The 57,671-nt window shown below is 40.0% G+C and carries 52 protein-coding genes and 1 pseudogene; 25 read left to right on the top strand and 28 right to left on the bottom strand.

Annotated elements, in window-relative coordinates; translation table 11 throughout:
- Positions 1–83: 83 nt before the first annotated feature.
- From ABWV72_RS18460 to mnmG, 4 genes are read right to left on the bottom strand one after another with little or no spacing between them, the layout of a single operon-like run.
- Positions 84–947 (bottom strand): ParB/RepB/Spo0J family partition protein, encoded by an 864-nt coding sequence (locus ABWV72_RS18460; protein ID WP_342806074.1) that lies wholly within the window; start codon positions 945–947, stop codon positions 84–86.
- A gap of 21 nt (positions 948–968) precedes the next feature.
- Positions 969–1,754 carry a ParA family protein gene (locus tag ABWV72_RS18455; protein WP_216047061.1) on the bottom strand — a complete coding sequence of 262 codons (786 nt, stop codon included), beginning with the start codon at positions 1,752–1,754 and terminating at the stop codon, positions 969–971.
- Positions 1,755–1,805: 51 nt separating this feature from the next.
- Positions 1,806–2,447 carry a 16S rRNA (guanine(527)-N(7))-methyltransferase RsmG gene (gene rsmG / locus ABWV72_RS18450; RefSeq protein ID WP_216047062.1) on the bottom strand — a complete coding sequence of 214 codons (642 nt, stop codon included), beginning with the start codon at positions 2,445–2,447 and terminating at the stop codon, positions 1,806–1,808.
- Positions 2,447–4,357 (bottom strand): tRNA uridine-5-carboxymethylaminomethyl(34) synthesis enzyme MnmG, encoded by a 1,911-nt coding sequence (gene mnmG, locus ABWV72_RS18445; protein WP_342806076.1) that lies wholly within the window; start codon positions 4,355–4,357, stop codon positions 2,447–2,449. Before mnmG ends, rsmG begins: the two co-directional genes overlap by 1 nt.
- 1,057 nt (positions 4,358–5,414) lie before the next feature.
- On the opposite strand from mnmG, the gene ABWV72_RS18440 reads away from it, so the two are divergent.
- The 10 genes and pseudogenes from ABWV72_RS18440 to ABWV72_RS18395 all read left to right on the top strand — a co-directional run bounded on the left by ABWV72_RS18440 (position 5,415) and on the right by ABWV72_RS18395 (position 17,549).
- Positions 5,415–6,584, top strand: coding sequence for a hydroxymethylglutaryl-CoA reductase (locus ABWV72_RS18440; RefSeq protein ID WP_353372276.1), 1,170 nt, complete (start codon positions 5,415–5,417; stop codon positions 6,582–6,584).
- Positions 6,585–7,372: 788 nt separating this feature from the next.
- Positions 7,373–8,161, top strand: coding sequence for a DUF4097 family beta strand repeat-containing protein (locus ABWV72_RS18435; RefSeq protein ID WP_353372274.1), 789 nt, complete (start codon positions 7,373–7,375; stop codon positions 8,159–8,161).
- Positions 8,162–8,899: 738 nt separating this feature from the next.
- Positions 8,900–10,207: a hypothetical protein gene (locus ABWV72_RS18430; protein WP_342808333.1), complete on the top strand. Its 1,308-nt coding sequence runs from the start codon at positions 8,900–8,902 to the stop codon at positions 10,205–10,207.
- A 79-nt stretch (positions 10,208–10,286) separates the two neighbouring features.
- Positions 10,287–11,594 carry an ABC transporter substrate-binding protein gene (locus ABWV72_RS18425; RefSeq protein WP_216046810.1) on the top strand — a complete coding sequence of 436 codons (1,308 nt, stop codon included), beginning with the start codon at positions 10,287–10,289 and terminating at the stop codon, positions 11,592–11,594.
- 67 nt (positions 11,595–11,661) lie between these two features.
- Complete coding sequence (locus ABWV72_RS18420; protein WP_216046809.1) at positions 11,662–12,534, top strand: carbohydrate ABC transporter permease; 873 nt, start codon at positions 11,662–11,664, stop codon at positions 12,532–12,534.
- Positions 12,535–12,537: 3 nt separating this feature from the next.
- Positions 12,538–13,368: a carbohydrate ABC transporter permease gene (locus ABWV72_RS18415; protein ID WP_216046808.1), complete on the top strand. Its 831-nt coding sequence runs from the start codon at positions 12,538–12,540 to the stop codon at positions 13,366–13,368.
- Between the two features lie 11 nt (positions 13,369–13,379).
- A pseudogene (locus ABWV72_RS18410) lies at positions 13,380–14,417 on the top strand (ABC transporter ATP-binding protein).
- 62 nt (positions 14,418–14,479) lie between these two features.
- Positions 14,480–15,853, top strand: coding sequence for a mannitol dehydrogenase family protein (locus tag ABWV72_RS18405; RefSeq protein ID WP_353372271.1), 1,374 nt, complete (start codon positions 14,480–14,482; stop codon positions 15,851–15,853).
- A 26-nt stretch (positions 15,854–15,879) separates the two neighbouring features.
- Positions 15,880–16,593: an HAD family hydrolase gene (locus tag ABWV72_RS18400; RefSeq protein WP_216046805.1), complete on the top strand. Its 714-nt coding sequence runs from the start codon at positions 15,880–15,882 to the stop codon at positions 16,591–16,593.
- A 2-nt stretch (positions 16,594–16,595) separates the two neighbouring features.
- Complete coding sequence (locus tag ABWV72_RS18395) at positions 16,596–17,549, top strand: sugar-binding transcriptional regulator (protein WP_216046804.1); 954 nt, start codon at positions 16,596–16,598, stop codon at positions 17,547–17,549.
- Between the two features lie 63 nt (positions 17,550–17,612).
- Here ABWV72_RS18395 and ABWV72_RS18390 read toward each other — a convergent pair whose 3' ends face one another.
- The 9 genes from ABWV72_RS18390 to rpmH form a co-directional block, all read right to left on the bottom strand.
- A complete protein-coding gene (locus tag ABWV72_RS18390) occupies positions 17,613–18,431 on the bottom strand; it encodes a DnaA ATPase domain-containing protein (RefSeq protein ID WP_303501970.1) in 819 nt (272 codons plus the stop codon).
- 36 nt (positions 18,432–18,467) lie between these two features.
- Positions 18,468–19,109: a DnaT-like ssDNA-binding domain-containing protein gene (locus ABWV72_RS18385; protein WP_342806086.1), complete on the bottom strand. Its 642-nt coding sequence runs from the start codon at positions 19,107–19,109 to the stop codon at positions 18,468–18,470.
- A 10-nt stretch (positions 19,110–19,119) separates the two neighbouring features.
- On the bottom strand, positions 19,120–19,554 hold the full coding sequence (mioC, locus tag ABWV72_RS18380) for an FMN-binding protein MioC (RefSeq protein ID WP_216046801.1): 435 nt from the start codon (positions 19,552–19,554) through the stop codon (positions 19,120–19,122).
- An 11-nt stretch (positions 19,555–19,565) separates the two neighbouring features.
- Positions 19,566–20,933 (bottom strand): tRNA uridine-5-carboxymethylaminomethyl(34) synthesis GTPase MnmE, encoded by a 1,368-nt coding sequence (gene mnmE, locus ABWV72_RS18375; RefSeq protein ID WP_342806088.1) that lies wholly within the window; start codon positions 20,931–20,933, stop codon positions 19,566–19,568.
- Between the two features lie 15 nt (positions 20,934–20,948).
- Positions 20,949–21,431, bottom strand: a complete 483-nt coding sequence (locus ABWV72_RS18370; RefSeq protein WP_216046799.1) for a YajQ family cyclic di-GMP-binding protein — start codon at positions 21,429–21,431, stop codon at positions 20,949–20,951.
- A 102-nt stretch (positions 21,432–21,533) separates the two neighbouring features.
- Entirely contained in the window at positions 21,534–23,195 is a 1,662-nt protein-coding gene (gene yidC / locus ABWV72_RS18365) for a membrane protein insertase YidC (RefSeq protein WP_342806090.1), read from the bottom strand.
- 150 nt (positions 23,196–23,345) lie between these two features.
- Positions 23,346–23,600 (bottom strand): membrane protein insertion efficiency factor YidD, encoded by a 255-nt coding sequence (gene yidD, locus ABWV72_RS18360; protein WP_216046797.1) that lies wholly within the window; start codon positions 23,598–23,600, stop codon positions 23,346–23,348.
- Positions 23,555–23,923, bottom strand: a complete 369-nt coding sequence (gene rnpA / locus ABWV72_RS18355; protein WP_216046796.1) for a ribonuclease P protein component — start codon at positions 23,921–23,923, stop codon at positions 23,555–23,557. Before rnpA ends, yidD begins: the two co-directional genes overlap by 46 nt.
- Before the next feature lie 9 nt (positions 23,924–23,932).
- Complete coding sequence (gene rpmH, locus ABWV72_RS18350; protein WP_008842504.1) at positions 23,933–24,067, bottom strand: 50S ribosomal protein L34; 135 nt, start codon at positions 24,065–24,067, stop codon at positions 23,933–23,935.
- Between the two features lie 546 nt (positions 24,068–24,613).
- On the opposite strand from rpmH, the gene dnaA reads away from it, so the two are divergent.
- The 4 genes from dnaA to gyrB are packed head-to-tail and all read left to right on the top strand — an operon-like array spanning position 24,614 to position 30,736.
- Positions 24,614–26,059, top strand: coding sequence for a chromosomal replication initiator protein DnaA (gene dnaA, locus ABWV72_RS18345; RefSeq protein WP_216046795.1), 1,446 nt, complete (start codon positions 24,614–24,616; stop codon positions 26,057–26,059).
- A 20-nt stretch (positions 26,060–26,079) separates the two neighbouring features.
- Positions 26,080–27,186, top strand: a complete 1,107-nt coding sequence (dnaN, locus tag ABWV72_RS18340; RefSeq protein WP_216046794.1) for a DNA polymerase III subunit beta — start codon at positions 26,080–26,082, stop codon at positions 27,184–27,186.
- 24 nt (positions 27,187–27,210) lie between these two features.
- A complete protein-coding gene (gene recF, locus ABWV72_RS18335; protein ID WP_216046793.1) occupies positions 27,211–28,311 on the top strand; it encodes a DNA replication/repair protein RecF in 1,101 nt (366 codons plus the stop codon).
- A 4-nt stretch (positions 28,312–28,315) separates the two neighbouring features.
- Positions 28,316–30,736, top strand: coding sequence for a DNA topoisomerase (ATP-hydrolyzing) subunit B (gene gyrB / locus ABWV72_RS18330; protein ID WP_216046792.1), 2,421 nt, complete (start codon positions 28,316–28,318; stop codon positions 30,734–30,736).
- A 334-nt stretch (positions 30,737–31,070) separates the two neighbouring features.
- On the opposite strand, the gene ABWV72_RS18325 is transcribed toward gyrB, so the two are convergent.
- From ABWV72_RS18325 to glyQ, 3 genes are read right to left on the bottom strand one after another with little or no spacing between them, the layout of a single operon-like run.
- Positions 31,071–31,505 (bottom strand): early set domain-containing protein, encoded by a 435-nt coding sequence (locus tag ABWV72_RS18325; protein WP_216046789.1) that lies wholly within the window; start codon positions 31,503–31,505, stop codon positions 31,071–31,073.
- 28 nt (positions 31,506–31,533) lie between these two features.
- Positions 31,534–33,606 carry a glycine--tRNA ligase subunit beta gene (gene glyS / locus ABWV72_RS18320; RefSeq protein ID WP_353372263.1) on the bottom strand — a complete coding sequence of 691 codons (2,073 nt, stop codon included), beginning with the start codon at positions 33,604–33,606 and terminating at the stop codon, positions 31,534–31,536.
- Positions 33,599–34,528 (bottom strand): glycine--tRNA ligase subunit alpha, encoded by a 930-nt coding sequence (glyQ, locus tag ABWV72_RS18315; protein WP_216046787.1) that lies wholly within the window; start codon positions 34,526–34,528, stop codon positions 33,599–33,601. The genes glyS and glyQ overlap by 8 nt, the downstream gene beginning before the upstream one ends.
- Before the next feature lie 150 nt (positions 34,529–34,678).
- Between glyQ and ABWV72_RS18310 the strand changes: the two genes are divergently transcribed.
- Entirely contained in the window at positions 34,679–35,242 is a 564-nt protein-coding gene (locus ABWV72_RS18310; protein WP_216046786.1) for a DNA-3-methyladenine glycosylase I, read from the top strand.
- Position 35,243: 1 nt separating this feature from the next.
- On the opposite strand, the gene ABWV72_RS18305 is transcribed toward ABWV72_RS18310, so the two are convergent.
- The 3 genes from ABWV72_RS18305 to ABWV72_RS18295 form a co-directional block, all read right to left on the bottom strand.
- Positions 35,244–35,696 carry a DUF2489 domain-containing protein gene (locus ABWV72_RS18305; protein ID WP_216046785.1) on the bottom strand — a complete coding sequence of 151 codons (453 nt, stop codon included), beginning with the start codon at positions 35,694–35,696 and terminating at the stop codon, positions 35,244–35,246.
- A gap of 11 nt (positions 35,697–35,707) precedes the next feature.
- Entirely contained in the window at positions 35,708–36,235 is a 528-nt protein-coding gene (yihI, locus tag ABWV72_RS18300; protein ID WP_216046784.1) for a Der GTPase-activating protein YihI, read from the bottom strand.
- 532 nt (positions 36,236–36,767) lie between these two features.
- On the bottom strand, positions 36,768–37,397 hold the full coding sequence (locus ABWV72_RS18295) for a c-type cytochrome (RefSeq protein WP_353372260.1): 630 nt from the start codon (positions 37,395–37,397) through the stop codon (positions 36,768–36,770).
- 186 nt (positions 37,398–37,583) lie between these two features.
- Here ABWV72_RS18295 and yihA point away from each other — a divergent pair, with 186 nt between their 5' ends.
- Complete coding sequence (yihA, locus tag ABWV72_RS18290; RefSeq protein WP_303501988.1) at positions 37,584–38,204, top strand: ribosome biogenesis GTP-binding protein YihA/YsxC; 621 nt, start codon at positions 37,584–37,586, stop codon at positions 38,202–38,204.
- A gap of 472 nt (positions 38,205–38,676) precedes the next feature.
- Here the strand turns inward: yihA and polA are convergent, their stop codons facing one another.
- Entirely contained in the window at positions 38,677–41,457 is a 2,781-nt protein-coding gene (gene polA / locus ABWV72_RS18285) for a DNA polymerase I (RefSeq protein ID WP_216046781.1), read from the bottom strand.
- Between the two features lie 964 nt (positions 41,458–42,421).
- Here polA and ABWV72_RS18280 point away from each other — a divergent pair.
- Complete coding sequence (locus ABWV72_RS18280; RefSeq protein ID WP_216046813.1) at positions 42,422–43,873, top strand: TrkH family potassium uptake protein; 1,452 nt, start codon at positions 42,422–42,424, stop codon at positions 43,871–43,873.
- Between the two features lie 241 nt (positions 43,874–44,114).
- Here the strand turns inward: ABWV72_RS18280 and ABWV72_RS18275 are convergent, their stop codons facing one another.
- From ABWV72_RS18275 to def, 7 genes are all read right to left on the bottom strand, one after another.
- Positions 44,115–44,858 (bottom strand): complement resistance protein TraT, encoded by a 744-nt coding sequence (locus ABWV72_RS18275; protein WP_216046780.1) that lies wholly within the window; start codon positions 44,856–44,858, stop codon positions 44,115–44,117.
- A 64-nt stretch (positions 44,859–44,922) separates the two neighbouring features.
- On the bottom strand, positions 44,923–45,213 hold the full coding sequence (locus tag ABWV72_RS18270) for a hypothetical protein (protein ID WP_252728753.1): 291 nt from the start codon (positions 45,211–45,213) through the stop codon (positions 44,923–44,925).
- 275 nt (positions 45,214–45,488) lie between these two features.
- Positions 45,489–46,037, bottom strand: a complete 549-nt coding sequence (locus ABWV72_RS18265; protein WP_303501993.1) for a DUF2780 domain-containing protein — start codon at positions 46,035–46,037, stop codon at positions 45,489–45,491.
- Positions 46,038–46,143: 106 nt separating this feature from the next.
- On the bottom strand, positions 46,144–47,523 hold the full coding sequence (gene trkA / locus ABWV72_RS18260) for a Trk system potassium transporter TrkA (RefSeq protein ID WP_216046778.1): 1,380 nt from the start codon (positions 47,521–47,523) through the stop codon (positions 46,144–46,146).
- Between the two features lie 22 nt (positions 47,524–47,545).
- The gene (gene rsmB, locus ABWV72_RS18255) at positions 47,546–48,859 is read right to left on the bottom strand and encodes a 16S rRNA (cytosine(967)-C(5))-methyltransferase RsmB (RefSeq protein WP_353372256.1); all 1,314 of its coding nucleotides are present in this window, start codon (positions 48,857–48,859) and stop codon (positions 47,546–47,548) included.
- 23 nt (positions 48,860–48,882) lie between these two features.
- Positions 48,883–49,848 (bottom strand): methionyl-tRNA formyltransferase, encoded by a 966-nt coding sequence (gene fmt, locus ABWV72_RS18250; protein WP_353372254.1) that lies wholly within the window; start codon positions 49,846–49,848, stop codon positions 48,883–48,885.
- A 16-nt stretch (positions 49,849–49,864) separates the two neighbouring features.
- Positions 49,865–50,377, bottom strand: coding sequence for a peptide deformylase (gene def / locus ABWV72_RS18245; protein WP_216046775.1), 513 nt, complete (start codon positions 50,375–50,377; stop codon positions 49,865–49,867).
- Between the two features lie 227 nt (positions 50,378–50,604).
- Between def and ABWV72_RS18240 the strand changes: the two genes are divergently transcribed.
- From ABWV72_RS18240 to ABWV72_RS18205, 8 genes are all read left to right on the top strand, one after another.
- The gene (locus ABWV72_RS18240; protein WP_353372252.1) at positions 50,605–51,666 is read left to right on the top strand and encodes a LysM peptidoglycan-binding domain-containing protein; all 1,062 of its coding nucleotides are present in this window, start codon (positions 50,605–50,607) and stop codon (positions 51,664–51,666) included.
- A gap of 30 nt (positions 51,667–51,696) precedes the next feature.
- Positions 51,697–52,866: a DNA-processing protein DprA gene (gene dprA, locus ABWV72_RS18235; RefSeq protein WP_216046773.1), complete on the top strand. Its 1,170-nt coding sequence runs from the start codon at positions 51,697–51,699 to the stop codon at positions 52,864–52,866.
- A gap of 1 nt (position 52,867) precedes the next feature.
- Positions 52,868–53,344 (top strand): DUF494 family protein, encoded by a 477-nt coding sequence (locus ABWV72_RS18230; RefSeq protein ID WP_216046772.1) that lies wholly within the window; start codon positions 52,868–52,870, stop codon positions 53,342–53,344.
- 64 nt (positions 53,345–53,408) lie between these two features.
- Complete coding sequence (locus ABWV72_RS18225; RefSeq protein ID WP_216046771.1) at positions 53,409–53,978, top strand: DNA topoisomerase family protein; 570 nt, start codon at positions 53,409–53,411, stop codon at positions 53,976–53,978.
- Between the two features lie 80 nt (positions 53,979–54,058).
- Positions 54,059–54,622 (top strand): L-threonylcarbamoyladenylate synthase type 1 TsaC, encoded by a 564-nt coding sequence (gene tsaC / locus ABWV72_RS18220; RefSeq protein ID WP_353372249.1) that lies wholly within the window; start codon positions 54,059–54,061, stop codon positions 54,620–54,622.
- Between the two features lie 2 nt (positions 54,623–54,624).
- Positions 54,625–55,563: an oxygen-dependent coproporphyrinogen oxidase gene (hemF, locus tag ABWV72_RS18215; protein ID WP_216046769.1), complete on the top strand. Its 939-nt coding sequence runs from the start codon at positions 54,625–54,627 to the stop codon at positions 55,561–55,563.
- A gap of 6 nt (positions 55,564–55,569) precedes the next feature.
- Positions 55,570–56,400: a shikimate dehydrogenase gene (gene aroE / locus ABWV72_RS18210; protein WP_216046768.1), complete on the top strand. Its 831-nt coding sequence runs from the start codon at positions 55,570–55,572 to the stop codon at positions 56,398–56,400.
- The gene (locus tag ABWV72_RS18205; protein WP_216046767.1) at positions 56,397–56,648 is read left to right on the top strand and encodes a DUF1488 family protein; all 252 of its coding nucleotides are present in this window, start codon (positions 56,397–56,399) and stop codon (positions 56,646–56,648) included. Before aroE ends, ABWV72_RS18205 begins: the two co-directional genes overlap by 4 nt.
- Positions 56,649–56,680: 32 nt before the next feature.
- Here the strand turns inward: ABWV72_RS18205 and ABWV72_RS18200 are convergent, their stop codons facing one another.
- The gene (locus ABWV72_RS18200; protein WP_216046766.1) at positions 56,681–57,220 is read right to left on the bottom strand and encodes a gamma carbonic anhydrase family protein; all 540 of its coding nucleotides are present in this window, start codon (positions 57,218–57,220) and stop codon (positions 56,681–56,683) included.
- Positions 57,221–57,671 lie beyond the last annotated feature (451 nt).

Genomic DNA, 57,671 nt, shown 5'->3' with positions numbered 1-57,671 from the left:
GGGATGAATCCCATCCTACAATCTTTCGCTATTCAATCTGTAGACGGGTGCGTTAGCCCCGCACATGCCATCAAACCAAAGGTTTACTTTATGTGACTTAAAATTCCGTCCAATTCATCCAAGCTTGAGAAATTAATTGTGACTTTTCCTTTGCCTCGCGCATTATGTGCAATGCTGACGGGCGCACCCAAATTTTCTGATAATTGACTTTCTAACCGTTGAACATCGGGATCGACTTTTTGCTCAACCTTTTCTTTTGGTGGCTCAAGAAATTTACGTACTAAGGTTTCGGTATCACGAACGGTTAACCCTTTGCCCGACACGGTTTGTGCCGCTTCGGTCTGCATCTCACCTTGTAAAGCAAGTAAAGCACGGGCATGGCCCATTTCAATATCACCATGCTCTAATAATAATTTTACATCTTCATTCAAATTGTTCAGACGTAATAGGTTGGTCACTGTAGTTCTAGATTTTCCAACAGCTTCAGCCACTTCTTGATGGGTCAATTCGAATTCAGTCATTAGTCGGTCTAATGCTTGAGCTTCTTCCATCGCATTTAAGTCTTCGCGTTGTATATTTTCTATCAACGCTATAGCAACCGCCGCTTCATCAGGCACGTTTTTAATAATACAAGGAACAACATCAAGCTTAGCTAGTTGGGATGCTCGCCAACGACGTTCACCGGCAATAATTTCAAATTTATCGTCGCCAATTTTGCGAACAACAATGGGTTGAATAATACCTTGAGAACGAATTGACGAAGCCAAATCATCTAATGCTTCAGGAGACATATCTTTACGAGGTTGATATTTTCCAGCTTGTAAGAACTCAATAGGAAGTTTTTGCAACTCGCTGCTGCGTTCAGAAATATCTGATTCTTGTTTAGCACTACTGGTGGCCAATAGTGCGTCCAATCCTCTGCCTAATCCTCTTTTTTTCGTCGACATGTCAACTATTAACCTTTTTTCTTAACTAGCTTCTTTTAGAATCTTATTACGACGACGCAATATTTCACCGGCCAAAGCCAAATAGGCTTTTGCTCCCGTAGAAGATTTATCGTAATACATTGCTGGCGCTCCAAAACTGGGTGCTTCAGCCAATCTTACATTGCGGGGAATAACGGTGCGGTAAACTTGCTCGCCAAAATGTCGTTTAAGTTGTTCTGACACATCATTGGCCAGACGATTTCGAGGATCATACATAGTTCGAAGCACACCCTCAATTTTTAAATCTGGATTTACCACAGATGCTAACTTTTTAATCGTATCCATTAGCGCGGTTAACCCTTCCAATGCGTAATATTCACATTGCATAGGTACCAGCACAGAATCGGCGGCCGCCATGGCATTTACGGTTAATTGACTCAAAGAGGGTGGGCAATCAATAAAAATATAATCGTAGTAGTCACGCACAGGAGCTAACGCATTGCGTAGGCGAAGTTCTCTGGCAAAGACTTCCATCAGTTTTATTTCTGCCGCTGTCACGTCACTGTTACCGGCAATTAAATCGTATTTACCTGATGTTTCTGTGATGATCACTTCAGTTGCAGGCTTATCTTCAATCAACAGCTCATAACAAGTAGAGTCAACTTCATATTTGTCGACACCACTTCCCATGGTCGCATTGCCTTGTGGATCTAAATCGATCAATAGCACTTTTCGTTTAGTAGCCGCCATTGACGCTGCAACATTAACTGCTGTAGTCGTTTTTCCAACACCACCTTTCTGATTTGCTATTGCTATGACCTTAGCCAACTTTCCCGTCCGTTTTTCTTTAAATTTAGGTATTGAATAAAGTAGTAGGCACTAACTAACTTTTCTGATTTTAATCAGATGACGTTCGCCTTCGAGTACTGGAATATCTAATTTAATAGATTCTAACACTTCAAAACCCTCAGGTAGAAGCGCTATTTCTTGTTCAGGATATTGACCTTTTAACGCAAGAAATTCACCTTGTGAATCTACCAGATGTTGGCACCAGTGCAACATATCTTTTATCGACGCAAATGCGCGACTCAATACGCCATCTATTTGTGTGTCACTAGAATACTGCTCTACACGAGATTGAACCGGCTCAATATTTTTCAAACCTAATTCAAATGCCGCTTGTTTCATAAAGCGAACACGTTTACCTAAACTATCTAATAAAACAAAATGTTTATCAGGATGCATGATCGATAAAGGAATTCCGGGAAGGCCAGGTCCTGTACCAACATCGATATAGTGATTTCGATTTAAATGGGGCGCTACTACAATCGAATCGACAATGTGTTTGATCAACATCTGCTGTGGATCGCGCACCGAGGTCAAATTGTAGGCTTTGTTCCACTTATTCATCAGCAACACAAAATCAATAAGCTTTTCGCGCTGTTGTGTACTGATTTCCAGTGGCAATGGTTTTACTGCTCGCTCAAAAGCCAGCAGTAAACTTTCTTTAAGTTCGCCCATTATGCGCTTTGCAAGTTGGTGTTATTGTCTTTACGCAACAAGCCCTGCTTTTTCAAATGTACTAATAACAATGATATAGCTGCCGGTGTAATACCGGATATGCGCGTAGCTTTACCAATAGTTTCAGGCCGAGTCTCAGTTAGCTTAGCCACAACTTCATTGGATAAACCAGAAATGGTACTGTAATCGAAATCCATTGGAAGCAAGGTGTTTTCATGACGCAAACTCTTAGCAATTTCATCTTTTTGGCGTTCAATATAACCAGCATATTTAATCTGAATTTCAACCTGTTCAGCCGCTTGAGCATTGTCTAATGCAGGACCAAGACCTTCAATTTTCATCAATTTTTGATAGGTCATTTCAGGACGACGAATTAGATCTTCTAACGAATGTTCACGACTAACCGGATTTTTCAATAATGGATTCAAGGTTTCAGCAGCTGGATGTTTTGGATGAATCCAAGTGCTTTTAAGACGTTGTTTCTCTAATTCAATAGCTTCCATTTTTTGATTAAACGCAGCCCAACGAACATCATCAACTAATCCGACTTCACGGCCTTTTGCAGTCAAACGAACATCGGCATTGTCTTCTCTTAACAACAATCTATATTCGGCACGACTAGTAAACATTCGGTAAGGTTCTTTGGTGCCCATGGTAGCAAGATCATCAATAAGCACGCCGGCATAAGCTTCATCCCGACGTAAAATCAATGGCTCTTTTTCTTGAACCTGTAAGGCTGCATTGGCCCCGGCAAGTAATCCTTGCGCTCCGGCTTCTTCATAACCAGTGGTACCATTGATTTGACCCGCAAAAAACAGACCCTGTATAAATTTAGTTTCTAAAGATTGTTTTAAATCTCTAGGATCGAAGAAATCATATTCGATGGCATAACCAGGGCGAATGATATGCGCGTTTTCAAATCCTTTAATTGATCGAACCAGATCAAACTGCACATCAAATGGCAAACTAGTAGAGATCCCATTTGGATAGATCTCAATACTATTTAAGCCCTCAGGCTCAACAAAAATTTGATGGGAATTTTTATCTGCAAAGCGATTTATCTTATCTTCAATTGAAGGACAATATCTTGGACCTATACCTTCGATCACACCGGTATACATGGGCGAACGATCTAAACCACCACGAATAATATCGTGGGTTTTTTCGTTGGTATGGGTGATATAACAGGAAATTTGTTGTGGGTGATCTTCTACTTTTCCCATAAAAGATACGACGGGTAACGGTGTATCTCCAGGTTGTTCTTGCATCGCATCATAATTCAATGTGCGAGAATCTAGACGTGCCGGAGTGCCGGTTTTTAAACGATCAACTCTAAATGGTAAAGCTCGCAAACGTTCTGCCAATGCGATCGAAGGGGGATCGCCAGCTCTCCCACCTTTGTAATTTTGCATTCCAATGTGGATCGTTCCACCTAAAAATGTGCCTACCGTTAAAACCACGGTTTTAGCTTTAAATTTCAAGCCCATTTGCGTAACAACACCAGTTACACGATCATTTTCAACGATCAGATCATCACAAGATTGTTGGAAAATAGTCAGATTTTCTTGATGCTCAATGATCGATCGTATTGCAAGTCGATATAACGATCGATCTGCTTGAGCACGAGTTGCTCTAACCGCAGGTCCTTTGCTGGAATTTAGCGTACGAAATTGTATTCCAGCTTTGTCTGTTGCTAGTGCCATAGCACCACCAAGGGCATCGATCTCTTTGACTAAGTGACCTTTGCCGATCCCACCAATGGCTGGATTACATGACATTTGACCTAGGGTTTCGATATTGTGGGTTAGCAAGAGTGTTCTTACGCCCATACGCGCAGCAGCAAGCGCAGCTTCAGTGCCTGCGTGGCCTCCACCGACTACAATCACATCAAATTCTTGTTGATAAAACATAAACGCCTCGAATTTCGCGTACTCGCGTATGAACTTTAAACGGTGAAGATCTATTGATCGATCATCGTTTAAAAAAGGGCGCGTATTTTATACTTTTTTGATCTAAATGGAAATGCCTAAAATTCCTCCAAGGATAGAAATATTGTGGTTTGTGGATTTAATTATTTGTCGGATCTAAGCCGATCTCTTAGTCTGTAATCTTTATGATCTATTTATCTATTTAGTTTACTTTTATTATTATTAAGCAAGCAATGATCTGTTAGTAAGCCTTTTTTTATTAATTAAATCAGTCATTTATTTACGATCGGAAGTTGTGATCAAGAGTTGATCAAATGCGTATAAGATGTGGATAAACAGCGATCTTATCCACAAGCAAGATCTTCTATTTTTCTATCCAGTTGATAACCTCAGGATATACAAGGTTTATACATAAAGTTATGCACAGGGTAAAAAGGCTGATTTAAGCTAAAAAAAAGATCTTTTTTAATCTAGATCAGATCGGAATATTGAAAATATACTTAGTTTGATCTCATTTATTTCATGTTTTTATCTAACATTTGTTGTAAACAAATCCATAGATCCGATTCAGCGAGTAAACTTTTGGCCAATTTAGGGTGTGGAATATGGCTTATTTTCCATAGAATCTTCATCTTTTTATTGGGACTAAAGCCCCTGTTACAGGTTGCGGTTATTTTGGATTTGTAGCATGGGATTTATCCCATGGAATATTTTATCTAAGTTTTCAGGGACTAAAGCCCCTGCTACAGATTGAGGTAATTTGGGTTTGTAGCATGGGATTTATCACATTGAATCTTTTATCTATGTTTTCAGGGACTAAAGCCGCTGCTACAGGTTGAGGTAATTTTGGATTTGTAGCATGGGATTTATCCCATTGAATCTTTTATCTATGTTTTCAAGGACTAAAGCCGCTGCTACAGGTTTGAAGTGGTACAACTATTCGAAAATATTATTTATGTGCATACATAGTGACAATTTGTCTATTGGATAACTAATAGCCGATACTGATTTTAACATTTGAATAACAAAACCAGTAATTATGCCTAAAATACCTCGCGATAAATTAGCTGACTATAGCCATGCTATGGCTAAGACCCGAAGAGAATTTGTAAAACAGCATACCGGAAAATCCCTTGAAAATGTCGGTCACTTTTCTATTGAACCAGAAACATTGCCAGGAAATATTGAACATTTTTTAGGTGTTGCACAAGTTCCGATTGGCTTGGCGGGTCCACTGTTGGTGGATGGCATTGACGCAAAAGGTGAATTTTACGTACCTATGGCGACCACCGAAGGTACCTTAGTGGCCAGTTACAATCGTGGGATGAGATTGACCAATGAAGCTGGTGGCATTAAAACCACGGTAATAGATGATGCGATGCAACGAGCACCGTTGTTTTCATTTCGTGATGCAAGAGCAGCCCTCGCGTTTGGCAAATGGGTCAGTGACAATTTCCCTTTAATTAAAGCTAAAGCAGAAGAAACCACCTCAGTAGGCAAATTAACTGATATTGAGCAATACGCGGTTTCGAAAATGCGCTGGTTGCGATTCAACTATACTTGTGGCGACGCGGCTGGCCAGAACATGGTGAGTAAAGCTACACGCCATGCATGTCAGTGGATTTTGGAACAAAACATTGATGGTATTGAACATTTTGCGTTATCGGCGAATTTAGATACGGATAAAAAGCATTCTTTTGTTAATTCATTACACACACGAGGTAAGCGGGTAGTGGCTGAGGCGGTTATTCCAGCAGGATTAATGAAGTCATTGATGCATTGCACTCCTGAAGAGTTATATAAACAGCGACAATTTTCAAATATGGGCGCGTTTATGGCCGGCAGTGTGAGTAACGGAGCGCATTTTGCCAATGGGGTAACTGCGCTATTTATTGCGTGTGGACAAGATGTTGCAAATGTTGCCGAATCATCAGCGGGTTATACTTTTAGCGAAATTACCCCTGAGGGAGATTATTATTTTTCAGTCACTATACCTTCGTTAGTTGTGGCTACTTATGGTGGCGGGACCGGCTTAGCCTCACAACGTGAATGTTTAGAAATGTTGGATTGTTATGGTAAAGGTGGAGTTAATAAATTTGCCGAAATAGTCGCTGCAACTGTGTTGTGTGGCGAGTTATCCCTTGGCGCCGCTGTCGTGGCCGACGAATGGGTGTCTAGTCATGATCAATATGGTCGTAATCGCCCATAATATCTGAATAGTCATGGATTCTTCTATCCATGAACACAGGGACTAAAGCCCCTGCTACAGGTTGAGCTAATTTTGGATTTGTAGCATGGGATTTATCCCATGGATTCTTTTATCTATGTTTTCAGGGACTAAAGCCCCTCGCTACAGATTGAGGTTGTTTTGGGTTTGTAGCATGGGATTTATCCTATGGATTATTTTATCTATGTTTACAGGGGCTAAAGCCCCTCGCTACAGATTGAGGTAATTTTGGATTTGTAGCATGGGATTTATCCCATGGATTCTTTTATCTATGTTTTCAGGGACTAAAGCCGCTGCTACAGGTTGAGGTAATTTTGGGTTTGTAGCATGGGATTTATCCTATGGATTATTTTATCTATGTTTACAGGGGCTAAAGCCGCTGCTACAGGTTGAGGTAATTTTGGGTTTGTAGCATGGGATTTATCCCATGGATTATTTTATCTATGTTTACAGGGGCTAAAGCCCCTCGCTACAGATTGAGGTTGTTTTGGGTTTGTAGCATGGGATTTATCCTATGGATTATTTTATCTATGTTTTCAGGGACTAAAGCCGCTGCTACAGGTTGAGGTAATTTTGGGTTTGTAGCATGGGATTTATCCCATGGAATCTTTTATCTATGTTTTCAGGGACTAAAGCCGCTGCTACAGGTTGAGGTAATTTTGGGTTTGTAGCATGGGATTTATCCCATGGAATCTTTTGTTAAATGCATTTAAACCTTTCGATTGGTTGTTGCGACTTAGTTACATACCACAGCCAAACAAGAGAACCTTATGTTTAAATCGAATCAATCTAAAATATTGTCTTTGTTATCACTCGCCGTTTTACTGGTGAGTTTTAATCTGTCTGCAAGAACTATTAATCAAAGTATTGATGCCCAAAGTGGTGGAACCTTATTTATACGTACTGACGTGGGCCGTTTAATTATCGATACCCATAATCAAGATACCGTGCTTTTGGAAGTGGATATTGACGGTGACGATGCCAATGATTTAGTGGTTACCCACGAAGCGAAAGGCAACAGCGTAAATATTATTGGTAAAATGAATAAGCTTAAAAAGTGGGGGTGGAACAGAGATATTCGAGCTGAATTTAGAATTACCGTGCCTAAAAACTTTGATTTGGAATTACATACCTCTGGTGGCTCAATTGATATTGATGATCTGGTGGGAGATATTGATGCTCACACTTCAGGTGGCCATATTAATGTTGGAAATATTACAGGTGATGTTGTTTTAAAAACATCCGGTGGCGCTATTAAGACCAAAGAGATACACGGTGCAATTGACGCCCACACCTCGGGTGGCAGCATTCGTGTGACTATGACTAAGCAACCGAGTGAAGATGCGGAGCTTTCAACCTCAGGTGGATCTGTTACTGCTTATTTACTCGATACTATCGCGATTGATATAGATGCTTCCACCAGTGGTGGCAAAGTCCGTTCTGAATTTGATGTGGATGGTCGAGTTAAAAAGCATTCTATTCGCGGTGAAATTAATGGCGGAGGTCCAACGTTGGAGTTGCATTCCAGTGGCGGCAGTATATCCATCAAAAAATTGTAATTGGGAATTTATCTTCTTGATTCTTCCATCTATGTTCACAGGGACTAAAGTCCCTGCTACAGGTTGAGGTTATTTTGGATTTGTAGCATGGGATATTTTATCTAAGTTTTCAGGGACTAAAGTCCCTGCTACAGGTTTGGATTATTTCGTTTTTTACCGTTGAAAAAACGCCTCAAAATTTGGGTTAATTTATTAACCTTCTACTTATTTTATCTATTTTAAACTTTCGTTTATTCTCAAAAACTCTTCATTTTGTTATCAATCCAGTAAATTTCTTTAACAATTGTTCAATTAATTATTTAACTTCATCGCAACCACTAATTTAAAAGTATTGTTATATAAAACAAATAGTTAAATTATTTTAAAAGACAATAAAATGGTTTATGAAATTAACCAATGAAAAATAATTGTTAATTAAAGGTTGACTAAATTACCCTTTTTAAAGAATATGCTCAAACGGTGAGCATATGACCATATATCTTCATCTGCTCATTTATGTTTTTCATTGCCCATCAGTTTTGGCGAGGATTGAATGCTATTTTGGGAACAAAAACATTCAAAAAATTTAATTATTAAAAACCAATCAGTAACTAAATTAGAGAGTTCACAATGTTTAAAAAAATTCATAAAACATCAGTTTTGTCGGCCAGCACAAAGGAAATTAATTTGTCCGATTCAAAAATCAACGGAACTGACGGCTTTCTCGAATCTAATTCTCGACCATTAGCATTTGGCAAGATGAGCCTGCTTGCAGCAGCTATAATGACCGCTTCTATCCCTGCTCATGTAAATGCAGCTGAATTCCTTGATGGCTTAGCTGAGGTAAATTTCTTAGCCATGCAAAATTATCAAGCTATTCAAGCCAAAGAAGGTGCATTTCGCCCAGTAGATGAAGTGCAATCTTCTGGATTCGGTCGAATTAGAGTTAACTTGATGTTTAAATTCCATATCAACGAATACATTACTGCTGATGTTGATATTGCTGAAGAGCCTAATGATTTCGGTAATAACGGCGACAGAGATTTTTCTTTTCACCAAGATTATGCGGGTATTGAGTTTGAACTTCTTGGTCTTTCAGGCATGGCTCGCGAAAATGCCAATTTAACCCTTCGTTTAGGTAATATCGGTGGTTCTCCCTTCCAATTTAAAGGTTTCCAAGATGGTGCTGATAACCAAGGAAATGCGCTAATTGGAAACGGTATAACTGATTACGCTACTGCAGAAAACGGTGCGCAATTGAGCTATAGCGAGACTTTAGATAATGGCATTATCAAGGCGTATAACGTTACCGGTCATATTACAACATCAAGTTTTGGCGAAGCTTTCCAAGAAGATAGAGGTTTCAACTACCGACTGCAAGGTACCTTAGAATTTGCTGGTGGTTTTAAAGCTGGATTGAATTTTCTACAAGCTAATCAAGGAGATCAACTCCGTTTTGAAAATGGAATTGCCAGCCTTGATGGTTTAACCACTACTAACTACCGTTTTGGTGATGGTGAGAACTACAACTTCTCTGCTTCTCCTTCTAGCGAACGTGACACCCATGTTGGTGTAATGCCAGGTCTTGACCAGTCTATTATGCAATTAAATTTGGCGTATCAACCTACACCAGAAACCAGCTTGATTTTCATGATCGGTAAAGCTAAAGACGACTATACTTTTGCTGATGCGGCAGGAAATGCAGTCGCCGGCATTACTTATTTCGGTGTAGATGGTATTGCTGATCCCACCGGAACAACATTCGATTCAAATAGCGTAATTAAAGGTGAGTCATCTGTTAAATATTACACGTTTGAAGCACAGCACTACCTAATACCTAATAAATTCTACTTGGCTGCTCGTTATGCCGAAGCTGAAAATACTTCAGATCTTATTGAACAAACTGACAATACCGTTGAGCGTATTCAAGTAGCAGCTGGATACTGGTTCAACGATAGAACCCTATTAAAAGTTGAATATGTTGACCAAGACGAAGGTGCAAACTCAGGCGGTCAAATTGGTACTGGTTTCGACGGTTTCACATCTGAGATTTCAGTTAAGTTCTAAGTTATCTAGCGTAAATATAAACGTCCCATTTAGCCTAGTTAAATGGGGCAAAAATGTTTGAAAATAAGGGGTACACCCGATGTTAAAAAAATTATCTATATTAGCTTCCGTCTGTATGACACTGAGCACAGTGGTAAGTGCTGAAACTATCACCATTGCTACTGTTAATAACGGTGACATGATTACGATGAAAGAGCTTAGTAGCGATTTCGAAAGTAAAAATCCAGGTATCAACCTAAAGTGGGTCACCTTAGAAGAGAATATTCTTCGCCAGCGCGTGACAACAGATGTAGCCACAAGTGGTGGTCAATATGACGTGATGACTATTGGTACTTATGAAGTACCAATTTGGGGAAATCAAGGTTGGCTTAAAGAGTTAGATAACCTTGGTGATGATTACGATATTGAAGATCTTTTACCCGCTATCAGAAGTGGTTTATCGGTAGACGATAAATTATTTGCTGCGCCTTTTTATGGCGAAAGTTCAATGGTGATGTACCGAACTGATCTAATCAAAAAGGCCGGTCTTGAGATGCCTAAAAAGCCCACTTGGGAATTTATTCGCAAAGCTGCAAAGGCGATGACGGATAAAGAAGCGGGCGTATATGGTCTTTGTTTACGCGGTAAAGCAGGTTGGGGTGAGAACATTGCTTTGATTACAGCTATGTCCAACTCATTCGGCGCTCGTTGGTTCGATGAAAATTGGAAACCACAATTTAATACTCAGGCTTGGCACGACACCTTGCAATATTATGTGGATGTGATGAATGAGTCTGGTCCTCCAGGATCATCAGCTAATGGATTTAACGAAAACTTAGCTTTATTTCAAACTGGGAAATGTGGAATTTGGATCGATGCCACTGTTGCTGGCGCTTTTGTTACCAACAAAACTGATTCTGAAGTAGCCGATAAAGTTGGTTTTGCTCTTGCTCCTGATATGGGCTTAGGCAAACGTGGAAATTGGTTATGGGCTTGGACTTTAGCAATCCCTTCAAGCAGTAAAAAATCTGATGCAGCAATGAAGTTTATTAGTTGGGCAACGTCTAAACAATATTCGGCGTTAGTGGCTGAGAAAAAAGGTTGGGCGAAAGTTCCTCCTGGTACTCGTGCTTCTTTGTACAACAATCCTCAATACATGAGTGAAGCTCCTTTTGCACAAATTACGTTAGATTCAATTCAATCTGCAGATCCTGTAAATCCGACGGTTGATCCTGTTCCTTACGTAGGCGTGCAATTTGTTGCTATTCCTGAATTTCAAGGTATTGGCACTGCTGTAGGACAACAATTTGCGGCAGCACTGACTGGCCAAATGACAGTAAAGCAAGCGTTAGCAAGTTCACAACGTTTGGTTGAACGTGCAATGCGCAAGGCGCGTTATCCTAAGTAGTTTTACTTAGTTTTGCGGGTAAGTGAACTACACTTACCCATACTTTCACTTGTAAGAGGTCTAGGTTATGGCAACAACACAATCTCGTACTTTGGCTAGAATAATGTTATTTCCATCAGTCATATTGTTGTTGGCGTGGATGATAGTGCCGCTGTGCATGACATTGTATTTCTCGTTTTTGGATTACAATCTTCTTATTCCAGGAAACAATGAATTTATTGGTTTCCTTAATTACGAATTTTTTCTAACAGATCCAGCATTTATAGAATCGTTTTTTAATACTCTTTGGTTAGTCGGCGGTGTATTGTTGATTACCATCTGTGGCGGAATTGGCTTAGCCATATTGTTGGACCAAGCAATTTGGGGTCGCAACTATGTACGTATAATGGTTTTAGCACCGTTTTTCGTAATGCCTACCGTTTCCGCATTAGTCTGGAAAAATATGTTTATGAATCCGGTGAACGGATTATTCGCTCACTTTGCAAATTGGATAGGCGTAGCGCCTGTTGATTTTTTTGCGCAAATTCCTTTGCTGTCAATTATTCTTATCGTTTCTTGGCAGTGGTTACCCTTCGCAGCCCTCATTTTGTTGACGGCTATTCAGTCTTTAGATCGTGAGCAGTTGGAAGCGGCTGATTTAGACGGTGCGGGTCCTTTCAGTAAATTTTATTACATTGTTTTACCGCATTTATCACGGGCAATAACAGCCGTTATTTTGATAGAAACCATATTTTTACTGTCAATATTCGCTGAAATATTGGTGACCACCAGCGGTGGACCAGGATATGCCTCAACCAATATTACCTATTTGATTTATACCCAATCATTGCTTCAATTTGACGTTGGAGGAGGCTCTGCGGGAGGTATTGTTGCCGTTATTATCGCCAATATAGTCGCTATTTTTCTAATGCGCCTAATCGGCAAAAACTTGGAGGACTAAACAATGGCTATTAATAGTAGTAATAAATCAAAAGTAATTTATACCGTTTTAGCCTGGACCATAAGTGGAATGATATTTTTTCCGATTTTATGGACATTAATCACCAGCTTTAAAACTGAAGCAGAAGCGATTTCAGCCAGTCCAAGTTTGTTTATGTTTGATTGGACGCTCGAGAACTATTCTGACGTATTAGAACGTTCGCCTTACTTTGACCATTTCTGGAATTCTGTGGTGATTTCTGTGGGGTCTAGTTTGTTGGGATTGTTAATCGCTATCCCTGCAGCTTGGTCAATGGCGTTTGTGCAAAATAAGCGAACTAAAAACCTATTAATGTGGATGTTATCAACCAAGATGTTACCGCCAGTGGGTGTCTTAATTCCTATTTATTTGTTGTTCCGGGATTTTGCATTGCTCGATACTAAACTGGGTTTGGTGATTGTGATGACATTAATCAATTTGCCTATCATGGTATGGATGCTCTACACCTATTTTAGAGAAATTCCAAACGAGATCCTTGAAGCTTCGCGTATGGATGGTGCTGGAATTTTTGAAGAAATATTTCATGTGCTCTTGCCTATCGCGTTACCTGGTATTGCATCAACATTATTACTCAACGTTATTTTAGCCTGGAATGAGGCGTTTTGGACGCTCATATTAACAGCCGCCAATGCTGCACCTTTGACTGCTTTTATAGCCAGTTATTCTAGTCCAGAAGGATTATTTTACGCCAAGTTATCAGCTGCATCAGCGATGGCCATTGTACCCATTCTCATATTGGGTTGGTTTAGTCAGAAACAATTAGTGCGCGGATTGAGTTTCGGCGCGGTTAAATAGGAGATTTAGAAATGGGCAGCATTACCTTAAAACAAGTAACAAAAAGCTTCGGCGATGTAAATGTAATCAAGCCGTTAGACTTAGAAATTAAAGACGGTGAATTCATTGTGTTCGTTGGTCCATCTGGTTGTGGTAAATCAACGTTATTACGGATGATTGCAGGCTTAGAAGATACCACCAGTGGTAATATTGAAATAGATGGAAAAGACGCGACCAAAACACCACCAGCGAAACGCGGTTTAGCGATGGTGTTTCAATCATATGCGTTGTATCCGCATATGTCGGTTCGTAACAACATTGCCTTTCCATTAAAACGAGCAAAAGTAGATCCTGCTGAAATCGAAGAAAAAATCGCGTCAGCAGCAAAGATTCTTAATTTAGGGGATTACCTAGACCGTAAGCCAGGGCAACTGTCAGGTGGTCAACGCCAACGTGTGGCCATTGGTCGCGCTATTGTGCGTCAGCCTTCGGCGTTCTTGTTCGATGAACCTTTATCAAACTTAGATGCATCTTGAAGAGTTAACATGCGTCTTGAGATTTCTGAATTACACAAGAGCTTAGCAACAACAATGATCTATGTAACCCATGATCAGGTTGAGGCGATGACAATGGCTGACCGTATCGCGGTATTTAATGGCGGTGTAATTGAGCAAGTGGGTACGCCTATGGAGTTATATCAAAATCCAGTGAACCGTTTTGTTGCGGGCTTCATCGGCTCACCAAAAATGAACTTCATTGATGTAAAACCTGTTGAGGGTGATCCAACTAGCAGCATAGGTGTTCGTCCAGAGCATTTGAAAGTAACTCAAGAACAAGGTTTATGGAGCGGAAAAGTAGGGGTTATTGAACACCTCGGTTCAGAGACTTTCCTGCATGTTCACGTTGACGGCGTTGGTACATTGACCATTAAAGACGATGGAGATTGTCCATTAAAATATGGTGATCTTGTCAATCTCACCGCGTCACAAAATAAAATCATGCATTTTGATAAAGACGGTGTGACCTTAGCGTCCTTGTCTTGGGGCGATAATGCTGTAATCGCTAAATAATCTTTAGTGAGCTTAGGCGCCAATGTCCGCTCCTAAGCTCGCATTTTAATGAGTAAATTTTTATGGCAATTCAACTGTGCTATCAATCACTTGAAGCATTACCAAATAATATAGGTAAACCCAACTATTCCAGGGATTCGTTGTCAGCAGGGATTGTACAAATCGGAGTGGGTAATTTTCATCGTGCACATCAAGCTATGTATTTACACCAGCTGTTCAATTCTGGCGAAGCCTTAGATTGGGCTATTCGAGGGGCTGGTACTAAGTCTTTCGATGCGGTGATGCGCGATAAACTTCAACAGCAAGATTGGTTAACGACCGTTGTTGAATTAGATAGTAAAGGATTAACTGCGCAAGTTTGTGCATCAATGATAGATTTTATTGAAAATGATGCCGACAGCGTAATCCAAGCCTTGAGTCACAGTGAAATACGCATAGTGTCGTTAACGATTACTGAAGGCGGTTATTTCATGGATGACAAAACTGGTGGATTTAATCTCAGTGATCCCGAAATTCAGCTGGATATAAACAACTTCAGTAAACCCAAAACGGTGTTTGGCATAATCATTAAGGCGCTACAACATCGCCGTGATAATCATATTGCACCATTTACTGTTATGTCATGTGACAACATTCCTCACAATGGTTTGGTTACTAAACGTGTAATTTCGCAAATGGCCAGTGAAATCGATCAAGGATTGGCAGATTGGATTGCTGATAAGGTTTCATTTCCCAACTCAATGGTAGATTGCATTACTCCGGCTACGTCTAATTTGGAACGAGAAAAACTGACAGATTTGTTTGGAATCACTGATAATGCGCCGGTATTTTGCGAACCTTTCGAATTGATGAAATTGCGTATCCTCAATGGTGGTCACGCCGCCATTGCTTACCCTGCAGCTCTTTTAGGTATTAATTTTGTGCATCAAGTGATGGCAAACCCGTTGATTGGACAATACCTTAAAAAATTAGTGAGTGAAGAAATCATTCCTACGCTAAACCCAGTACCTGGAGTCGATTTTAATCAGTATTTTTCACTCATCGAATCGCGCTTTTCGAATCCTGAGGTAAAGGATACGGTTCCTAGATTGTGTCAGGACGCTTCCAATCGATTACCAAAATTTATTTTACCCATTATTCAAGCCAACTTAAGTCAAGGAAACGACTGTAAAGGGTTAGCATTAGTAATTGCATTATGGTGTCGTTTATGTGCCCAAGGAGGAGATCCAGATAGCCCTATAACGATTCAGGATCAACAAGCTAATAGACTGATAAACCAAGCAATATTAGCTAAGGATAATCCATCTATATTTTTGCAAATGCATGATATATTTGGGACACTTGGGAGCCAAGATACCTTTATTCGAGATTTTTCAAATTGGTTGAACATGCTCTGGGATGTCGGTACTTCTAATACCTTAAAACACTACTTGTAGTAATTTTCTTAACTGGTGACACTATCATGACGCAAACCCAAACTTCGCTTTCACCCTGTTCAATTGATTTGGTTATTTTCGATTGTGATGGGGTATTAATCGATAGTGAAATTCTGAGTAAGCGGGTGTTGCTTTCAATGCTTGAAGATCTGGGTGTCAGTATCTCTGATAGTTACTTCGACACTTATTTTCTCGGACAAAGCTTTAAATCTGTTACTGCTAGGGTGTTAACAGACTACTCTGTGACGTTAACTGAGCAGTTTCGAGAAAATTATTTAGCTGCATTGTTGCAGGTGTTTGCACAAGAATTGGTTTCTACCGATGGTTTAAAGGATATGCTTGCAGCATTGCAAACAAACAGTTGTGTTGCTACTAGTAGCAGCCCGCAAAGAGTGAAATTTGCTCTGCAAACTATCGGTTTAAGCGATTTTTTTAGCGATAGGGTTTTTACCTCCTCAGAGGTAAAAAATGGCAAACCTGCCCCTGATATATTTCTGCACGCAGCCTCTAGAGTCGGTGTAGAGCCAGAAAATTGTTTAGTGATTGAAGATTCACAAGCTGGTATTCAAGGGGCCCTAGCAGCCAATATGCAAGTCATTAAGTACGCTGGCGCAAGTCATCTGAAGCATAAAGGCATATTAGAAACGGATATAGCAAACAATGTGGCAACAATATTTGATTGGCAGCAGTTATTTGAACTGGTTCCTTCTCTCAATTCAAGCAAGCCAATAGCGAGGTAAAAGTGGTTAAGTTAACGAATGCCGAAATGCGTAAGCTAGATGAAGCAGCTAGAGCTGGTTGGTTGTATTATGTGGCCGGTAAAACCCAAGACGAAATTGCTAAAAAACTCAATGTATCCCGTCAATCAGCTCAACGTATGGTTGCTTTGTCGGTCAGTAAGGGCTTAATCAAGGTTAGGTTAGATCATCCCATTGCTAAGTGCATGGACTTGAGCGTTAAACTCAAAGATCGCTTTGGTTTAACCACCTGTGAAGTGGTGCCTAGCGATGACTCCGAATCAACTTTGGGACTCGCTCAAGCTGGTGCAGATGAAATTGAAAAGCACCTTAAATCGGCTGAACCCAAAGTGCTTGCCATGGGGACAGGTCGGGTTTTACGCGATTGTGTTGATGAGCTTTCCTCATTGGACTGTGAGCAACATAAAATAGTCGCTTTGTTGGGGAACATGACATTAGATGGTTCCGCATCTCCTTACGATGTAGTAGTGCGTATGGCAGAACATATTAAAGCCAAGCATTACCCAATGCCTTTACCTGTATTACCTCGCAGCAAAGAAGAAAAAGAACAATTGCATTCGCAATATAATATTGCCAGTAATTTAGCGTTAGCCGCTAATGCGGATGTTACCTTCGTAGGAATTGGAAATCTTGGTTTGCATTCCCCGTTGATGTTAGATGGATTTATTACTAAAGAAGAGCTGAAAGATTTGCAAAAAAACGGTGCAGTTGGAGAGATCATTAGTTGGGTCTTTGACCGTAATGGCAAACTATTGGACTGTGCTGTAAATGATCGTGTTGCCAGTACGCCTTTGGCTGTAAGTTCTGATAAACCTGTGATTGGTATAGCGGCAGGTCAAGAAAAGGTAGATGCTATTTTGGGCGCGCTTAGGTCTAAGATGATAAACGGATTGATCACCAACGAGTACACCGCTGAAAAAGTGCTGAGCCTCGACTAAATTTGAACCTCAGCGCAGTATTGGTAAAGGGGAGGTTGATGACCGAGCCTATGCTACAGCGGTTTATTTTACCTGATTAGGCTGATAACCGCTGCTAACGTTCATCGCTTCTGGGGCTTGAGGAATAATTTCTTTGCGGCGGCTAGGACCGGAAAATTTTACTTTGTAAGTATCGTATTCCTTAATTGACTCAAAGCAGTATTTACCCAACGCATTTTCTAATTCAGCTAAATTGTGATTGGTAATCAATATACAATTTTTGTTATTCACCAATCGTTGTCGCAGCAAGTTACCTAGCCAGCTTTGAGTATTCTTTTTAAGCATGGTTTCGTTAACGCATACTTCATCCAGGATTAATAAATCCACATCCAACAATTCTTTTTGTATTTCTCTAAATTGTTCGGCAACGTTATCTGTAGCATTGTAATCATATGAAAAGAAGCGCATCTCAAGCAGACTTGAAAGTTGTCTATACAATACTGATATTTCATATTGGTCGATTAGCTGGTGGGCAATCGCACCGGCAATATGCGACTTTCCGCGGCCATAATCACCATAAAAGATCATCATATGTGAGCCGCTTGAACGCCATATTGGATCATCGTGGGCAGCAATAAATGACTGAGCAATACTCACCGCTTCAATTACGTCATCGCTATCTTCTATCAGTGTTTGGAAGTTCCATTTTGGATTGAGATCTGAGCGCCCGTGGATTTCTTGAATACGTCTTAGTTTGGCTTCTTGCTGCATTTTTTTGACGTCTTCGTTGGCTAAACGCTCGTATTGCGCTCGCACCTCTTTGTAGTCAGTATAGGTATCAGGAACATTGGTTTTACCCAAAGCTTTAGCTAATTGATCTAATTTTTGTTTGATACTGTCCACGTATTTTTGCTCTTTTATGGTTGTTTTTTTACTGTGCTATTTCTTACTATACTTAGCGACGAGTTGTTTAGCGTTATCATCAGCTTCAACACCTGCTTTAGGAGTAACCCACTGATTTCCCACTTTCTGAACATTTTTAACGCCACTTGCTAAGCGTCTTTGCTTAATTTGAAAGACAAATTTCTGGGTCCATTGGTATTGACTAAATTGTAGTTCAGGTCGACCCATCCAATAGGCAATAAATTCACCCAGTTCATGTTGGCTGTAGTCTTTGTCAATAATCCCTACCAAAGAAGCTAAATCTTCAAAGGCAGTTTGATGTGGTTTCCATGTTGCCGTCATCCCACTCCATTGTAAATGAAGGCTAGGGTAGTCGTCTTGTTTAATATTCAGCAGTGGTAAACGGACCCGTTGTTGGTTGAAGCTTTTGTCTAAAGAGGCGTCAGGTTCTATTTCTACCAGTTGTTGTTTAACGAGCTCTTTAATCAGCCCATTGATTTGTCTTCCCAAGGTAAATTCTTTGGTTTTACTATTTAACAGTGCAATTAACTGCTTGTAATTTAACGGTGCGGTTAGTCCTGTTTGTTCATCAGCAATAGGTCGCAGGCCAAGCAAATACAGCACTCTAGCATCATTGCTAAGTTCTTGTGTGAGAGCGGCTTGTTCCGATGAATTCATAATCAGTAAGTTAGTTTTGTTGTAAGTAAGACGTTAGCCATTCAACGGCGGCTTCTTCAGGAATTGGGTGGTTTAGTACATCAATATGAAAAGCGGGGGATAGTAGTGTCGCCCCGGAATTGTGTAATAACTCCTGCATTGTTTTCGCACCATAACAATAGGTGTCGTAACTGCTATCACCTAAACCAACGACTAAAAACTGTACATTATCTAATGAGTGATTTTTAATTTGCTTGGCGAATGCTTGGATATTATCGGGTAATTCACCAGCCCCATGGGTACTGGTACAAATCAACCATTTTCCTTCGTTGGGTATCTCTTCAATATTAGGTTCTAAGTGAATGTTTGCACTGTGTCCATTGGCTTCCAATGTTTCTTGCAAGGCATCGGCTACATATTCGCTTGCCCCTAACATAGTGCCTACAATGATTTCATAATTTGCCATGTTGTTGACCTTTATTTACCGATACAAAATGAAGAAAATATGCGTCCGAGTAAATCGTCTGAACTGAATTCACCGGTGATCTCATTTAATGCTTGCTGAGTTAAACGCAATTCTTCTGCCAAAATCTCTCCGGCAATATGTTCATGCAGTTGTTGTTGTCCAATATCTAAGTGTTCTGCTGCTCGATCTATGGCATCTAAGTGTCTTCGTCTGGCAATGAATTGGCCCTCAGAACTTTGGTCAAAACCCATACATTCTTTAAGGTGTTCAGCTAAGGCTTCAACACCTTGATTTAGACTTGCTGATAGACGGTAGACTGGTGTGTCACCGTGTTGTTCAAATCCCACTGACTCACCGGATAAATCGACCTTATTTCGAACCAAGGTCAGGCCAATATTAGCGGGCAATTTTTGCATAAATTCAGGCCAGATTTTATGCGGATCATTTTCCGCACTTTCACAGCTATCTAGCATGAATAAAACTCTGTCTGCTTTTTGTATTTCTTGCCAAGCTCGTTGGATGCCGATTTGCTCAACTTTGTCTGAGCTCTCTCTAAGCCCCGCAGTATCAATGATATGCAGTGGCATGCCATCTAAATGGATATGTTCTTTGAGAACATCTCGAGTGGTGCCTGCGATATCGGTTACAATGGCGGCATCGCGTCCAGCTAGAGCATTGAGTAGACTTGATTTCCCTGCATTAGGTTTACCGGCTATAACCACCTGCATACCTTCACGTAACAAGCTACCTTGCTTGGCTTGTTGTTTGACGTTTTGCATTTGGGTAATGATGTCGTTCAGATCTTTAGCTACTTTTCCGTCACTTAAAAAATCGATTTCTTCTTCTGGAAAATCGATGGCTGCTTCTACGTACATTCTTAGATGTATCACTTTTTCCACCAGCTGGTGGATATGTGCCGAAAATTCGCCTTGTAACGAACGCATAGCGCTTTTAGCCGCTTGGACTGAACTAGCATCAATTAAATCGGCTATGGCCTCAGCTTGGGCTAGGTCGAGCTTATCATTCAAAAATGCGCGTTCGCTAAACTCGCCAGGTCGAGCCATACGTATTTTGGGTATTTTGAGTATTCGCTTAATCAGCAAATCCAAAATGATTTGACCACCATGACCTTGCAGCTCTAGTACGTCTTCACCAGTAAACGAATGTGGGTTTTCGAAGAACAACGCAATACCTTGGTCCAAAGTCTGGTTGTCTTCGTCTAAGAACGCCAAGTATTCTGCTTTCCTTGGCGTTAACGTTTTACCTAGTAATGCTAAGGCAACAGTTTTCGCTAGTGGGCCAGAAACTCTAACTATGCCTACGCCGCCACGACCTGGGGCTGTTGCTTGAGCAACAATAGTGTCAGTTGGTAATTCCAAAATAGTATTGCCTGATTAATCGCGAAAGTTGTTAAATTGCAACGGTTGACCCATATCTTCGCCCCTAAGTAACGCCATCACCGCTTGCAAGTCATCACGTTTTTTGCCGGTTACACGAAGTTGATCGCCTTGAATGCTGGCTTGTACTTTCATTTTTTTATCTTTAATTAACTTCACTATTTTTTTAGCAATGGGTTGCTCAATGCCTTGTTTGAATTTGATGGTGCTACGGTGGGTTTTACCACTTCTTACCGTATCTTGAGGATCCATGGCGTTAGTGTCTAAGTTACGCTTAGAACACGCATTACGCAGCATATCTGTGAGTTGTTGAATTTGAAAGTCGCCTTCAGCAGTCAGCACGACTGATTCATCTTTGAATTCAATGGAGGCTTCAACACCTCGAAAATCAAAGCGTGTACTGAGTTCACGATTAGCGTTGTCAACTGCGTTACGAACTTCGTTCATTTCAATTTCTGAAACAATGTCAAAAGAGGGCATTTATTACTCCTGTTTTAATTTTGAGTATATTGTAAACCTGTAAACTTAGACAAAAAAGCCCGCAATGGCGGGCTTTCACTTTTATTTGGTGCCAATCACTTTTTATTTAGCTTTTAATCCACGTTTTTCCATGGACGAGTAAATAATTTTAGCTTGAACCAAGGTAATAACGTTACTTATTAACCAATATAAAACTAGGCCAGCTGGGAATATGAAGAAGAATAAACTCATTGCTACTGGCATCCATTGCATGATTTTCTGCTGCATTGGATCTTGAATCGTCATAGGTTGCAGTTTCTGCAATAAGTACATACTCAAGCCAGTTAATACTGGTAATACAAAATACGGGTCTTTGACTGATAAGTCAGTGATCCAAAATATAAAATCAGCGTGTCTTAATTCAACACTCTCTAGTAGAACCCAATATAGTGCTAAGAATATAGGCATTTGCAGAAGAAGAGGGAAACAGCCACCCATGGGGTTCACTTTCTCTTTCTTATACATTTCCATCATGGCTTGAGACATTTTTTGTCTGTCATCACCAAAACGTTCTTTTAGTTGTGCCATCTTAGGCGCTAAGTTACGCATTTTGGCCATAGACTCATATTGCTTCTTAGTCAGGGGATACATAGCCCCTTTAACAATAATCGTAATGATGACTATGGCTAATCCCCAGTTAATCACAATACTTTGAATAAATTGCAGTAATGCAAACAAAGGCTGTGAAATCCACCAAAGCACACCGTAATCAACAGTAAGGTCTAAACCGCGCGCTATTTGGGCAAGTGAATCTTGGTCTTTAGGACCCATGTACAGTGTACTTGTAATGGTGGTTGAATCACCTGGTGCAACATCTACAGGTGCGCCTTTAAAGCCAATTGCAGCATATCTAGACTGAACCACAGTACTGTACAACTGATTTGTGTCTTCTTGAGGTGGAACCCAAGCCGATACAAAGTAATGTTCTAGCATGCCAGCCCAACCACCAACGGTTGTTTTGTTTAGTTTTTCATCTTCCATGTCATCAAAAGAGAATTTTGAATAACGGTCGTCTTGAGTAGAGAATGCACCACCACGGTAGGTCGGCATAAACATACTACTTTCTGTGCCCTCAATAGCCTGTTTTAATTGGCCGTATTGTTGGTACTGCTTAACTTGAGAACTTCCGTTAACAACTTCGTATTCCACTTTTACATCGTGATGACCAGGGGTAAATATGAATCGTTTTGTAATTGCTACACCATCAGCAGAGGTCCACTTTAAAGGAACCACCAATTCTTTGTCTTGCATGACGAATTCTTGTTGGCTAACTACATAAGCGGGACGCCCTTTTTTGGTGTCAATCGCATCTCTGCCAACTAATCCGCTTTGTGCAATGTATAAAGTGACTGCATCAGGGCGTAATAAGCTGTATGAGTCGTCAGATCCTTGCGTAACCGGAAACTTACGAAGATTAGCGGAAATCACATCGCCACCACGGGTATCTATCAATACATCTAATGTGTCAGATATAACATGAACAACAGAATTAGATTGTGTAACTACCGGATTTACATCTTCAACTATCGTTGATTCAGGGACATCACCGTTATTGTCTGAGATAGTAGAGGGCGGTAAATCAGAACTAGGTGTGGACAAAGGTGCTTGTTCAACTATTTGAGTAGGTTGAACGGGCTGAGGACCATAGTCTTTTTGCCATTCTTGCCATAATAGAAAACTGACCAAAGCTAGGCCAATTATCAAAAAACTGCGTTGGGATTCCATATAATACTCTTTAACTACGTGTTCAATTTTGCGATTTTTTAAGACCGCATTTAGCTTTTCACAAATAGAGTAGTCTATTTGTGAACGTATTTATTACTTCTAATTTTTCACAGGGCGAAATAGTATAGGCAAATGAGGCAAATGATAAGTTCATTCGTGTTTTTTCGCCTTATTTTCTGGTACATGGTCAATACCACCCTGATGTAAGGGGTGACATTTACTAATTCTTCGAATCGTCAACCAACTTCCTACCCAAAACCCATGTTTGGAAATAGCTTCTATACCGTACTGAGAACAAGTCGGGTGAAAACGACAATTTTGCCCTAGCATAGGAGAAATCCAAAGTTGATATTGTCGTATCAACCAGACTGGGATTGCGCGCAACGGTTTGAGAGCTTTTTCCATAATTTTCCTAACAACAATGTTATTTGTTGATTCGTCATTGTGTCTAAGCCACTTTTTCCAACTACAACTATATCAGTGTTTGGAAGTTGGTGTTGATGCACGCGAAAACTTTCTCTGATAAGACGTTTAATGCGATTTCTATCGTGGGCTTTTTTGACGCGTTTTTTGGATATAGTAATACCCAGCCTAGGATGATCTAGCTGATTGAAACGGCCTAACACAGTGAGTTGAGGTGAAACTGAGGGGATAGCTTTTTGAAAGACTTTTTCAAAGTGAGTGGGAGTTAAAAGTCTTAGCTCCCGAGAAAACGAATTTTCACTCACTTTGAGAAATTAGGCTGATAAACGAGCACGGCCTTTAGCACGACGATTAGCAAGGACTTTACGTCCATTCTTTGTCGCCATACGGGCACGAAAACCGTGTGAACGCTTACGCTTTAAGTTACTTGGTTGAAATGTTCTTTTCATGACCTAGTCCCGATACATAAAGGTTAATACAAAATGAACTTCAATAGACGTTTAACCATTGCGCTCAAAAAGGATGCGGAATACTAGAGATATTTGTACCTGTTGTCAATCATTGATCGCAGAGATCGTTAAATTATTTGCTTTTATTTTTATAATAAATTAATTAACTGTTGATAACTGTATAAAATTAAATGAGGTTATCCACAAAAAGCTAGTTGATTTTTTCTAAATGGTGATTTTTATAGATTATTTTTATCCACCACGAATTCAAAATAATACAAGGTTATAGCTTTTTAATTATTCATAATATAATAAAATAATCAACTAAAACAAGCAGATAGATGGTATTAGACTAAGGTTTAGTAAATTATATCTAAATCAGTATTGCACTTAGTAGTGGGAATGCGAGATAATTCACAACCCCCTACGCTAAAGGGGATGAACAAGAACAATAATTGGACAATTTTCACTTCAGCGAGTGTTTTTAATTATCGAGTTATTTTAACTTTTAACGGGCTTAAACCGCCTCGTGACGGACTTTTTTTAATGTCTTTATGGAATAGATGCCTCGATCGTCTTCAACACGATCTTTCTACGCAAGAATTTAGTATGTGGATAAGACCGCTAAAAGTTTCAGAAGATAATCTTTATGTAACTTTGTCTGCTCCTAACCGATTCGTGCTTGATTGGGTTCGGGATAAGTACCACAGTCGTATAACCCAGTTATTGGAAGAATTTTGTGGTCCAGAAGCGCCAAGTCTATTATTGGAAGTGACAGCTAGACAGACGTCAAACTTTGCTTCTAACAATAACAATTCAAATGGTAATTTTGCGCCTAACAATAATGGTGCGAGTAATACGGCGAAACCCAATAGCGCGCAACAACCTCCAGTAGACGTCCAAAATTCAGAAACGCAAAAACCGGATAACAAAGATTTTAATCAAAAAGCCAGTGTTTCCAGTCAAGCTCATAAAAGTAATATTAATGTAACCTACAAATTCGATAATTTTGTTGAAGGTAAGTCAAATCAGTTAGCAAGAGCTGCGGCAACTCAGGTGGCTAATAATCCAGGCGGGGCATATAACCCGCTATTTATTTATGGCGGGACCGGGTTGGGTAAAACTCACTTACTGCACGCTGTAGGTAATGGAATTATTGCAAAGAAAAAAAATGCCACTGTGGTTTATATGCATTCAGAACGTTTTGTTCAGGATATGGTAAAAGCGCTGCAGAATAATGCGATTGAATCGTTCAAACGTTACTACCGATCTGTGGATGCTTTGTTAATAGATGACATTCAGTTTTTTGCTAATAAAGAACGCTCACAAGAAGAATTTTTTCATACCTTTAATGCGTTGTTAGAAGGCAATCAACAAATCATTCTGACCTCTGACCGATATCCAAAAGAAATCGATGGGGTGGAAGATAGATTAAAATCTCGTTTTGGTTGGGGTTTAACTATTGCCATAGAACCGCCAGAACTTGAAACAAGAGTAGCGATTTTGAATCGTAAAGCCCTTGAGAATAAAATTAATCTGCCTGATGAAGTGGCTTTTTTCATTGCTAAACGTTTGCGCTCAAACGTACGGGAATTGGAAGGGGCACTTAATCGGGTAATTGCCAACGCAAATTTCACTGGCCGTGCAATTACCATTGATTTTGTTAGAGAAGCGCTTCGTGATTTGTTAGCGCTTCAAGAAAAGTTAGTTACCATTGATAATATCCAAAAAACTGTGGCTGAATATTACAAAATCAAAATTGCTGATATTTTGTCAAAAAGACGTAGCCGCAGTGTAGCAAGACCACGCCAAGTGGCGATGGCTTTGGCAAAGGAATTAACCAATCATAGCCTTCCAGAAATTGGTGACGCATTTGGCGGAAGGGACCATACTACGGTTTTGCATGCATGCAGAAAAATAGTACAGCTAAGAGATGAAAGTCATGATATAAAAGAAGACTATCAGAATCTTATTCGAACACTATCTTCTTAAAATAAAAAATGAGTTTATAAATGAAATTCACCATCAGCCGGGAAAACTTTCTCCAACCTCTTCAATTAGTCTCTGGTGCTGTAGAGAGACGACATACTTTACCGATATTATCTAATGTACTAATAAAAGTCAGTGATAGTTCACTTTGGCTAACGGGTACGGATCTAGAGGTTGAATTGATCTCTAACGTAACCTTAACCGGTGAATTTGAAGAGGGCGAAATTACCGTTCCTGCCAAAAAGCTTTTCGACATATGTCGAGGTTTAGGCGATGAAAGCGAAATCAAATTCGAAGTTGATGGTAATAAAGCACTGATACGCTCAGGTAGAAGTCGATATTCGTTATCTACTTTGTCGGCCAGTGACTATCCAAATCTAGAAGATTGGGAAGGGGAAACTGAATTTGAAATTTCCCAAGCTAATCTTAAACATTTGATTGAAAGTACTCAGTTCTCAATGGCACAGCAAGATGTTCGTTATTACCTTAACGGGATGAGCCTTGAAACCGAAGAAGATATTATTCGAACTGTTGCAACTGACGGTCACAGACTAGCGTTATGTCGATTGAAATATACAGCAGCTCCTTTGCCAAGTAGACAAGTTATTATTCCTCGTAAAGGTGTATTGGAAATAAGTCGACTTATCGAAGCTGATGATAACCTTGTGAAAGTACAGTTGGGTTCAAATCACATTCGAATTTTTTCTACTGACTTTATCTTTACCAGTAAGTTGGTAGATGGTCGTTTCCCAGACTATCGCAGAGTACTTCCTAAAGATGGTGATAAGATCATCGAGGCCAGCAAAGATATTCTTAAAAATGCTTTCTCTCGAGCTTCTATTCTATCTAATGAAAAGTTCAGAGGTGTACGCTTAAACCTTTCTAAAAACGAACTTAAAATTACAGCTAACAACCCAGAGCAAGAAGAAGCAGAAGAAATTGTAGATGTTTCTTACGAAGGTGAAGGGGAGTTAGAAATAGGTTTTAATGTTGCTTATTTAATTGATGTGTTTAATTCGTTGGGTTCTGAAAACGTTAAGATAACGCTAGCCGATTCTAATAGTAGTGCACTGATTGAAGATGCTGCTGATGATTCAGCTCTTTACGTTATTATGCCGATGAGACTGTAATTGTAGTTTAGGAAACATCGGCATATGAAGCTGGACAAAGTCCAGATCCAACATTTTAGAAATCTGCAAAATGTTGACATTTCACCTTCTTCTTCGTTGAATTTTATATTTGGTCAAAACGGTAGTGGAAAGTCTTCTTTTTTAGAGGCTCTCCACTACTTGGGTTTTGGACGGTCATTCAGAACCCTTAAACACAAAAACGTGATTCAATATGATTCGACTGAATTCAGTGTTTTTTGTGTTGTATCTGATTCTAATCATTCTCTAAAACTCGGTATGTCTCGTAAAAATGATGACTCCCTGTTGGTCAGTGTAAATGGCAACAAGTCGAATAAAATGTCTGAGCTTGTTAGTCATGTTCCTATTCAGATATTCACACCACAAAGCTCAGATTTAATAATAGGTAGTCCGTCACTAAGACGTCGGTTTTTAGATTGGGGATTGTTCCACGTGGAACCTTCATTCATTCAGACCTCTCAAGACTACCAAAAACTAGTAAAACAGAAGAACGCGCTACTACGTAAAATCGGCTTAAATAGTAACAACGAAAATAGCACTCAGATGCAATTCTGGGACAAACAAATCATAAAGGTAGGAAACCACCTTACAGAATTGAGAAAAGGCTACCTAGATAGCATTTTGGAGCATATAAATAGCAATTTAATGCAATTTCTACCTGAGTTTTCGGTAGAAATCTCGTATCATAGGGGTTGGGAAAAAGACGCTTCACTTGAAGAGTCTATTAAAAGAAAATTTGAAAAAGATTGTCGTAATGGTTATTTAAGCGTTGGTCCACACAAGGCTGATCTGAAACTTAAATGCAATGGTGTTGAAGTTTCAGAGACCTTATCTCGTGGTCAATTGCGAATGTTGGTGGCAGCATTACAACTTGCTCAAATACAGCACCTAAGCGGTAAAACGAAAAAGTCCTGTGTATTTCTATTAGATGATGTTGGTGCTGAACTGGACGAGACTAAACGAGAATCTTTTATTGATAAACTGTTAGAAAACGAAACACAGCTTTTTATTACAGCAATCGAAAAATCTCAATTGCTGTTTATAGAGAAATACAAAAACAAGAAAATGTTTCACGTGGAACATGGCCATATGAGAGAGGAGAACTAATCAAATGGCAGAAGAGAATAACTACGATTCCTCGAGTATTAAAGTACTTAAAGGACTAGATGCAGTAAGAAAAAGACCGGGTATGTATATTGGTGATACAGACGATGGTACCGGACTTCACCACATGGTTTTTGAGGTGGTTGATAACTCCATCGATGAAGCTTTGGCTGGTCACTGTTCGGAAATTAACGTAAAAATTCACACTGATGGTTCTATTTCTGTATCAGATGATGGTCGTGGTATTCCTACAGAGATACATGAGGAAGAGGGTGTCTCTGCAGCTGAAGTTATTATGACAGTACTTCACGCCGGTGGTAAGTTCGATGACAATTCCTATAAGGTATCCGGTGGATTGCACGGTGTTGGTATTTCTGTTGTAAATGCATTATCAAAAAGACTGACCATGAAAATCCGTCGCATGGGTAAAGTATTCGAACAAGAATACGTTCATGGTGTTCCTCAAGAACCGCTAAAAGCGGTTGGTGAATCTGACACTACTGGAACCACAATACGTTTCTGGCCTAGCGAAGATACCTTTACTAATGTTGAATATCACTACGATATTTTGGCGAAAAGATTAAGAGAATTAAGTTTCCTTAACTCTGGTGTTTCCATTGTTTTATCTGATGATAGAGATGGTAAAAAAGACCACTTTAAATATGAAGGTGGTATTTTGGCATTTGTTGAATACCTTAATAGAGCTAAAACCGCCGTCCATTCAAAGATTTTCAATTTCACAACTGAAAGGGATGATGGCATATCAGTAGAAGTTGCGATGCAATGGAATGATAGCTTTAACGAAAATGTATTTTGCTTTACCAATAATATTCCCCAACGTGATGGTGGTAGTCACCTCGCTGGATTCCGTGCAGCGCTAACGCGTACATTAAATAACTACATGGAAAAAGAAGGCCTGAATAAAAAGGCTAAAACGAACGCAAGTGGTGATGATGCAAGAGAAGGGCTAACTGCTGTTATTTCAGTAAAAGTACCTGATCCTAAGTTTTCTTCACAGACCAAAGATAAATTGGTTTCTTCTGAAGTAAAACCTGCTGTTGAAACTGCAATGGGTGAAGCCTTAACTGATTTCCTTTTAGAGAATCCGACTGAAAGTAAAATCATCATTGGTAAAATTATTGATGCAGCTCGTGCTCGAGAAGCCGCTCGAAAAGCGAGAGAAATGACTCGCCGTAAAGGTGCGTTGGACTTAGCAGGTTTACCTGGAAAGCTTGCGGATTGTCAGGAAAAAGATCCTGCTAACTCTGAACTATATATAGTGGAAGGGGACTCTGCGGGAGGCTCTGCAAAGCAAGGGCGTAACCGTAAGAACCAAGCAATACTTCCATTGAAAGGTAAAATTCTTAATGTTGAGAAGGCACGTTTTGATAAAATGCTTTCTTCTCAAGAGGTAGCGACGCTAATTACTGCATTAGGCTGTGGTATTGGTAGAGATGAGTACGACCCTGAAAAGTTGCGTTATCATAAAATCATTATCATGACAGATGCTGACGTCGACGGAAGCCATATTCGTACTTTGCTTCTTACCTTTTTCTACCGTCAAATGCCTGAAATTCTTGAGCGTGGTTATATCTATATTGCACAACCGCCGCTTTACAAAGCTAAAAAGGGTAAACAAGAACAATACCTTAAAGATGACGATGCATTAACTAATTACTTAACTTCAATTGCATTAGATGACGCTTCTATCCATGTTAATTCTGAAGCACCTGGCATTTCAGGTGTTGCCTTAGAAAACTTGGTTAAGCAGTATCACCTTGCTGTGAAAATGATTAATCGAATTAGTAGGTTATATCCGAAGGTTCTTGTTAACCAATTAATTTACAGTGATATTTTGAATGTTTCTGATTTATCTGATCCAGCTAAGCTAGAAGCTTTTGGTAAAACTTATATTGCTTCACTAACTGATGATGAATCTGATGGTGCAACTTACAGTTTTGAAGTTAAAGATGATGTAGAGCGCAGCAGTCATTACATATCAATTATTTTGCGTCAGCACGGTATTGATACTGAATATAAATTTGACCATGATTTTGTTGATTCAACTGAATACACCAAAATCAAAGAACTAAATGCAGCAATCAATGGCATTATGGAAGAAGGCGCTTATGTTAAACGCGGCGAGAAAACCAAACCTGTCACCGATTTTGTAAGTGCATTGGAATGGTTAATGGCCGAATCTAAACGTGGTCAGTATATCCAACGATATAAAGGATTGGGCGAAATGAACCCTAGTCAGTTGTGGGAAACTACAATGGACCCTGCTAATCGTAGAATGCTTCAAGTAACCATAGAAGACGCTATTGGTGCTGACCTATTGTTCACTACCTTGATGGGTGACCAAGTTGAACCTAGACGTAACTTCATCGAAGAAAACGCCTTGAGAGTGGCTAACCTAGACGTTTAGTCCAATAGTCTGCAAGCTTTAACTTGTAGGACCTGACAACTTGTTAAATTAATAACGCTGAGAACTTCTGCTTTCAGCGTTTTTTTTGGCTCTAAATTATTGATTTAATTTAAAAATATCAATTTTAACCGCGCAATAATAGATCAAAAAGAGCAGGCGTTAGCGTTGATTTTAATGTATGGAGTAAAAGAGCGACTACTGAATAGATATGGAACATCTATTTTGTTCTGATTTAACGGGATGATAGAGGGGATATTAAGACTTTCTATGGAGGTTATAGCGTCTCACCTCCTAGGTTTCCCTAAGAGGTGAGTATGCAAGAGTTAACTAATACTTAGGATTTTTCAATATAAACAACCGGAGATTGTTCACTGGTAAAATCGATAAAAAAGTCATATGCGCCTGTTTCATCTGGAGTAAATTGAAAATTACCGCCAGGATTTTCACAAGACGACTTTGCTGCTTTACCCACAGTTAGTACTTTTCCAGCAGAGCCGGAAGGGCTGCCACAGTCATATCCAGGGGTATAATTTTCGTCTGCAAATTTAAAATCATAGGGCTGACCATCTGCGATGAGCTTCACGGTTGCCTTATACAGATTACCGTTTACTTTCTTAATTCGATAATTCTCATCAGCTTCCCACCAAGTAAAGACTCCTCGTAGATAGAAGCTTTGGTAGTCTTTTTCCATTATCTGCTCAACAAAGGTCGTTGAGCAGCCGGAAACAAAGGTGCTGACTAGAAAAATCAAAGCGATTCTATTTTTCATATTCTTGTATTTAAACCTCAACTTCGTTTTATTCGTATCTTAATAATGATATGTCGGCACACTTAAGGAACAACTGACGTAATTGCAGTAGAAGTGCGAGGCGATTATTCTTAACAGACTGATCGTCGGCCATTACCATTACATTATCAAAGAATGCATCGATACTGCTTGCCAGTTGCGAAAGAACTTGCAACACAGCTTCATAATTGGCTTTTGCTAACAATGGCGCTACTTCTTCTTGAATGCGAGATATCTCATCGGCTAAATGTTTCTCTTCAGACTCTACCAATAGGCTAGCATCCAGCTTATATTCATCAGATACATTATTCTTATCTAATATGTTAGCTACACGTTTGTTTGCTGCAGCTAAGGCTTGAGCTGAAGGTAGTAACTTAAACTGTTTAACACCATGGATACGCGCATCGAAATCCGCAGGTGCTGTAGGTCGTCGAGAAAGTACTGCTTGTATGACATCAACTTCAATGCCTTGTTCCTGATACCAGGTTCTAAATCTACCTAAAATAAAGTCAACAACTTGTTCTTCAGTGTCGTTGTTATTTATTTTGTCTTGCAATAGTTGGTATGCATCGCTCACTAACACGGTCAAATCTACTGGTAGTTTCAGTTCAACAGCTATTCTCAATATACCTATTGCTGCGCGTCTAAGTGCAAAGGGGTCTTTGTCACCTTTAGGTAATTGTCCAATACCGAATATACCTACTAAAGTATCTAGCTTATCGGCAAGTGCAACGGCACAGCTCACGTTAGATTGGGGTAGGGCATCACCAGAGAAACGAGGCATGTATTGTTCGTTTAATGCATTTGCAACAACTGCATCTTCGCCATCGTGATTCGCATAATGCATTCCCATGATGCCTTGAACATCTGGAAATTCCATTACCATTTCTGTCATTAAATCAGTTTTTGATAATAATCCAGCTCTAGCTGCCTGGGCTTCATCGGCACCGATATGTTTGGCAATTTTTGCGGCTAATTTAGAAATTCTGCGAGACTTATCCGCTAAGGTACCTAATTGTTTTTGGAACAAAACTGTTTCTAAACTATCTAGACGACTTTCTAATGTGCGCTTTTTATCAGTTTCAAAGAAGAATCGGGCATCCGCTAAACGGGGACGAATTACTTTTTCATTGCCGTGAATAACCTGAGCGGGATCTTTACTTTCGATATTGGTTACGAATAAAAATCGAGATTTAAGCTCGCCATTAGTATCTAACATCGGGAAGTACTTTTGGTCGCCTTTCATTGTATAAATTAGGGCTTCTTTTGGTACTTGTAAAAATTCGTCCTCAAAATTAGCAACTAATACTACGGGCCATTCAACCAATGCCGTTACTTCATCCAACAACTCTTGTTCAAGTTCAACTACACCGTTTTCTTGAGCTGCAGCGTCTTGAAGCTGTTGTTTGATGATATCTTGGCGGGCTTGATAGTCAGCAATTACATAATGATTTTTAAGCTGAGTTTGGTAATCGTCAGCATGGGCTAGCTCGAAGCTGGTTTCACCATGGAATCTGTGGCTGTTAACCGTTCTGCTTGACGTTAAACCTAATACTGAGCCCGCAACTATACTTTCTCCGTAAAGCATACAGAGCGTGTGTACAGGGCGTATAAATTGAATTCCTTTATTACCCCATCGCATTGCTTTAGGGATAGGTAATTTCTTTAATGCGCTTTCAACGATTTCTTCCAATAAGGTCGTTAACGTCTGACCGGCTACATTGGCAACATGTAAGAGCCATTCACCCTTATCGGTCTTGAGTCGCTGTGCTTGGTCAACACTAATACCATTTGAACGAGCCCAGCCTTCTGCTGCCTTTGTAGGATTGCCTTGTGCATCGAATGCGGCTGTGACTGCAGGACCACGTTTTTCGACTTGCTTGTCAAGTTGCTTCTCGGCCAATGCTATGACTCTGACCGCTAGGCGTCGCGGCGTGGCGAAGCTTTCGATAGCATCAAATTCTAAATCTGCTGCTTCAAAACCTAATTTAATACTATCTGCGAACGCTTGCGCTAAGTTCTTCAGTGCTTTTGGTGGAAGTTCTTCTGTTCCTAATTCAACTAACAAATTTTCTTTACGCATCACCTTTGCCTCCCTGTTTTGCGTCATCTTTACACATGGGAAACCCGAGTTTTTCACGACTTTGGTAGTAGGCTTCTGCTACTGCTTTTGCCAGAGTGCGCACTCTTAGTATGTAACGTTGGCGTTCTGTTACCGATATTGCGTGACGTGCGTCTAACATATTAAATGCGTGAGATGCTTTCATTACTTGTTCGTAAGCTGGAAGTGGAAGTCCTGCTTCAATTAGTCGTTGGCTATCTTTTTCGCATTGATCAAAGGTTCCAAACAAGGCTTTAACATCTGCATGTTCAAAATTATAAGCAGACTGTTCAACTTCATTTTGATGAAAAACGTCGCCATAAGTTACTTTACCCATTGGGCCGTCAGTCCAGGTCAAATCATAGATACTGTCGACACCTTGGATGTACATTGCTAAACGCTCTAAGCCGTAGGTAATCTCGCCAGTGACAGGGGCGCATTCCAATCCGCCTACTTGCTGGAAGTAAGTAAACTGAGTGACTTCCATTCCGTTTAACCAAATTTCCCAACCAAGACCCCAAGCGCCCAAAGTGGGGGACTCCCAGTTGTCTTCAACAAAGCGTATGTCGTGCACTAATGGATCAAAACCTAACTCTCTAAGTGAATCTAGGTAAAGCTCTTGAATATTATCAGGTGAAGGTTTAAGCATTACCTGGAACTGGTAATAATGTTGTAGACGATTTGGGTTTTCACCGTAGCGTCCATCTGTAGGACGACGACAAGGTTGCACATAAGCGCTGCTTATCGGCTCGGGACCTAAGGATCTTAAAAATGTCATTGGATGGAAGGTACCTGCACCCACTTCCATATCTAATGGCTGGATAATTACGCAGCCTTGACGAGCCCAAAAATCCTGCAATGCGAGGATAAGGCCCTGAAACGTCTTAATATCAAACTTTTGCATGTACAATCACTACATTATCGGTTACTAAAAAAATGCCCGCAAGTATACCTTTTGTCTTGCTTTGAATGTAGGCTAATTCATCGAATTTTGTAATAAACATGCAAGTTAAGCCCAAGTTGTTGGGAATTTTGCGTGAAATAAGGAAAGAATGTGGATACTAATCGCTGTAGTTGGGTGGGCAAAGATCCAATTTATCAAGAATATCATGACAAGGTATGGGGTAGGCCGGTCAGGGACCCTATCGATTTGTTTGCTAAATTGTGTCTAGATGGTCAACAGGCGGGACTAAGCTGGATTACGATTCTAAAAAAACAACAAAACTATGAAGCTGCATTCCACAATTTTGAACCAACAAAAATCGTACTATTTGATGACCAAGATATCGAACGTTTAATGTTAGACAAAGGCATAGTCAGAAATCGTTTAAAAATTAAATCTATCATTAACAACGCAAAAGCTTATTTAAAAATGCAAGAGGAGGGGATTGAATTCGATCAGTTTATTTGGAGTTTTGTCGGCAATAAGGTGATAACAAATCATTGGGTTAGCGCCAGTGAAGTGCCAACCTCTACACCAGAATCTGAGGAAATGTCTAAAGCCCTTAAGAAAAAGGGCTTTAGCTTTGTTGGTACGACGATTTGTTATGCGTTTATGCAGGCGGTAGGGCTAGTCAATGACCACACTACCGATTGCCACTGCTATAAACAGGCCTAAACTAGTTAAAACTAAGTGACCTTATCATCACCATTTCTTTTAAAATAGCAGACTCCAATTTGGCCTCTTGTTCTTCTCTATTTTGGTCTTGCTGCGCTCTTACTTCAGGTGCCAAAGCTTTGCGCTGTTGGTGCGTAGGCAACTCCCTAACTGCCAAAAACAAATTATACAGATTGGGATAGTCCCGTTGGCAATTTGGTGGTGACGCCACAGGTACACTGTCTAACAAGTTGACCAATCTAATCGCACCTTCAGATAAGTTACATTGCTGCTGTTCTACTGCCAAGGCAATGGTGTGAACACTTTCCATAATTCTAACGACACGATCTTGTCTTGCTTTTTGTTGGGCTTGTTTCTGTCGTTTTAATTGAAACAGTAATTTGCCTGCATAAAACGCGAGAGACCCAATGATCAAAAGTGCTAACGCTACCAGCGTATACTCTAAAACCGACAAAACCTTATCTCCTATTTAAATTCATCTATGTTAATAGACTCAAAGCGTGCAAAAGGATCGTCTTCTTTACCTTCAACTTGCTTGTCTTTTGCTTCAGGTTCTACATCTATACCTAGCAGTTCACATAATTCTCTATGTCTGGCGAGTTTTCGTTCGACATAACGTTTATCGTCAGCATTCAATGCTATTCCACTATCCATGTTGTCTAGCAAATTATTCAAACGTTCATTATCTTCCAGTTCTGCTAGCTCTTGAGCGGGGGAGAAATATTTCGGTTTACTTGGTTTAGGTTTAGATTTGAATTCCTTCGGCTCTACAATTAGCTGAATAGGCTTTTTACTGCCGATGCGAGGATCGTTTTGCTTCGATTGATTCGGCGCCTGCTGGTTAAGTTCCACGGCGCTATGACGACTTCCCGAGGGATTGCCTTTATGCTTTTTAGGTTTAGTGTTGGTTGGATCTTTGGGCTTTCTTGGCGCCCAACTTTCTTTAGGGACACCAATGCGTCCAACTTTACGTGATTTTTTTACTCTAGCCATAATTGATTGCCATATTAAGTCGATTCTTCATTTTAGCGCATTTTAAACCTACATATACAGATTTAATATGCTTGCTGAATTGGTTGAATCGATTGACTTAATTTGACGTTATAAAGACGCAGATAAGAAAAACGGTAACAGGAACCTGTTACCTTTTAAATATAGAGTGTCTTATGACACTTCTCCCGTTACGTGTTCATCCTAAACCTGTATTGCTTTCCTTGTCTTGCACTTCACTTTTTATTATTGCTAACGAAGTTGTTATATTGTTTTGGGTCTTCCTGACGCTTTATAGTTAATCCATAATTTCCAAAATGGAACCTCAATGAACAGCGGATTGTTATTATTATTAGCTGTTCTAACTTCCCTGACAAACCTTATAAGGTTTGTTAATCCTTCTTTTTATTTGCGCAAAGAATACAGCAAAAAATAAAATTTACAACTTATTTACATCTATTAACAAAAAAAGTGAACCTTTTAGTCTAAAAAGGTTCACTTTTTTGTCGAAATTATTTGTTGCTAAGTAAAAAACTTAGTGTAGTCCGCCTAAATACTGAGAAAGAGTTTCAATGTCTTCATCAGTTAGCTTGGTTGCAATATCTCGCATCATTCCATTTAAGTCATTAGCACGAGTGCCTGCTTTAAACTTCTCTAACTGAGACTTCAAATAAGCTGCTTTTTGGCCGCTAATATCTGGGAATCCAGCTAAGCCTAAGCCATTACCTCTAGGTCCATGACAGGCAATACAAGCTGTGATGCCTCGCTCTAGGTCGCCACCGCGATACAATTCACCGCCTTTTTCCACTACGTCTTCTGGAGTAGTACCAGGTTTTGCTTCCTGGGTAGCGAAGTATGCTGCTAAATCTAGCATTTCTTGCTCGTTCAACAATGCTGCTTGTGAACTCATGACCGGATCGTAACGTCCCTCTGCACCTGCTGTTTCACCACCTAGCTTTAATTCTTTTAGCTGCTTTGCAATGTATTCAGCGTGTTGGCCGGCTATGGACGGATAAATATCCAGAGGGCTATTTCCATCTGCACCATGACAGGCAACACAGCCTTTGCTTGTAACTAACCCTTCACCCGCTTGTGCGTCGCCTTTGGCAAATACTGAAGCAGAAAAACCTACGGTCAAACACACCAACAAACCCAATTTTTTCATAGTGACTCTCAAAACATCTTATGCATTGGTTAATAGAATATCAGTATTTTACACATTTAATGGCGCGATAAAATCATTTCCCGAACAATTGTGTGGATATTTCAGTGTTTTACGCTAATAAATGCAGTTAAATGGTATACTATGCCAGAAATTTACCCCTAATTACCGTTTTTAAAGAGAGTTCGAGTGAGTCATTACAGTCACGCCAAGTTTGTTACCAGTGCCCCAGATATCAATCATCTTGAACAAGACGAGGGCAACGAAGTCGCTTTTGCCGGTCGTTCAAACGCGGGAAAATCCAGTGCCCTAAATCGTCTTACCCGTCAAAAAAGTTTAGCAAGAACCAGTAAAACACCAGGCCGAACACAGTTAATCAATGTATTTGAGATTGAAGAAGGGCGAAGATTAGTAGATTTGCCTGGTTATGGTTATGCCAAAGTACCTTTGGATATGAAACTTAAATGGCAAAAAGCCCTAGGTGAATATTTACAAGTACGCAAAAGTCTTGCTGGCTTAGTGGTGTTAATGGACATCCGTCATCCTTTCAAAGATTTAGATCAACAATTGATTTACTGGGCAGTGGAGCGCAACTTGCCTGTATTAGCGTTGTTAACAAAGGCTGACAAGCTAAAGGCGGGAAAACGTAAAGCACAACTATTAATGGCAAGAGAAGCGTCTATGGCGTTTTGTGGTGACGTTACAGTGCATGTTTTTTCTTCATTAAATGGTCTAGGCCTGGACAACGTTGAAAGAGTATTAGATGAATGGTTGGGTTTTGCTGATAAAGAAAAACCTATCGAGGGTTAATTTACTTTTTAGATAAAAAAAAGCCCCTTCAAAAGAAGGGGCACAGGATAGAGAGAAAACACATAAAAACCGTATATTCAGAGTAGCTCATTTCAATAAAGTTCACCGCTTTGTAAAAAAATTCCTGTTTTATTGATAATTTCAAATTCGAGTTTTCGAAAACTAATAAATTCAAACTGCTCTCATCTTGATTATTTGATGGCTGCGAGTCTATTCAGCATTTGATGTGCAGGCGTTTAATAGCGAATTAAAAAGGTCTTAGTTATAGCTGATAGTGTTAGGCTGGGACGGTTCTAAAAGGCATAAAAAAACCCCAGCAAATTGCTGGGGTCGAAAGCAAAGGTATATCTAACTTAATAAGTTAACCTCTGTACCCTACAAAGCTCATTCTAGCTATGGAATTGAAAAAATCAAATATTTTTGTAATATTATTACAGAAATAATCGGGTTTAGATTAGATTTAAGCACTTTATTAATGCGCTTCATCCCAATTCTCACCCTCTCCAGCCTCTACTATTAAAGGTACTGATAGGTCACAGGCGTTCTCCATCAAGGTTATTATGGATTGTGTGTTTTCTTTTATGTTTTGTTCTTTTATTTCAAAAACAAGTTCATCGTGTACCTGCATGATCATTTGCACATCGTCATTTTTCAGGCTCTCGATCCAATCATCTACCTTCAACATGGCCATTTTAATAATATCGGCCGCGGTTCCTTGCATAGGTGCATTAATCGCTGCTCGTTCAGCGCCTTGTCTTCTCATGCCATTACTAGCGTTGATATCTGGAAGGTATAAACGTCGCCCGAACACGGTAGAAACGAAACCGTCTTCTTTTGCGGCTACTCGGGTCTGTTCCATATATTTTAATACGCCAGGGTATCGCTCAAAGTACAAATTCATGTACTTTTGTGCATCTTGCCTTGGAATATTTAATTGTCTGGCTAAACCGAACGCAGACATCCCATAAATTAAACCAAAATTAATCGCCTTAGCACTGCGCCTTTGCTCTGTAGTAACATTTTCTAGAGCGACGCCAAATACCTCTGCAGCCGTGGCCTTATGCACATCTTTACCGGAAGAAAAAGCGTCCAAAAGCCCTTTATCTTCTGACAGATGCGCCATTATTCTTAATTCAATTTGAGAATAATCGGCTGCGACAATTTTATAACCTTTTCGCGCGACAAAGGCCTGCCTAACTTTTCTGCCTTCTTCGGTTCTGATTGGGATATTTTGTAGATTTGGTTCGGTGGATGATAAACGTCCTGTGGCAGCAATCGCCTGATGATAACTAGTGTGCACTCTACCTGTTCTAGGGTTTATCATCTTAGGTAGTTTATCTGTATAGGTATTCTTTAGTTTGGTTAGCCCTCTAAATTCCATCAAAAGTTTCGGCAAAGGATAGTTTAAAGCGAGTTCTTGAAGTACTTCCTCAGCAGTAGATGGTGCGCCTTTTGGGGTCTTTTTCAAGACCGGCAAATCTAGCTTATTAAATAAAATTTCCTGCAATTGTTTGGTTGAACCAAGATTAAACTCTTCGCCAGCCATTTCATGAACTTCTTTTTCCAATTGCATAATACGAGAAGCTAAATTTTGACTCTGTTGCAATAAGGTTTGACTATCAATTAACACGCCTCTTTGTTCCATTTTAGCTAACACCGATGCCAGCGGGACTTCAATGTCGAGTAATACGTGTTTTAGTGATTCGTGTTCACACAGCTTTGGCCACAACTCTTGGTGCAAGCGTAAAGTAACATCTGCGTCTTCAGCGGCATAAGGGGAAGCTTTTTCTAGCGGTATTTGATTAAAGGTTAATTGTTTAGCGCCTTTACCTGCAATTTCTTCGAAACTAATTGCGTTATGTTGTAAGTAATACTTCGATAGGCTATCCATGTCGTGGCGTGTGGCCACGCTATTGAGGACGTAGGATTCAAGCATGGTATCGAATTCAATTCCGCGAAGTACAATATTGTAATTCGCTAATACATTTTTGTCGTACTTCAGGTGTTGTCCGACTTTTTTATGGGATTCACTTTCCAGCAAAGGTTTGAATTTTTCTAATACCATTGCGCGGTCTAGTTGTTCCGGTGCATCCAAATAGTCATGGGCTAAAGGCAGGTATGCAGCTTCGCCTGCCTTTACCGAAAATGACATACCGACTAATTCTGCCTCCATATAATTTAGGCTCGTTGTTTCGGTATCAAAGGCAAACAATTCAGCTTGTTCTAAACGGCTTAGCCAATCCTCTAATTCGGCTTCGGTTAATATTGTGGTGTAAGCTGTTTCTTCAACTTTTGGAGGAGTATTAACGTCTGTTTCATCTACTGTCGCCGTGGCACTGGCAGATTTATTCGCTGAATTCAGTATACTGCGGCCGTCAGTTGCTTCGGCTAACCAACGTTTAAACTCGTATTCCTTAAACAGCTCTACTAACTCTTCATGTGCCGGTGGTGTGGGGCTGAGTTCAGTCGGTCCAAATTCGAGCTTCACATCAAGTTTAATGGTGGCAAGTTCATAAGAAAGTCGTGCTTGAGTTTCAAATTCACGCATCTTGTCGGCCATTTTCTTAGCGCCTCTAAACTCAAGCTCTGCAATCTTATCTAAATTTTTATAGATTTCATCAATGCTGCCAATACCTTGTAGCAAGCCTAAAGCGCTTTTATCGCCCACCCCTGGAACACCTGGAATATTATCCACTTTGTCGCCTTTGAGCGCTAAAAAGTCGATTATTAAATTGGCAGGTATGCCAAATTTTTCGATTACACCGTCTTTATCCATGATGTGGTTGTTCATGGTGTTAATTAACGTAACGTGTTCATTAACCAGTTGAGCCATATCTTTATCGCCGGTGCTGATCAGGGTAGGGATGCCTTGTTCAGTGGCTTGTTGCGCTAAGGTGCCAATTACATCGTCGGCTTCAACCCCATCTTCAACAATCAAAGGTAACCCCATTGCTTTAATGATGGCATGTAAAGGTGCAATCTGACTTCTCAATTCATCAGGCATGGGCGGGCGGTTGGCTTTATATTCAGGATAAATATCATCTCTAAAGGTTTTCCCTTTAGCATCAAAAATGACAGCCATATGCGTAGGTGAATATTGCTGTATAAGGCTGCGTAACATATTAACTACGCCGTAGATTGCACCCGTATCTTGACCCTTCGAATTGGTTAACGGCGGCATGCCGTGGAACGCTCTAAAAAGATAAGATGAGCCATCTACAAGGATAAAAGGATTGTTTGGAACCGATGCCATAGAAGAGATCCATATTGATTAAGCTGGAAAAGGCGTCAGAATGCCACATAAAGGCTTTAGCATCTACCACCAAAGTTGTGGATAACTTTGTAGATAAAAAGTATCACGCACGGTTAAACGCATCAAAAATAAATCTTTTCAATGTGTTCAAAGCCTTATCGGCTGTACTTTTCGTTATTAAGGAGAAAGAATATCCTTTAACATATTTTTTTTATTATCTTGTGGATAACTTTTTTATTCTAGAGAGCTTTATTGTAAATAGCTTATTCTAGATTGTTGTTTCTAGCATGGGCTGGTTTGTCGTCCCAACTTGATCTAGCAGTTCTTACAGCTTAAAAACCATTAAGATTGTAAAACTGGACTGCTCTAATAAGTTCCATTTATCGCGGCAAATCGACAGATTCTGATTAGCTGAAAATCGAGCAGGGCGGCAATGTACCACATAAAAAACAATAGGGAAGGTTCTGGCTTAAACTATTTTTGAATCAAAACTTGAGGGTTAAAATACACATTTGCATAAGCCACAAAAACAAAGGGCTAGCGTCTAGCGATTTATCAATTTCAAGTTCTTTGTACAGTAAAAATAATTAAAAAATATAACTCGTATGTTAGCGCTTACAAACTTTCGGTTTTAGCGCTGCTTACCTGCCAATGAATCTACATTTTGCATGCTTGGTAGGGGCGGAGATCTATCAAAAATGTTGGTCGTTAGATTTTAACTATTAGTTAAAATGCTCTCAAAAGGGCAGTTTTACCTCAGCCCAAGGTCGCAAGCTCAACAAAAACAACATTTTAAACCTAGATTAATTACAATTAGTACTTTAGATTTGTAAGCTTGCAGATGATAATTGCATAAATAACCAAACATTAAATATACAAGGCTTGGTCTTGTTAGAGATACAACAAATATGAATCCAAATTACCGGTGCGACCAGTGGCCTCAAAAAAGGCCGAATACGCAATGATGCAATACCGCACTATCATTCGTATTCTGGGGTTATTGGTCGCATTGTTCAGCTCAACAATGTTGTTTCCTGCAACTATCTCATTGATTTTTGAAGATGGCAGTGGGCTGCCATTCATACTTGCATTCTTTTTAATCTTATTCACTGGCTTAGCAATTTGGTATCCCAATAGACGTCACCGAAATGACTTACGTGCAAAAGAAGGGTTTTTAATTGTCGTTTTGTTTTGGGTGGTGTTGGCCAGTTTTGGTGCCTTTCCATTTCTGTTGCTCGATCAACCCAGAATGACGGTTACAGATGCGTTTTTTGAGTCATTTTCGGCATTAACGACAACGGGGGCCACCGTTATTGAAGGGATCGAATACCTACCAAAATCTGTTCAGTTTTATCGTCAACAACTACAATGGTTAGGCGGTATGGGAATTATTGTACTTGCCGTAGCTATCCTGCCCATTCTAGGGGTAGGGGGCATGCAGCTTTATCGTGCTGAGACTCCTGGCCCAGTTAAAGATTCTAAAATGACACCTCGGATTGCAGATACTGCAAAACACTTGTGGTACATCTACCTTGCTCTTACCGTAGCTTGTTCAATCGCCTATTGGGTTGCTGGTATGGATTGGTTTGACGCCATTTGTCACTCATTTTCGACTATCGCCATCGGCGGATTCTCTACTTACGATGCAAGTTTAGGTCATTTTAACAGTCCTGTAATTAATCTTATCTGTGTGGTTTTTTTATGGATAGCAGCATTAAATTTCGCCTTGCACTACGCTGCTGCCAGCGGACGTTCGTTGCGAGGATATATTTATGATCCAGAATTTAAGGCCTTCTTTTTCATTCAGTTCGTATTGATTCTGGTGTGTTTTTTGGTTTTGGTAAACCACCAGATATTTGGCACCGCTGAAACCGCTTTTAATCAGGCAATATTCCAAGCCGTATCTATTAGTACCACGGCTGGGTTTGTGACCACTGATTTTACCAGCTGGCCGGTATTCCTACCTATATTATTAATTTTTTCCAGTTTCATCGGTGGCTGTGCTGGCTCAACGGGTGGAGGATTAAAAGTCATTCGCGTTTTCCTTTTATACCTGCAAGGTAAACGAGAAGTTGAAAGGTTGATACATCCCAAAGCGGTATATTCTGTAAAGTTAGGGGATAGACTTATGCCTGAGCGAGTTGTAGAAGCTGTGTGGGGGTTCTTTTCTGCTTATGCGATGATATTTGTGGTCATTATGATCGGCTTGATAGCCACAGGTATGGATAATTTAACGGCGTTTTCTGCTACCGCTGCAACACTAAACAATTTAGGTCCAGGATTGGGTACAGTGGCCGGTACTTTTGCTGATGTTTCTGATTCAGGGAAGTGGTTGTTAATTATTGCGATGTTATTTGGACGACTTGAAGTGTTTTCTCTATTAGTCTTATTCTCTCCAACATTCTGGCGTAGCTAATCTAAAAAGACACATAAACTTTGATAGCTGCGCGGAGACTGATACTAGCAGTCTCAATTTATCTTTTTTCTAGCGTAAAACCGGACCTATGGGTAGATGCTATGTCAACTTGGGATGATGCAGTGTGAGTCTGAGTGAGATAAGAAGCGATGTTTGAATACGTTATTGGGTATACAAAACATCGCTGATTTGAAAAGTATGGTTTAGGCATACACTAGAATCGTATGCCTAGCAGTAAAATTTAGAAAAATGACGCCATTGCATATGCTGTTTTATCAAACATAGTAGGTTGTGCTTCTTCTAACTCTAAATTGGCTTTATTCGCTGTAGTGACTACTCTGGTGCGATATTCTTTTTGATTCGTTGCTTCTGAATAGGTTTGCGTGGTAGCACCATCATCAGATATTTTGGTGTTAATTTTTGAATCTCTGCGGACCAAAACGCCAGAACGTGCACGTTCCTTTATTTGAATATCAGCGACTAATAAAAAAGTCACATCTTTAACAAATGCGTTTGCTGCGGTAGACACTAACCCACCAACAAGACCACCTGCTGCTGCATCACGATAACCACCTCCAGCGGCATAACCTAGCGCAGACCCTGCGGCTACACCTTCAAAACCAGTTCTTAGGTAGTTCGCTGCCGCTGTAGGTGAAGCCTTTTCGAGGTTCCGTACAAACACACTCATTGAAAATTGTGCATCTTCTGGACTGTCTACAAATGAGTAACCATTTCCACTGCCTGAAATTTGCGATACTAATGCTTCACGAAACGCATTTCGGTCAAATTCCATTACTGCAGAACGAACTTCAAGATATATTTTGCGTTTTTCAGGTGCCACAGCATCAACAAAGATTGAGGTACTTAATTTAGTTTGAACATCTAAATCTTTTTTGGCTATTGACGTATGCACAGCCGCACACCCAGACAACATGAGCGTGAGCATTGCGAATATCAAAAAATTGAAGTGTTGATTCCTTTTCATTTTTATAATTACCTTTTTAATGTTTATTAGTATTGTGTGGTGAGGTTAAATAAAAAAACTATTATTAGTAATAACGTCCATAATATCGGTAATAATAACGACAGTTTCGATATTCTCTCCAATTATATCTAAGTAAATCTCGGCAGGTATATCCTGGGCGCCAATTTTGTCCTGAATATTCCGCTGGTTTTACATTTTTTTCTAGCATGCTTTTTATATAAGCATCAACTTCTTCCGGCTTTTCTGCCAAAAATGGTTTAGCCATTACTTCTTTATTTAATTGGGCTTGCATCTTGGCTAATTCGTCTGCGTCTGATTGCGGATCAGACCAACTGAATAGAGGTGTGAATAACATTACAAATATACAAAAACGTGGGAAAGTGACTTTGTTTGAGAAAGTTTGAATATTCATAACTTTCCTCCTTAAAAGTTAAAATACAAAATTAAATACAACGTATTAACAATACTATAGTTCAACATTGTTCATTTTAACACCAGTTTTTGATGAACTTAATGTTAAAATGATTTTTGTCATGCCGGTGAATATCCCTCACCTAACAAGCTTCTATCTTTCAATAATCGCCAGTTAAAAGCAGTATTATTAAAAGATAGAATGGAAATAGATTTATTTTAGTTGCCAGTTTGGCCCATTAAATTGCCGATACCTTGCATTAATAAGTCTTTAGCTTGCTTGCCTTCTTCTGTATCTAGATATGCTTTAGCTTGTTCTACATACTGCATAATCATTTCAGGTTTAAGACCTAGTGCTTCGAATTGTTTTTTCACTTCATTAATGGCTTTAACTGAGTCGTTGTACTCTGCAGCTTTGTCTAATAATGAACCTAGCCCATCAGTACTTTTTAACTCACTTACGTCAGGAGCTGCGCTGATAAGTTCGTTAATGCCTGGCAAAGTTTCAGATAACTGACTAAATTTGTCAGCAGTCAAATTACCTTTTACATAATTAAACAATGAACCTAAGCCACCTTCTGCTTGTGATGAATCGACGTTCAAATTTTCAATTAGGCTGCCTACCATCGCACTCGTAGTTGGCACTGTTTCTTCCGCTTCTTCACTCATTCCAAACATACTTTTTAATGAATCAAACCAGCCTTCGGCATGAGATTGAGCTGAAAAAGTTAATGTAGCAACAGTAAGTAAAATGGCAATATGTTTCATTTTTTTGTCTCTGTATAAAAGTTGAGGGTGTCTCAACAGGTTTAACTGCAATAATAGCGCAAAGTAGCACAACTTATATTAATAAGGATATACAACTATTGTTTAACTAACCAAAAAAGAATGCGCTGGGCTGGAATAATTTTTCCACATCTGAGATGAATTTTTTATCGACTAAAAACAAGATAACGTGGTCGTTCGCTTCGATTGATGTGGTGCTATGGGCGATAATAACTTCATCTTGGCGAACGATTGCGCCTATGGTTGTTCCTGGTGGTAACTTAATATCGCTTATTTTTTTGCCGATAACTTTCGAGGTGTTTTCATCACCATGGGCAATTGCTTCAATGGCTTCGGCTGCACCTCTACGTAATGAGTAAACATTGACTATGTCACCACGTCGGATATGGGTAAGCAGAGCAGATATCGTCGCTTGTTGTGGTGAAAATGCAATATCAATTTCGCCGCCTTGAACCAAGTCAACATAAGCACTTCTTTGGATCAATACCATGGCTTTTTGTGCACCCAGTCTCTTGGCTAACATGGCCGACATAATATTTGCTTCGTCGTCATTCGTTACCGCTATAAAAGCGTCAACTTGTTGCACATTCTCTTCTGTCAATAATTCATGGTCGGAAGCATCCCCACAAAAGACGATGGTTTTATCCAAATGTGCTGATAAGTATTTGGCTCGCTCTTGGGAGTATTCGATCAGTTTGACGTTATGATTGTGCTCTAATCGTTTAGCCAGTCCGGCGCCAATTAAACCTCCGCCAGCTATCATAATTCGTTTATAACTTGACTCTAATTTCTGCAGTTCGCTCATCACTGCTCTAATGTGTTTAGTTGCAGCGATAAAAAACACTTCATCATCGGCCTCAATGACGGTTGATGCCAACGGTCTTATTGGTTTTCCACGACGATAAATGGCAGCCACCCGAGTTTCAACATTGGGCATGTGTTCCCGCAGCGTAGATAACGCGTGACCTACTAACAGGCCACCGTAATACGCCTTAACGGCGACTAAGCTTGCTTTACCATCGGCAAATTCCACGACTTGTAACGCACCTGGATAATCAATCAAGCGCTTAATCGCTTTGGTGACTAATTGTTCTGGAGCGATTAGGTGGTCTACAGGAATATCTTGATGGTGAAACAATTTATCTTGATGAATAATATATTGTTCGGAGCGAACTCGAGCAATTTTTGTGGGTGTATTGAAAAGAGAGTGGGCAACCTGACAGGCCATCATGTTACTTTCATCACTGTTGGTAACAGCGATCAACATGTCTGCATCTTCGGCACCGGCTTTTGCTAAAATATCAGGGTGAGAGCCAACACCGTGTACTACGCGCAAATCCAGTCGGTCTTGCAACGACCGCAAGGTATCTAGATCTGAATCAATTACGGTAATTTCGTTTTTTTCACCTACCAAGTTTTCGGCTAATGTACCGCCTACTTGACCAGCACCTAGAATTATAATTTTCATGATGTGTTAATTTCGAAACAATTTACTTTGCATTAGAAGACTTTAGCAGTCTCGCATAATAGAAACCATCCATTTGTTTTTCTCCGGGTAGAATTTGTCTTCCTGGGAAAGGTGTTTTAGACGGATTGCTCAATTCACTGAGTGTAGCATCTGCATTGTTTTCTAAGAATTCACTGATTTGTAGGTGATTCTCTTCAGGTAAAATAGAACAAGTTGCGTACAATAACGTACCGCCTGGCTTTAATATTTGCCACATGGCTGTGAGTATCTGCTGTTGTAAACCAACCAATGCTTCAATATCCGCATTTTTACGCAGCCACTTAATATCTGGATGACGTCTTATAACACCTGTTGCTGAGCAAGGGGCATCGAGTAGAATTCGGTCAAATAACTGGCCATCCCACCAACTACTGGTATCAAGCGCATCGGCAGCGACTAATTCTGCATCTAATTTTAGGCGCGTTAAATTTTCTCGTACTCTATCTAAGCGCGAGTCATCAATATCTAAGGCTACACATTTCTGCAAGTTTGCTTGGCGTTCCAATATATGGCAGGTTTTCCCACCTGGGGCTGCACAGCAATCTAATACTAGGTCGCCTTCTTGAGCATCTAAGTAACTCGCTGCTAATTGAGCTGCACCATCTTGCACTGCAAATAGACCTTGTTGATAACCAGGTAACTGAGTGATGTCTTGGCTCTTTGAAAGTATCAATCCATCGGTATGCTCTTCACTTAGCTCGTAACCAACTTCTTGTTCTTCTAACAGGCCCTTGAATGTGTTGATATCGGTTTGACGGCTGTTGACTCGTAACCAGATTGGCGGTCTTTGCTGCATTGCACTGCAAAGCTCTTCTAATTGTTCGGGGTACGCTACTTGTAGCCGCTTGAATAACCACTTAGGCAGGCCTGAGCGTATCTGCGGATCTTGAATAACTTGCTGCGCTAACTCCTGTCGAATAAAGTTGCGCAACAATGCGTTTACCAAACCTTTTAGCGGTTCAACTTTTAGTTGTCGTGCTGCCGCTACCGTTTCAGAAACCGCAGCATGGGTGGATACTCGGGTAAATGCCAGTTGATAAAACCCCAGCATGATCAAATGCTCAGCAACTTTGTATTTATTTTTTAACGGTTTATCTAATAATAGCCTTAACCAGCTTTGCAATACCGGTAGTTGGCGCAGTACGCCGTATACCATCTCTTGCAACCAGGCTTTGTCTTTATCTGAATATAACTCTTGGACTTTGGGCAGGGATTCCCGAGAAGACTGACCATTTTCTAAAATTTGATAAAGTACTTTTGCCGCATCAGCTCGCAATGTTTTATTTGTCTTGGTCACTCTTTTCTCATTGGATGGGGTACTCACGAGAGGGATTGGCCTGTTACAAACCAATTTTTCCTAGCATTTACTATGTCTGCTACTGTCATCGGTTTTTTTCCGGGGATTTGCAATTTAGTTAGTAATAAATTGTTTTCACTTGTGGTTATTTCAATACCTTTTTTGGTGACCGAAACAATTTTCCCTGGTTGTTCACTATTCACATTACCTGTATTGATTAAGCTTGCTTCCCAAAGTTTGATGGCAATTGGCTGTTCACTTTCCTCAGGGGTTAGTTCGAAGTAGGCCACGGGCCAAGGATTAAATGCTCGGACATTGCGTTCTATTTGCTCTGCCGTCATTTGCCAATCAATTAATGCTTCTTGTTTGCTGAGTTTTTCAGCGTAATTGGCAAGTGCATTATCTTGTATTTCTGGCTCAATGTTTTCAATTTTAGCTAAACATTCTAGCAATGCATCTGGGCCAATTTTTGCCAATTTATCGTATAAGCTAGCGCTGGTATCCGAAGGGCCTATTGGTATTGCTTTTTTAAGCAACATCGCACCGGTATCTAAGCCCTTATCCATTTGCATAATAGTCACACCCGTTTGCTCGTCACCCGCCCAAATCGAGCGTTGAATAGGTGCAGCGCCGCGCCAGCGAGGTAATAAAGAACCGTGTACATTTAAGCAGCCTAATCTAGGCGTATCTAAAACGATTTGCGGCAAAATCAATCCGTACGCCACAACAATCATAATATCTGGTTTTAATTCAGCTAATATTTTTTGCGCTTCGGGTGCTTTTAAAGACAATGGTTGTTGAACATTAATGTTGTGTTCTAGAGCCAATTGTTTAACCGCACTTGCTTGCAGTTTTTTACCTCTCCCAGCCGGACGATCAGGTTGACTGTATACGGCTAGAATATTATGTTCTGAATCAATTAATGCTTGTAAATGTTGTGCTGCAAAGTCCGGAGTACCGGCAAACACTATGTTCAATTTTTTGCTCAATGTAGCACTCCAAACATCAAGATGCGCGAGCGGCAAGACGCGCTTCTTTTTCTAACTTACTGCGGATACGCTTGCGTTTTAATGGCGACAGGTAATCTACAAATAACTTACCCTTGAGGTGATCAAGTTCATGTTGAATGCATATTGCTAACAAGCCATCCGCCTCCAAGGTGAATTCTTTACCTTCTGCATCTAACGCTTTTACGATTACGTGTTCTGCACGTTCTACTTTTGCATAATTATTAGGTACTGATAGACAACCTTCTTCACTGATGGCTTCTCCATCCATTTCAATGATTTCAGGATTAATAAATACTCGCGGAGTATTTTGGTCTTCAGAAATATCCATAACAACTACACGTTTATGTACGTCCACTTGCGTGGCGGCAAGTCCGATACCGTTTTCTTCTCGCATGGTTTCGAACATGTCTTCAATTAACTTGGTTATTTCTCCGTCGACTTTATCTACAGGCTTAGCGACTGTTCGAAGTCGTTCGTCGGGAAATTTTAATACGTTTAAAATGGCCATCTTGATCTTCAGCTACACTATACTTTGGTGAATATAAGGTACATTTTTAGAAAAACTGTACCTAGGGTCAGTATTAATTACTATACGGTTCAATAAAATACGCTATTGAATCATTTAAGGCGCTATTCTAGCCTAAATAGAATTAAAGTTCGATCAAGCAAATCAGTGTTTAGGTCGATACTTAACAACAAGGTTCGCTGCATGATGAGGTTGGTATGGGCAAAAGATTGAGTAAACTTCTGGTAATGCTATTGTTTTTACCATTGGCAACAATTGCAGACGTAATTAATATTAAGCAGACTGCACCGCAAGTTTATGTGGTGAAAAAGGGCGATACGTTGTGGGATATATCGAATATGTATCTAAGCAAGCCCTGGTTATGGCCTGAGTTATGGCGCAATAACGTACACATCAACAATCCCCATTTAATTTATCCTGGTGACGAATTACGTTTAAGGTATAACGAACAAGGCGAACCTATTCTCGATATTGTCCGTGATGACCCTAAGCCGCAAATCAAACTTTCTCCAGAAGGGCGTAAAGAGTTGAAAACAGTGCAACCGATTAATACGTTGCCCTGGAGTATTATCCGACCATACATTGAAAGTAGTACCATTATGGATGAAGAGGAGTACGAGCAGCTTCCCTACTTATTGGGAAATCAAGATGGAAATACAGCATTTGCTTCAGGTGACTTAGTCTTAACGAAAGCTGATTCGGATACGCCTGAGCAATATAACGTGGTCAGAAAACAAAATGAGCTTCGTGACCAATATGACAACCTGCTTGGTTTTCAAATTCGTCATGTCGCTGATGCGACGCCATTGGAAAGTGATGTCGAAGGTCAACATCTAGTAAAAGTGGAAGATGCCAATTTTGAAGCAAGGCGAGGCGACAAACTGCTTCCAAGTGAAGCTATGCAAATGGGGAGTATGCGATTAAAAGCTGCAACCCGTCAAAAAGGCAAAATTATTAGTAGCTTAGAACAGCATCAACTTCTTGGTAAGTATGATGTTGTAATACTTGATTTAGGCAGCCGCAAAGTGAAGCCAGGTACTGTTTTAGGTATTTACGTACAAGGCCCGAATATCCAAGTTAGTAACGATCCAAAGTACGATGGTGAAAATAGCTTTATTGATAATCTTTTTGACGGCAGTGATGAACTGCAACAACCTGCGATTAAAGTTGGCGAGGTTGTAGTGTTCAAAGTGTTTAAAAAAGCAAGTTACGGATTGATTACCCGTTCGACAAAAACTATCCGCGAAGGAGCTATAGTCGCTAAACCGTAAAATATAATGCAATAAATTTAAGGACAGATCATGGCACAGGAAGTGCGTCACTGTGAACAAAACCTACAGGCTGATATAAAGCGCCCTAAGGACACCGAGGAAGCATTGCGGAGTTGGTTGATTCTTGACCAAATTCCTAACTTCGGTATGGGCAAACTCAAAAAATTTCAGCATGTTTATAACCTATCTGCTGATTCTCTATTAACTTATTCGAAGTCACAGTTGGCTGATTTGGGCTTTGATTCTGCTCAAGTGCAGGCTATAACTGCCCCTGACTTACGATTAGTTGATAAGGAGCTTAATTGGTTAGCTGCAGAGCGCTCGCGATTTGCTGTTTACCCTGAACACCCTGACTTTCCCTTTTTATTATCTGAAATCGCTAGACCACCACTGATTCTCTTCGGATGGGGCAATAAAAATTTACTTGCCTCCAATCAAATTGCCATGGTTGGTAGCCGTAATCCAAGTCATTACGGTAGAAACTGCGGATTTGACATTGCTTCTGGGCTTGCTTCGCATGGAATTACTATAACCAGTGGTTTAGCAATGGGAATTGATGCTTGCGCCCACCAAGGAGCCTTGAGCGCTGGTGGAAACACTTTGGCTGTATTAGGTAGCGGATTAGATAATCTTTACCCTAAAAGAAACGTTAAGCTAGCCCATGACATTATTCAGAATGAGGGGGTAATTTTGTCTGAATTTAGGGCGAGTACTAAACCCACACCTCACAACTTTCCTCGCAGAAATAGAATTGTTAGCGGATTATCCCTTGGTGTATTGGTGATAGAGGCCGCGATTAAAAGTGGCTCATTGATCACTGCAAAATATGCAATAGAGCAAAATCGCGAAGTATTTGCTATTCCCGGTAATATAAATAACCCACTTAGTGAAGGTGCGCATTTATTGATCAAACAAGGCGCCAAACTCGTATCAAGTCTGCAGGACATAATTGAAGAATTTCAGAACGTTAATTCTTGTGTTCTTACGGAATATTCTAAAAACAGTGAAAAAAGTCCAATTGAAAGCTTGGCAACCGACAAATTGTTAGATAGTGTAGATCATGACGTTACTGCGTTAGACGTCGTTATACAACGTAGCGAGATGCCGATTAAAGTCGTATTGGCGCAATTATTAGAATATGAGTTGCGTGGTTTAGTAGCCTCAGTATCTGGAGGCTACATCAAATTGAGGGGTAAATAATATGTTCGATATCCTCATGTATCTGTTTGAAAATTTCATTCACAGTGAAACTGAAATTCGTGTTGATCAAGATGAATTGACCGACGAACTCGTGCGCGCTGGATTCCATCATGATGAAATCTACAAAGCGTTATCGTGGTTAGAAAAGTTAGCCGCTTTACAAGAAACGGATATCAACCCGTATTTTGTTAAATCCGGTGGTGCTTTAGTTAATCGTATTTATACCCAAGAAGAAGAAATGCGATTGGATGTGCAATGCCGTGGTTTCTTGATGTTTTTAGAGCAGATTAATGTTTTAGACTCAGCAACAAGAGAAATGGTGGTTGATAGAGTAATGGAGATAGACTCTAAAGAATTCTGTCTCGAAGACTTAAAGTGGGTTGTGCTGATGGTACTCTTTAACGTTCCTGGTAAAGAAAACGCCTACGCTCAAATGGAAGATCTTTTATTTGAAGAGCCAGAAGGCCCCTTGCATTAAATCTCAGGTAGTAAAATCTGTGGCAATAAGCCACTGCAAATTGAAGCAAATGGCATGATCGATTATGTCTAAGATCGATCACACTCTTTTTGCCGCTCATGAACACGCACTCGATGGAGATTTTGGTGTGTGTCCTGACTGCGGCGCAAAACTCCAAATTAAACGTGGCAAAAATGGTGCTTTCCTAGGCTGCAGCCAATATCCAACATGTGATTTTGCTAAGCCCTTGCATGACAACGCAACTGTAGAGCTAAAACAAATTGACGGCTCTAAATGTCCTGACTGCGGTATGACCTTAGCGATTAAGAAAGGACGATTTGGTTTATTTATTGGTTGTACTGGTTATCCAGATTGCCACCATATCGAAGCTGTTAAGCAACAAAAGGACATCCACATTGCCTGTCCGTCATGTAAAACAGGCAAACTAATTAAACGCACAAATAAATTCGGTAAAAGTTTTTACGCCTGTGATGGCTACCCAAAGTGTAAATATGTTTTAAATTCGCAGCCGGTAGACAAAGCCTGTCCTAAATGTCATTGGTCAGTTTTAATAGAGAAGAAAGCGGACGGTCAGGTTTATTATCAGTGTCCACAAAAAGATTGCGGTATCAAGGTTCCTATTGATAGCAAATAAGCTCATTTCGTTCTGACGTCTTTCCACATTATCTCATTTGCATTACACTCCACGTCTGATTTTTAAGTATCCCTAGTCAAATGGACATAAGTCAAAATCCACAAAATTTTAAGCAGCAGTTTTTTGCTGGCGAAGTTTTTGCGTATCCCACCGAAGCAGTTTTCGGTCTGGGCTGCGATCCAACTAATGAAGCGGCAGTAATGAAATTGTTGGCGTTAAAAAATAGAAGCCTGGAAAAAGGCTTGATATTGATTGCCAGCAGTAAACAGCAACTAACCCAATATGTGAACTTTTCCGCCATCAACCCAGAGATACTTGCTGAGGTTAAAAACTCTTGGCCTGGGCCAAACACCTGGTTACTACCTAAACAACAAGGCACACCAGACTTTATTACCGGAGGCTCTGATTTGGTAGCTGTTCGGGTGAGTGATCATCCTGTGGTTAACCAAATGTGTGAACAAGTTAACAGTGCAATTGTATCGACAAGTGCGAATTTAAACGGTGAACCACCGGCTAAAACATGCGAACAAGTCTATGCGCAATTTGGTCCCTCCCTACTGTGCGTGCATGGGACTTTAGGTAATCAAAAAAATCCAAGTCAAATCCGTAATGGCATAACCGGTGAAACAGTAAGAGCAAGTTAAATATGAACTCAAAAAGTACTCCCGATATAGATGCAGTAAAGCGCTTTTTACTGAAACTACAAGATGATATTTGTCATACCCTAGAATTAGTTGATGGAAAAAAACAGTTTAAACAAGATAATTGGCAGCGTGAAGAAGGTGGCGGTGGCCGCACTCGAGTTCTGACCAATGGTCAAGTAATTGAACAAGGTGGAGTTAACTTTTCTCATGTGTTTGGAACCCAGTTACCCGATTCTGCTACTGCCGCTCGACCTGAACTAATTGGCCGCAGTTTTCAAGCAATGGGTGTGTCCTTAGTTATTCATCCAAAAAATCCTTACGTGCCAACATCTCATGCCAATGTTCGATTCTTTATGGCTGAGAAAGAAGGAGAAGAACCCGTTTGGTGGTTTGGTGGTGGTTTCGATTTAACCCCCTTTTACCCGTTTATGGAGGATGTACAGCATTGGCATGGTGTGGCGAAACAGGCTTGTTTGCCATTTGGGGAAGGGGTGTATGAAAAGTATAAGGAATGGTGCGACAGATATTTTTATATCAAACACCGAAACGAAACCAGAGGGGTTGGGGGATTGTTTTTTGATGATCTCAATGAGTTAGGTTTCGAACAATCATTTGAATTTATGAAGTCTATCGGTAATGGCTTTCTTGATGCTTATATACCTATTGTTGAAAAGCGTAAAGAAACCTCTTATTCGGAACGAGAAAGACAATTTCAATTATATCGACGAGGTCGTTACGTTGAATTTAACTTGGTATATGACCGAGGAACATTATTTGGTTTACAAACCGGTGGAAGAACAGAGTCTATTTTAATGTCTATGCCCCCGTTAGCTCGTTGGGAATATAATTTCCAACCTCAGTCAAATACACCAGAAGCTAGACTCACTGAAGAATTCCTTAAACCACGCGACTGGTTAAACGAACAAGACAAAGGGAAGTAATAGATTTTGGAAATAGACAAATATGCTGTGTTTGGTAATCCGATAGCACAAAGTCGTTCGCCACTTATTCACCAAACGTTTGCTAAGCAACGCAATGAAATTATTGATTATCAAAAGATTTTAGGTCAAAAGGGAAATTTCTCAGCCAATTTAGATGAATTTTTCGCCGATCCTAATGCTAAAGGTTGCAACATAACCAGTCCTTTTAAGCAAGACGCAGTGGAATGGGTTACAGAGCTTTCTCCTGCAGCGGTAAAAGCTGGCGCAATCAATACGATTATTCGCTTAGATGAAAATCGTTTCAGAGGTGAAACCACTGATGGCCCTGGCTTAGTCTTGGACTTGAAACATCAGCACTTTGACTTTACTGACACGCGGATTTTATTAATTGGTGCTGGTGGCGCGGCGAGGGGAGTGATTCTTCCTATCTTAGAGCAAGGCGTTAAAAATATTACGATTGTGAATCGTACAAAAGAAAAAGCCGCAGAACTTGCTAACTGGTTTGCTAATGAACAGGTTTGTGCTGCAGATTTTTCGGAACTAAATACTAAATTATCACAATCTTTTGATTTAATAGTGAACTGCACTTCTGCGAGCTTAAGTGGTCAATTGCCTGATCTATCTGACAATGTGCTGTCGCAAGCAACTATGGTTTACGACATGGTTTACCTTTCAACTCCAACTGTTTTTGTAGAACGAGCCAAAACACTAGGAGTTACCCATACGAGTGATGGCTTAGGTATGTTGGTCGGACAGGCCGCCCATAGTTTTAAATTGTGGCGCGGTTACATGCCAGACATTGAACCGGTAATGCAACAGATAAGACGTATGTTATGAATCAGGCTATTCAAATAGTGGATGGCTTTGAATATGATGAGCGATATAAAGGACTCAAAATTATCGCTATAAATAACGGTGCATTAGTAAACTGTTATATTACCGAAGTGACACAACAAGAAGCGGAAGCATTTTATGCTCTTCATCAATTTGATTTCGAAGAGCATATAAGTTTGCTAATAGAACAAGAAGAGTTTAATCAAAACGGTGATATATCGTTTTCTAAATCTGAACTGCCACTTAACTAAGTATCAGTTCTTAGTTAATTCTAAAGTCGCGCTTAAACTTCAGCTAAATATTCATCTTTAGTCACTAAGTAATTGTCTGCGGAAACTTTTAAGAATGCTATTTCAGCTTCAGATAGTTTTCGAGCTTGTTTCGCCGGGCTGCCAACATATAAGAAACCACTTTTTAAAGTTTTATTTGGTGGCACTAAACAACCTGCACCAACAAACACATCATCTTCGACTATCGCGCCGTCCATTATAATTGCACCCATACCGACCAATATACGATTTCCCAATGTACAACCATGCAGCATACATTTGTGGCCTATGGTTACGTCGTCACCAACAATTAATGGATATCCGTCTGGGTTATTAACGCTGGAGCGGGTAACGTGTAGCACTGTACCATCCTGAATGTTAGTTCTATGACCAATTCGTATACTATTCACATCACCTCTGGCGGCGACTAATGGCCAGATACTCACTTCGTCCCCACAAACTACATCGCCAACTATGACACTGGAATTATCAATATAACACTTAGCTCCAAACACTGGAGTCATTCCTTTAAACGATGAAATTGGTTTTTGCATGTCGTTGTTACCTATATGAAGCGACCTTTGTTTATTAGGGCAATACTAACATTGTTTTTAAAAATCGTCCTTTACCGGTTAATAGTAGGCAGTATTAAAGTCTTCTTATATAAGTGTTATAAAACTAAACGTATTTATTTAGCAGTGATGTAGCTGTTTTGAGCCAGTATTATTTGGTGTTGTGCTTTATAAAGATTTTAAAAGTTTTGTAAAACTAAGTAATAGGAAGCTTATTCAACTCTGTACCACTGTTCTCTGTTTACGCTTCAATAACTAGAAACGCATCGTCTAAAAAGCCTAAAGATAGGAATAACCAAGCATTAGTTTTAAAAAGCTTCTCTAACCGCTAAGCGAAACACTACAAAAGTCAGCTCAAATAATCAGCAAATAAGCAATAATTGACGCAAAAATAAGCAAACAAACGGATTTTTCAATTTATTTTAAAATAGCC

Source organism: Aliiglaciecola sp. NS0011-25 (assembly GCF_040370605.1).
Taxonomy (GTDB): Bacteria; Pseudomonadota; Gammaproteobacteria; order Enterobacterales; family Alteromonadaceae; genus Aliiglaciecola; species Aliiglaciecola lipolytica_A.
This window is presented reverse-complemented; position numbering and strand designations above follow the sequence as displayed.

Bases quoted from the DNA above. Each gene is read 5' to 3' on its own strand.
- dnaN (WP_216046794.1), top strand. From the start codon at position 26,080: ATGAAATTCACCATCAGCCGGGAAAACTTTCTCCAACCTCTTCAATTA.
- ABWV72_RS18415 (WP_216046808.1), top strand. From the start codon at position 12,538: ATGGCTATTAATAGTAGTAATAAATCAAAAGTAATTTATACCGTTTTA.
- ABWV72_RS18425 (WP_216046810.1), top strand. From the start codon at position 10,287: ATGTTAAAAAAATTATCTATATTAGCTTCCGTCTGTATGACACTGAGC.
- glyS (WP_353372263.1), bottom strand. From the start codon at position 33,606: ATGCGTAAAGAAAATTTGTTAGTTGAATTAGGAACAGAAGAACTTCCA.
- ABWV72_RS18460 (WP_342806074.1), bottom strand. From the start codon at position 947: ATGTCGACGAAAAAAAGAGGATTAGGCAGAGGATTGGACGCACTATTG.
- recF (WP_216046793.1), top strand. From the start codon at position 27,211: ATGAAGCTGGACAAAGTCCAGATCCAACATTTTAGAAATCTGCAAAAT.
- mioC (WP_216046801.1), bottom strand. From the start codon at position 19,554: ATGGCAAATTATGAAATCATTGTAGGCACTATGTTAGGGGCAAGCGAA.
- ABWV72_RS18435 (WP_353372274.1), top strand. From the start codon at position 7,373: ATGTTTAAATCGAATCAATCTAAAATATTGTCTTTGTTATCACTCGCC.
- ABWV72_RS18230 (WP_216046772.1), top strand. From the start codon at position 52,868: ATGTTCGATATCCTCATGTATCTGTTTGAAAATTTCATTCACAGTGAA.
- ABWV72_RS18430 (WP_342808333.1), top strand. From the start codon at position 8,900: ATGAGCCTGCTTGCAGCAGCTATAATGACCGCTTCTATCCCTGCTCAT.
- dnaA (WP_216046795.1), top strand. From the start codon at position 24,614: ATGTCTTTATGGAATAGATGCCTCGATCGTCTTCAACACGATCTTTCT.
- ABWV72_RS18275 (WP_216046780.1), bottom strand. From the start codon at position 44,858: ATGAAAAGGAATCAACACTTCAATTTTTTGATATTCGCAATGCTCACG.
- ABWV72_RS18205 (WP_216046767.1), top strand. From the start codon at position 56,397: ATGAATCAGGCTATTCAAATAGTGGATGGCTTTGAATATGATGAGCGA.
- ABWV72_RS18325 (WP_216046789.1), bottom strand. From the start codon at position 31,505: ATGAAAAATAGAATCGCTTTGATTTTTCTAGTCAGCACCTTTGTTTCC.
- ABWV72_RS18370 (WP_216046799.1), bottom strand. From the start codon at position 21,431: ATGCCCTCTTTTGACATTGTTTCAGAAATTGAAATGAACGAAGTTCGT.
- polA (WP_216046781.1), bottom strand. From the start codon at position 41,457: ATGGCATCGGTTCCAAACAATCCTTTTATCCTTGTAGATGGCTCATCT.
- mnmG (WP_342806076.1), bottom strand. From the start codon at position 4,357: ATGTTTTATCAACAAGAATTTGATGTGATTGTAGTCGGTGGAGGCCAC.
- ABWV72_RS18265 (WP_303501993.1), bottom strand. From the start codon at position 46,037: ATGAAACATATTGCCATTTTACTTACTGTTGCTACATTAACTTTTTCA.
- ABWV72_RS18385 (WP_342806086.1), bottom strand. From the start codon at position 19,109: ATGAATTCATCGGAACAAGCCGCTCTCACACAAGAACTTAGCAATGAT.
- trkA (WP_216046778.1), bottom strand. From the start codon at position 47,523: ATGAAAATTATAATTCTAGGTGCTGGTCAAGTAGGCGGTACATTAGCC.
- ABWV72_RS18400 (WP_216046805.1), top strand. From the start codon at position 15,880: ATGACGCAAACCCAAACTTCGCTTTCACCCTGTTCAATTGATTTGGTT.
- glyQ (WP_216046787.1), bottom strand. From the start codon at position 34,528: ATGCAAAAGTTTGATATTAAGACGTTTCAGGGCCTTATCCTCGCATTG.
- yihI (WP_216046784.1), bottom strand. From the start codon at position 36,235: ATGGCTAGAGTAAAAAAATCACGTAAAGTTGGACGCATTGGTGTCCCT.
- ABWV72_RS18200 (WP_216046766.1), bottom strand. From the start codon at position 57,220: ATGCAAAAACCAATTTCATCGTTTAAAGGAATGACTCCAGTGTTTGGA.
- gyrB (WP_216046792.1), top strand. From the start codon at position 28,316: ATGGCAGAAGAGAATAACTACGATTCCTCGAGTATTAAAGTACTTAAA.
- rsmG (WP_216047062.1), bottom strand. From the start codon at position 2,447: ATGGGCGAACTTAAAGAAAGTTTACTGCTGGCTTTTGAGCGAGCAGTA.
- ABWV72_RS18405 (WP_353372271.1), top strand. From the start codon at position 14,480: ATGGCAATTCAACTGTGCTATCAATCACTTGAAGCATTACCAAATAAT.
- ABWV72_RS18225 (WP_216046771.1), top strand. From the start codon at position 53,409: ATGTCTAAGATCGATCACACTCTTTTTGCCGCTCATGAACACGCACTC.
- ABWV72_RS18420 (WP_216046809.1), top strand. From the start codon at position 11,662: ATGGCAACAACACAATCTCGTACTTTGGCTAGAATAATGTTATTTCCA.
- yidD (WP_216046797.1), bottom strand. From the start codon at position 23,600: ATGGAAAAAGCTCTCAAACCGTTGCGCGCAATCCCAGTCTGGTTGATA.
- def (WP_216046775.1), bottom strand. From the start codon at position 50,377: ATGGCCATTTTAAACGTATTAAAATTTCCCGACGAACGACTTCGAACA.
- yidC (WP_342806090.1), bottom strand. From the start codon at position 23,195: ATGGAATCCCAACGCAGTTTTTTGATAATTGGCCTAGCTTTGGTCAGT.
- dprA (WP_216046773.1), top strand. From the start codon at position 51,697: ATGGCACAGGAAGTGCGTCACTGTGAACAAAACCTACAGGCTGATATA.
- tsaC (WP_353372249.1), top strand. From the start codon at position 54,059: ATGGACATAAGTCAAAATCCACAAAATTTTAAGCAGCAGTTTTTTGCT.
- ABWV72_RS18295 (WP_353372260.1), bottom strand. From the start codon at position 37,397: ATGAAAAAATTGGGTTTGTTGGTGTGTTTGACCGTAGGTTTTTCTGCT.
- ABWV72_RS18280 (WP_216046813.1), top strand. From the start codon at position 42,422: ATGCAATACCGCACTATCATTCGTATTCTGGGGTTATTGGTCGCATTG.
- ABWV72_RS18270 (WP_252728753.1), bottom strand. From the start codon at position 45,213: ATGTTATTCACACCTCTATTCAGTTGGTCTGATCCGCAATCAGACGCA.
- rpmH (WP_008842504.1), bottom strand. From the start codon at position 24,067: ATGAAAAGAACATTTCAACCAAGTAACTTAAAGCGTAAGCGTTCACAC.
- ABWV72_RS18440 (WP_353372276.1), top strand. From the start codon at position 5,415: ATGCCTAAAATACCTCGCGATAAATTAGCTGACTATAGCCATGCTATG.
- hemF (WP_216046769.1), top strand. From the start codon at position 54,625: ATGAACTCAAAAAGTACTCCCGATATAGATGCAGTAAAGCGCTTTTTA.